The 41,374-nt window shown below is 73.7% G+C and carries 38 protein-coding genes and 1 pseudogene; 17 read left to right on the forward strand and 22 right to left on the reverse strand.

The annotated features are described in order from the left end of the window. Window positions 1–55 precede the first annotated feature (55 nt). Window positions 56–550, reverse strand: coding sequence for a nuclear transport factor 2 family protein (locus tag ACQRUO_RS19490; RefSeq protein ID WP_428317246.1), 495 nt, complete (start codon window positions 548–550; stop codon window positions 56–58). 166 nt (window positions 551–716) lie between these two features. Here ACQRUO_RS19490 and ACQRUO_RS19495 point away from each other — a divergent pair, with 166 nt between their 5' ends. The 10 genes from ACQRUO_RS19495 to ACQRUO_RS19540 all read left to right on the forward strand — a co-directional run bounded on the left by ACQRUO_RS19495 (window position 717) and on the right by ACQRUO_RS19540 (window position 11,172). Continuing rightward, window positions 717–2,192, forward strand: a complete 1,476-nt coding sequence (locus tag ACQRUO_RS19495) for an FAD-dependent monooxygenase (RefSeq protein ID WP_428317247.1) — start codon at window positions 717–719, stop codon at window positions 2,190–2,192. Window positions 2,193–2,238: 46 nt separating this feature from the next. Continuing rightward, window positions 2,239–2,937, forward strand: a complete 699-nt coding sequence (locus ACQRUO_RS19500; RefSeq protein ID WP_428317248.1) for an antibiotic biosynthesis monooxygenase family protein — start codon at window positions 2,239–2,241, stop codon at window positions 2,935–2,937. Window positions 2,938–3,221: 284 nt separating this feature from the next. Continuing rightward, window positions 3,222–3,551 (forward strand): TcmI family type II polyketide cyclase, encoded by a 330-nt coding sequence (locus ACQRUO_RS19505; RefSeq protein WP_428317249.1) that lies wholly within the window; start codon window positions 3,222–3,224, stop codon window positions 3,549–3,551. Further along, window positions 3,548–4,819 (forward strand): beta-ketoacyl-[acyl-carrier-protein] synthase family protein, encoded by a 1,272-nt coding sequence (locus ACQRUO_RS19510; protein WP_428317250.1) that lies wholly within the window; start codon window positions 3,548–3,550, stop codon window positions 4,817–4,819. Before ACQRUO_RS19505 ends, ACQRUO_RS19510 begins: the two co-directional genes overlap by 4 nt. Continuing rightward, window positions 4,816–6,030, forward strand: a complete 1,215-nt coding sequence (locus tag ACQRUO_RS19515) for a ketosynthase chain-length factor (RefSeq protein WP_428317251.1) — start codon at window positions 4,816–4,818, stop codon at window positions 6,028–6,030. The genes ACQRUO_RS19510 and ACQRUO_RS19515 overlap by 4 nt, the downstream gene beginning before the upstream one ends. A 31-nt stretch (window positions 6,031–6,061) precedes the next feature. Continuing rightward, the gene (locus tag ACQRUO_RS19520) at window positions 6,062–6,331 is read left to right on the forward strand and encodes an acyl carrier protein (RefSeq protein WP_428317252.1); all 270 of its coding nucleotides are present in this window, start codon (window positions 6,062–6,064) and stop codon (window positions 6,329–6,331) included. Window positions 6,332–6,343: 12 nt separating this feature from the next. Next, a complete protein-coding gene (gene fabG / locus ACQRUO_RS19525) occupies window positions 6,344–7,132 on the forward strand; it encodes a 3-oxoacyl-ACP reductase FabG (RefSeq protein WP_428317253.1) in 789 nt (262 codons plus the stop codon). Window positions 7,133–7,188: 56 nt separating this feature from the next. Next, window positions 7,189–8,130 (forward strand): aromatase/cyclase, encoded by a 942-nt coding sequence (locus ACQRUO_RS19530; RefSeq protein ID WP_428317254.1) that lies wholly within the window; start codon window positions 7,189–7,191, stop codon window positions 8,128–8,130. A gap of 3 nt (window positions 8,131–8,133) precedes the next feature. Then, entirely contained in the window at window positions 8,134–9,612 is a 1,479-nt protein-coding gene (locus ACQRUO_RS19535; protein WP_428317255.1) for an FAD-dependent monooxygenase, read from the forward strand. 54 nt (window positions 9,613–9,666) lie between these two features. Further along, entirely contained in the window at window positions 9,667–11,172 is a 1,506-nt protein-coding gene (locus ACQRUO_RS19540; protein WP_428317256.1) for an FAD-dependent monooxygenase, read from the forward strand. 297 nt (window positions 11,173–11,469) lie between these two features. Here the strand turns inward: ACQRUO_RS19540 and ACQRUO_RS19545 are convergent, their stop codons facing one another. Next, on the reverse strand, window positions 11,470–12,555 hold the full coding sequence (locus tag ACQRUO_RS19545) for a methyltransferase (RefSeq protein WP_428317257.1): 1,086 nt from the start codon (window positions 12,553–12,555) through the stop codon (window positions 11,470–11,472). 473 nt (window positions 12,556–13,028) lie between these two features. Here ACQRUO_RS19545 and ACQRUO_RS19550 point away from each other — a divergent pair, with 473 nt between their 5' ends. The 5 genes from ACQRUO_RS19550 to ACQRUO_RS19570 all read left to right on the forward strand — a co-directional run bounded on the left by ACQRUO_RS19550 (window position 13,029) and on the right by ACQRUO_RS19570 (window position 18,433). Continuing rightward, window positions 13,029–14,510: an FAD-dependent monooxygenase gene (locus ACQRUO_RS19550; RefSeq protein ID WP_428317258.1), complete on the forward strand. Its 1,482-nt coding sequence runs from the start codon at window positions 13,029–13,031 to the stop codon at window positions 14,508–14,510. 100 nt (window positions 14,511–14,610) lie between these two features. After that, a complete protein-coding gene (locus tag ACQRUO_RS19555) occupies window positions 14,611–15,450 on the forward strand; it encodes an SDR family oxidoreductase (RefSeq protein WP_428317259.1) in 840 nt (279 codons plus the stop codon). Window positions 15,451–15,544: 94 nt separating this feature from the next. Continuing rightward, complete coding sequence (locus ACQRUO_RS19560) at window positions 15,545–17,017, forward strand: FAD-dependent monooxygenase (RefSeq protein WP_428317260.1); 1,473 nt, start codon at window positions 15,545–15,547, stop codon at window positions 17,015–17,017. Window positions 17,018–17,169: 152 nt separating this feature from the next. Further along, window positions 17,170–17,802, forward strand: coding sequence for a hemerythrin domain-containing protein (locus ACQRUO_RS19565; protein WP_428317261.1), 633 nt, complete (start codon window positions 17,170–17,172; stop codon window positions 17,800–17,802). Between the two features lie 382 nt (window positions 17,803–18,184). Continuing rightward, entirely contained in the window at window positions 18,185–18,433 is a 249-nt protein-coding gene (locus ACQRUO_RS19570; protein WP_428317262.1) for a hypothetical protein, read from the forward strand. A gap of 60 nt (window positions 18,434–18,493) precedes the next feature. On the opposite strand, the gene ACQRUO_RS19575 is transcribed toward ACQRUO_RS19570, so the two are convergent. Continuing rightward, a complete protein-coding gene (locus ACQRUO_RS19575; protein ID WP_428317263.1) occupies window positions 18,494–19,693 on the reverse strand; it encodes a hypothetical protein in 1,200 nt (399 codons plus the stop codon). A gap of 101 nt (window positions 19,694–19,794) precedes the next feature. Continuing rightward, a complete protein-coding gene (locus ACQRUO_RS19580) occupies window positions 19,795–20,160 on the reverse strand; it encodes a hypothetical protein (RefSeq protein WP_428317264.1) in 366 nt (121 codons plus the stop codon). 523 nt (window positions 20,161–20,683) lie between these two features. Between ACQRUO_RS19580 and ACQRUO_RS19585 the strand changes: the two genes are divergently transcribed. Next, on the forward strand, window positions 20,684–20,986 hold the full coding sequence (locus ACQRUO_RS19585) for a DUF6087 family protein (protein ID WP_428317265.1): 303 nt from the start codon (window positions 20,684–20,686) through the stop codon (window positions 20,984–20,986). Between the two features lie 36 nt (window positions 20,987–21,022). Here the strand turns inward: ACQRUO_RS19585 and ACQRUO_RS19590 are convergent, their stop codons facing one another. The 11 genes from ACQRUO_RS19590 to ACQRUO_RS19640 form a co-directional block, all read right to left on the reverse strand. Further along, window positions 21,023–21,181, reverse strand: coding sequence for a hypothetical protein (locus ACQRUO_RS19590; protein ID WP_428317266.1), 159 nt, complete (start codon window positions 21,179–21,181; stop codon window positions 21,023–21,025). A 280-nt stretch (window positions 21,182–21,461) separates the two neighbouring features. Continuing rightward, window positions 21,462–22,148: a gamma-glutamyl-gamma-aminobutyrate hydrolase family protein gene (locus ACQRUO_RS19595; protein ID WP_428317267.1), complete on the reverse strand. Its 687-nt coding sequence runs from the start codon at window positions 22,146–22,148 to the stop codon at window positions 21,462–21,464. Window positions 22,149–22,206: 58 nt separating this feature from the next. Then, window positions 22,207–23,712 (reverse strand): MFS transporter, encoded by a 1,506-nt coding sequence (locus ACQRUO_RS19600; RefSeq protein ID WP_428317268.1) that lies wholly within the window; start codon window positions 23,710–23,712, stop codon window positions 22,207–22,209. Continuing rightward, window positions 23,709–25,766, reverse strand: a complete 2,058-nt coding sequence (locus ACQRUO_RS19605; RefSeq protein ID WP_428317269.1) for an FAD/NAD(P)-binding protein — start codon at window positions 25,764–25,766, stop codon at window positions 23,709–23,711. The genes ACQRUO_RS19600 and ACQRUO_RS19605 overlap by 4 nt, the downstream gene beginning before the upstream one ends. Window positions 25,767–25,940: 174 nt before the next feature. Continuing rightward, window positions 25,941–26,729, reverse strand: a complete 789-nt coding sequence (locus ACQRUO_RS19610) for a response regulator transcription factor (protein WP_428317270.1) — start codon at window positions 26,727–26,729, stop codon at window positions 25,941–25,943. 244 nt (window positions 26,730–26,973) lie between these two features. Continuing rightward, window positions 26,974–28,017, reverse strand: a complete 1,044-nt coding sequence (locus ACQRUO_RS19615) for a C45 family autoproteolytic acyltransferase/hydolase (RefSeq protein ID WP_428317271.1) — start codon at window positions 28,015–28,017, stop codon at window positions 26,974–26,976. Further along, complete coding sequence (locus ACQRUO_RS19620; RefSeq protein ID WP_428317272.1) at window positions 28,014–28,622, reverse strand: GNAT family N-acetyltransferase; 609 nt, start codon at window positions 28,620–28,622, stop codon at window positions 28,014–28,016. The genes ACQRUO_RS19615 and ACQRUO_RS19620 overlap by 4 nt, the downstream gene beginning before the upstream one ends. 74 nt (window positions 28,623–28,696) lie before the next feature. Next, window positions 28,697–29,983 carry an adenylosuccinate lyase gene (gene purB / locus ACQRUO_RS19625; protein WP_428317273.1) on the reverse strand — a complete coding sequence of 429 codons (1,287 nt, stop codon included), beginning with the start codon at window positions 29,981–29,983 and terminating at the stop codon, window positions 28,697–28,699. A gap of 48 nt (window positions 29,984–30,031) precedes the next feature. Beyond that, window positions 30,032–31,549, reverse strand: a complete 1,518-nt coding sequence (locus ACQRUO_RS19630) for a glutamine synthetase (protein WP_428317274.1) — start codon at window positions 31,547–31,549, stop codon at window positions 30,032–30,034. A gap of 152 nt (window positions 31,550–31,701) precedes the next feature. Continuing rightward, window positions 31,702–33,630: a hypothetical protein gene (locus tag ACQRUO_RS19635; RefSeq protein ID WP_428317275.1), complete on the reverse strand. Its 1,929-nt coding sequence runs from the start codon at window positions 33,628–33,630 to the stop codon at window positions 31,702–31,704. Next, window positions 33,627–33,962, reverse strand: coding sequence for a 4Fe-4S dicluster-binding protein (locus tag ACQRUO_RS19640; protein ID WP_428317276.1), 336 nt, complete (start codon window positions 33,960–33,962; stop codon window positions 33,627–33,629). Before ACQRUO_RS19640 ends, ACQRUO_RS19635 begins: the two co-directional genes overlap by 4 nt. Window positions 33,963–34,237: 275 nt before the next feature. Between ACQRUO_RS19640 and ACQRUO_RS19645 the strand changes: the two genes are divergently transcribed. Then, window positions 34,238–34,699, forward strand: a complete 462-nt coding sequence (locus tag ACQRUO_RS19645; RefSeq protein WP_428317277.1) for a carboxymuconolactone decarboxylase family protein — start codon at window positions 34,238–34,240, stop codon at window positions 34,697–34,699. Window positions 34,700–34,856: 157 nt separating this feature from the next. On the opposite strand, the gene ACQRUO_RS19650 is transcribed toward ACQRUO_RS19645, so the two are convergent. The 7 genes and pseudogenes from ACQRUO_RS19650 to ACQRUO_RS19680 form a co-directional block, all read right to left on the reverse strand. After that, window positions 34,857–36,035: an FAD-dependent monooxygenase gene (locus ACQRUO_RS19650; RefSeq protein ID WP_428317278.1), complete on the reverse strand. Its 1,179-nt coding sequence runs from the start codon at window positions 36,033–36,035 to the stop codon at window positions 34,857–34,859. Window positions 36,036–36,064: 29 nt separating this feature from the next. Next, window positions 36,065–37,474 carry an alkaline phosphatase family protein gene (locus ACQRUO_RS19655; RefSeq protein ID WP_428317279.1) on the reverse strand — a complete coding sequence of 470 codons (1,410 nt, stop codon included), beginning with the start codon at window positions 37,472–37,474 and terminating at the stop codon, window positions 36,065–36,067. Then, complete coding sequence (eboE, locus tag ACQRUO_RS19660; RefSeq protein WP_428317280.1) at window positions 37,471–38,637, reverse strand: metabolite traffic protein EboE; 1,167 nt, start codon at window positions 38,635–38,637, stop codon at window positions 37,471–37,473. Before eboE ends, ACQRUO_RS19655 begins: the two co-directional genes overlap by 4 nt. 2 nt (window positions 38,638–38,639) lie before the next feature. After that, the gene (locus ACQRUO_RS19665; RefSeq protein ID WP_428317281.1) at window positions 38,640–39,491 is read right to left on the reverse strand and encodes a TatD family hydrolase; all 852 of its coding nucleotides are present in this window, start codon (window positions 39,489–39,491) and stop codon (window positions 38,640–38,642) included. 137 nt (window positions 39,492–39,628) lie between these two features. Continuing rightward, window positions 39,629–40,207 carry an EboA domain-containing protein gene (locus tag ACQRUO_RS19670; RefSeq protein ID WP_428317283.1) on the reverse strand — a complete coding sequence of 193 codons (579 nt, stop codon included), beginning with the start codon at window positions 40,205–40,207 and terminating at the stop codon, window positions 39,629–39,631. A gap of 47 nt (window positions 40,208–40,254) precedes the next feature. Next, window positions 40,255–41,097, reverse strand: coding sequence for a sugar phosphate isomerase/epimerase family protein (locus ACQRUO_RS19675; RefSeq protein ID WP_428317282.1), 843 nt, complete (start codon window positions 41,095–41,097; stop codon window positions 40,255–40,257). Further along, window positions 41,094–41,374, reverse strand: a pseudogene (locus ACQRUO_RS19680) (SCO3242 family prenyltransferase); the annotation flags it as partial. The pseudogene ACQRUO_RS19680 and the gene ACQRUO_RS19675, both read right to left, overlap by 4 nt.

The raw sequence follows: 41,374 nt of genomic DNA on the forward strand, positions 1-41,374 counted from the left end.
GGCGTCACCGGATCCGCTCCGGTGACGCCGCGCACGTCGTCGTGGCGCGGCCCGCTCAGCCGGCCTTCGGCGGCGGGGTGCCGTCCACCCAGAGCAGGCGGAACGAGAGCAGGGTCAGCCGCCAGCCCTGCGGGGTGCGCCGGGCCGCGCCGTCGACGAAGGTGCCGGTGGCGAAGAGCGGCTCCAGCCGGCCCTGCGGGAGCGCGAGGTGAGCGTGGTGCACGTGGGTGGAGAGCAGGTTGGCGCGCAGCGTGGCGCGGTCCTCCCCGTCCAGCACGACCAGCGCCGGGGAGCCCAGGTGCTGGGTGGCGGCGAAGGCCGCCAGGGCGGTGCGGTGGAAGTCGGCCATGCCCTCGATGCCCTCGTGCCGGCTCATCGGCGGGAAGGCGACCACCGCGTCCTCGGTGAACAGGCTCGCGGCCCAGGCGTCGTCGAGCTCCTCGTCGTCGAGCGCGAGCAGGTAGCGCTGCACCAGGTCGGCGACCGCGGCCCTGGACTCCACCGCGGTCGGCGCCGTGGCGGCAGCGGTGGGAATCTGCGTGGAAGTCATGCCTGAGAATGCGCCCCGCGGCACCGGGGCAGGCAAGCCTGCTTGACGAAGATCTGACGTTGCGGAAGTTCCTCTGTCATTGCTTGTCGATTCCCTGTACCGGCGGCTATTTACGGTCCGTCGAGCGCCTGGCGATACTGGCCGGACACCAGTGGGAAGAGGACAGATGAGCACCTTTGATGCGGACGTCATTGTCGTGGGGGCCGGTCCCACCGGACTCATGCTCGCGGCCGAATTGAGGCTCAACGGAGTCTCCGCCATTGTTCTCGACAAACTCGAGCAGCCCATTCAGGAATCCCGTGCCCTGGGTTTCTCGGCGCGCACGATCGAGGAGTTCGCGCAGCGCGGTCTGATTCCCCGGTTCGGCGAGGTCGGCGTCATTCCGGTCGGCCACTTCGGTGGTGTTCCGCTCGACTACCAGGTGCTGGAGGGCGGCTCCTACGGGGCCCGCGGCATCCCGCAGGCCCGCACCGAGGGCGTGCTCGGCGGCTGGGCCGCCGAGCTGGGCGCCGAGGTGCGCCGGGGCGTCGAGGTCACCGGTCTGACCCAGGACGCGGAGGGCGTGACGATCACCGCCACCGCCGCCGAGGGCCCGGTGACGCTGCGCGGCCGCTACGTGGTGGGCGCGGACGGCGCCCGCAGCGTGGTGCGCAAGAGCGCCGGCATCGACTTCCCCGGCTCCGAGCCGGCCATCGAGCTGCGCTTCGCCGACGTCTCCGGCATCCGGCTGCGCCCGCGCTACAGCGGCGAGCGGGTGCCCGGCGGCATGGTGATGGTCATTCCGATGGGCCCCGACCGGGCCCGGGTGATCTACTACGACCACTCCCAGCCGCTGCGCACCGGCTCCGACCCGATCACCTTCGCCGAGGTCACCGAGGCCTGGCAGCGACTGACCGGCGAGGACCTGAGCGGCGCCACCGCGCTCTGGGTCAGCTCGACCACGGACAACAGCCGCCAGGCCGCCGAGTACCGGCGCGGGCGGGTCTTCCTGGCCGGCGACGCGGCCCACATCCACCTGCCGATCGGCGCCCAGGGCATGAGCGCGGGCGTGCAGGACGCGGTGAACCTGGGCTGGAAGCTCGCCCTGGACCTCAAGGGCCTGGCGCCCGAGGGCCTGCTCGACACCTACCACGCCGAGCGGCACCCGGTCGGTGCCCGGATCCTGGTCAACACCCTGGCCCAGCGGATCCTCTACCTGGGCGGCGAGGAGATCACCCCGCTGCGCGAGGTCGTCGCCGAGCTGGTCGAGCACCACGAGTCGGTGCGCCGGCACCTGGTCGGCATGGTCACCGGCCTGGACATCCGCCACGAGGTCGGCCCGGGCGAGCACCCGCTGCTCGGCCGCCGGCTGCCCGACCGCGAGCTGGTGGTGGACGGCGAGAAGACCTCCGCCTTCGCGCTGCTGGCCGCCGGGCGCGCCCTGCTGCTGGAGATGGGCGGCGACCACGGGCTGGCCGCGGTGGCGGCCGGCTGGGCGGACCGGGTGGACCTGGTCCGCGCCGAGCTGGCCGACGACTGCGAGGCGTCGGTGGACGGCCTGCTGATCCGTCCCGACGGCTACGTCGCCTGGGCCGGGCCCGCCGACCAGGGCCCCGCCGGCCTCTCTGAATCCCTCAACCGCTGGTTCGGTCCCGCCAGTTGAGCGTGCCGCCCCGGCCAGTCCCTCCCCCATCTAAGGAAGCGAAGAAATGCCTTTCATCTCCGTCGAGGACAAGCACCTCACCGTTCTCAACCTCTTCACCTCCGACGAGCCGGCGAAGCAGGACCGGCTGATCGAGGAGATGACGAAGATCGTCAACGCGGCGACGTACGAGGGCTGGATGTCCAGCACCGTGCACGCGGGCATCGACGGCATCGGCACCCTGAACTTCATCCAGTGGCGCAGCGGCGAGGACCTCGAGGCCCGCTACGCCGGCGAGGAGTTCAACCACCGCACCCTGCCGGTCTTCAGCGAGATCACCACCTCGATCCGCCTGATGCAGAACGAGGTCGCCTACGTGCTGACCACCCCGGCGCTGGGCGGCAAGGTCGAGATCGGTCCCAACCGCGACGACTACACCGCGTTCGGCGTCTTCCCGGTCACCGACGAGGGCCAGGAGGACGTGATCGACGCCCTCGGCGCCGGCCAGGAGTTCTTCACCGAGGTGCCCGGCTTCCGCGCCCACGTGGTGCTGCGCGGCCTGCGCGCCCGCGGCCTGGACGGCAAGTTCGTCATCTCCTACTCGCAGTGGGACAGCAAGGAGGCGTACGACGCCTACACCTCCGTCCCGGCCGACCAGCAGGACCCGCGCCGCGTCGCCGCCCAGAACCGGATCCGCGCCGCCATCACCGGCCAGCCGTACCTGAACACCTACAAGGTGGTCCACACCCGCGCCGCCGGCGAGTGAGCCGGGCGCGCCGGACCGGCGCGCCCACCTCGCTGCCCCGACGCCCGGTTCCCTCCGCGGGGGCCGGGCGTCGCTTCTCCCTGCCCGCGCGGTCCCGCCCGCGCAGGCTCGCGGCAGGGGGCGCGCGGCGGCCTGCCCGCGCTCCGGTGAGAAACCAGAGCCCCGCGTGCGGGGCGCTATCGCGGAGCTGGAACGTCTAAACAGCACCGCGAGCACCGGCTGCCCTCACCGGCCCCGACCTGTTCCGCGAACCCTCCCACGCACTCGCCGAGGAGCCAAACCGTATGCACAGCACGCTGATTGTCGCCCGTATGGCAGCGACCTCGGCCACCGATGTGGCCAAGCTGTTCGCCGAGTTCGACGCGACGGACATGCCTCACCGCATGGGGACGCGGCGCCGCCAGCTGTTCTCCTACCGGGGCCTCTACTTCCACCTGCAGGACTTCGACACGGACAACGGCGGCGAGCTGATCGAGGCCGCCAAGTCGGACCCGCGCTTCGTCGGCATCAGCGAGGACCTGAAGCCGTTCATCGAGGCCTACGACCCGGCCACCTGGCGCTCCCCCGCCGACGCGATGGCCGCCCGCTTCTACAACTGGGAGGCGGGCGCGTGAGTCGCCGACGCGTCGTCATCACCGGGATCGAGGTGATCGCTCCCGGTGGTGTCGGCAAGGAGAAGTTCTGGAACCTGCTGAGCGAGGGACGCACCGCCACCCGCGGGATCACGTTCTTCGACCCCACGCCGTTCCGCTCCCGGGTGGCCGCCGAGGCCGACTTCGACCCGTACGCGCACGGCCTGAGCCCGCAGCAGGTGCGCCGGCTGGACCGGGCCGCCCAGTTCGCCGTGGTCGCCTCGCGCGGTGCGGTCGCCGACAGCGGCATCGAGCTGTCCGCCTACGCCCCGCACCGGATCGGCGTCACCGTCGGCAGCGCGGTGGGCGCGACCATGGGCCTGGACGAGGAGTACCGGGTGGTGAGCGACGGCGGCCGGCTGGACGTCGTCGACCACACCTACGCGGTGCCGCACCTGTACAACCACATGATGCCGAGTTCCTTCGCCACCGAGGTGGCCTGGGCGGTGGGCGCGGAGGGTCCCAGCACGGTGGTCTCCACCGGCTGCACCTCCGGCATCGACTCGGTCGGCTATGCCGTCGAGCTGGTCCGCGAGGGCTCGGCCGACGTGGTGATCGCCGGCTCCTCGGACGCCCCGATCTCGCCGATCACCATGGCCTGCTTCGACGCGATCAAGGCCACCACCCCGCGCTACGACGAGCCGGAGCGCGCCTCCCGCCCGTTCGACGCGACCCGCAACGGCTTCGTGCTGGGCGAGGGCACCGCGTTCTTCGTGCTCGAGGAGCTGGAGAGCGCCCGGAAGCGCGGCGCGCACATCTACGCCGAGATCGCCGGCTACGCCACCCGCAGCAACGCGTACCACATGACCGGGCTGCGCCCGGACGGGCTGGAGATGGCCGAGGCGATCGAGCGGGCGCTGGATGAGGCCCGGATGAACGGCGACGCGATCGACTACATCAACGCGCACGGCTCCGGCACCAAGCAGAACGACCGGCACGAGACGGCCGCCTTCAAGCGCACGCTGGGCGACCACGCCTACCGCACGCCGGTCAGCTCCATCAAGTCGATGGTCGGGCACTCGCTCGGCGCCATCGGCTCCATCGAGATCGCCGCCTCGGCGCTGGCCATGGAGTACGACGTGGTGCCGCCCACGGCCAACCTGCACACTCCGGACCCGGAGTGCGACCTCGACTACGTCCCCGTCACCGCGCGCGACCAGGTCGTCGACGCGGTCCTCACGGTGGGCAGCGGCTTCGGCGGCTTCCAGAGCGCCATGGTGCTGGCCAACCCGGAAAGGAGCCTCGTATGACCGCGTCGGTGGTGATCACCGGGCTGGGCATCACCGCCCCCAACGGGCTCGGGACCGAGGACTACTGGTCGGCGACCTGCGCCGGCAAGAGCGGCATCGGCCGGATCACCCGGTTCGACCCGTCGAGCTACCCGTCCCGGCTGGCCGGCCAGGTGCCCGGCTTCCAGGACGAGGAGTACCTGCCCAGCCGCCTGCTGCCGCAGACCGACCGGGTCACCCGGCTGGCCCTGGTGGCGACCGACTGGGCGCTCGCGGACGCCGGGGTGAACCCCGGTGAGCTGCCCGACTTCGACATGGGCGTGATCACGGCCGCCGGCGCCGGTGGCTTCGAGTTCGGCCAGGGCGAGCTGCAGAGCCTGTGGAGCCGCGGCAGCCAGTACGTCTCGGCGTACCAGTCGTTCGCCTGGTTCTACGCCGTGAACAGCGGTCAGATCTCGATCCGCAACGGGATGAAGGGCCCCTCCGGCGTCGTGGTCAGCGAGGGCGCCGGCGGCCTGGACGCGCTGGCGCAGGCCCGCCGCCAGATCCGCAAGGGCACCTCGCTGATCGTCACCGGCGGCATCGAGGCGCCGGTCTGCCCGTGGGGCTGGGTGGCGCAGCTGGCCACCGGCCGGCTCAGCACCAGCGACCGCCCGGACCACGCCTACCTGCCGTTCGACCGCGAGGCGGCCGGCTACGTGCCCGGTGAGGGCGGGGCGATCCTGATCGCCGAGGACGCGGATGCGGCCCGCTCGCGCGGGGCCCGGATCTACGGCGAGATCGCCGGCTACGGCGCCACCATCGACCCGCGTCCGGGCAGCGGCCGCGAGCCGGCCCTGCGCAAGGCCATCCAGGTCGCGCTGGCGGACGCGGACGCGAGCCCGAGCGAGATCGACGTGGTCTTCGCCGACGGCGCCGGCGACCGCGGCGGCGACCGGATCGAGGCCGAGGCGCTCGCCGCCGTCTTCGGCGAGCGTGCGGTGCCGGTGACGGTGCCCAAGACGATGACCGGCCGGCTCTACGCCGGTGGGGCGCCGCTGGACCTGGCCGCCGCGCTGCTGAGCATCCGCGACGGCGTCATCCCGCCCACCACCAACGTGGACCCGTCCGAGGACTACCGGCTCGACCTGGTCACCGGTTCCCCGCGCAAGACCGCGGTGCGCACCGCGCTGGTCGTGGCCCGTGGCACCGGCGGCTTCAACTCCGCCGTCGTCGTCCGTGCCGCCGACTGACCCAGCCCACCACCCACGAAAGGAACCGACCATGACCGCCAAGGTGTTCACCCTCGACGATCTGAAGCGCACCCTGCTGGAGGCCGCCGGCGTGGCCGAGGGTGTCGACCTGAACTCCGACATCTCGGACACCGAGTTCGAGGTGCTGGGCTACGAGTCGCTGGCGCTGCTGGAGACCGGCAGCCTGATCGAGCGCGAGTACGGCATCTCGCTCGACGAGGAGGCGGTCGGCGAGGCCCGCACCCCGCGCGCCTTCATCGACGTCGTCAACGCGCAGCTCGCGCCGGCCAACGCCGCCTGAAGGGGAGAGCAGATGACCGAGAGCACCACGCCCAAGGTCGCCGTCATCACCGGCGGCACCAGCGGCATCGGCCTCGCCTCGGCCCGGGCGCTGGCCGCCTCCGGCCACCGGGTCTTCATCGGCGCGCGCAACGCCGACAACATCGCCGACACCGTCAAGCAGCTGCAGGCCGAGGGCCTGGAGGCGGACGGCGCGGTGGTGGACATCCGCGACACCGCCTCCGTGCAGGCCTGGGTGCAGGCCGCCGTCGACCGCTTCGGCAGCGTCGACGTGCTGGTGAACAACGCCGGCCGCTCCGGCGGCGGGGTCACCGCGGACATCGCGGAGGAGCTCTGGCAGGACGTCATCGAGACGAACCTGAACAGCGTCTTCCGGGTCACCCACGCGGTGCTCAACACCGGCGGCATGCGCCACAAGGACCGCGGCCGGATCATCAACATCGCCTCCACCGCGGGCAAGCAGGGCGTCGTCCTGGGCGCGCCCTACTCGGCCTCCAAGCACGGGGTGGTCGGCTTCACCAAGGCCCTCGGCAACGAGCTCGCCCCCACCGGGATCACCGTCAACGCGGTCTGCCCCGGCTACGTCGAGACGCCGATGGCCCAGAAGGTGCGCCAGGGCTACGCGGCCGCCTACGACACCTCCGAGTCGGCGATCCTGGAGAAGTTCCAGTCCAAGATCCCGCTCGGCCGCTACTCCACGCCGGAGGAGGTCGCCGGGCTGGTCAACTACCTGGCCTCCGACACCGCCGCCTCCATCACCGCGCAGGCGCTCAACGTCTGCGGCGGCCTGGGCAACTTCTGAGCCCGCGGCACCCGCCGACTGCTCCCGGGCACCCATCGAAAGAGGAGAGAGCCGTCATGACGACCCGTGAGGTCGAGCACGAGATCACCATCGCCGCCCCGGCCGCCGCGGTCTACCAGCTGCTCGCGGACGTGACCAACTGGCCGCGCATCTTCCCGCCCACCATCCACGTCGACCGGGTGGAAGCGCAGGGCAACGAGGAGCGGATCCGGATCTGGGCGACCGCCAACGGCGAGGCGAAGAACTGGACCTCGCGCCGCACGCTGGACCCCGAGGCCCTGCGCATCACCTTCCGCCAGGAGATCCCGGCCCCGCCGGTCGCCGCCATGGGCGGCACCTGGATCATCGAGCCGATCGGTGAGCAGGAGTCCCGGGTCCGGCTGCTGCACGACTACCGGGCGGTCAACGACGACCCGCACGACCTGCTGTGGATCGAGGTGGCGGTCGACAAGAACAGCACCTCCGAGCTGGCCGCGCTCAAGGAGAACGTCGAGCTGGTGCAGGCCGCCGAGGCCGAGGAGCTGACCTTCTCGTTCACCGACACGGTGCAGATCGCCGGCCGGGCCAAGGACGCGTTCGACTTCATCAACGAGGCCCAGCTCTGGGCCGAGCGGCTGCCGCACGTGGCCGTCGTCCGGCTCGCCGAGGACACCCCGGGCCTGCAGGAGCTGGAGATGGACACCCGGGCCAAGGACGGCTCGGTGCACACCACCAAGTCCTACCGGGTGGTCTTCGCGGACCGGAAGATCGCCTACAAGCAGGTCACCCTGCCGGCGCTGATGACCCTGCACACCGGTGAGTGGAACTTCGTGGACACCGCGGAGGGCACCGCCGCCTCCTCGCAGCACACGGTCACCATCAACACCGCCAACATCGCGAAGATCCTCGGTCCGGAGGCCACCGTGGCCGACGCCCGGGCCTACGTGCACACCGCGCTGTCCACCAACAGCTGCGCGACGCTGGCCCACGCCAAGGCCTACGCCGAGCAGAAGGCCTGACCCGTGGCGGCGGATCGTCTGGCGGCGGACGTCGTCGTCGTCGGGGCCGGTCCCGTCGGGCTGATGCTCGCCGGTGAACTGGCCCGCGGCGGCGCCGGCGTGGTCGTCGTGGAGCAGCGCAACGGCCCGACGACCGAGTCCCGGGCCTCCACCCTGCACGCCCGCACCATGGAGATCCTGGACAGCCGTGGGCTGCTGCCCGAGCTGGACGATCCGCCGAACGAGCCGCGCGGCCACTTCGGCGGTCTGCCGCTCGACCTCACCCTGCCCAGCACCCACCCGGGCCAGTGGAAGGTGCCGCAGACCAAGACCGAGGCGGTGCTGGAGGAGTGGGCGCTGTCGCTGGGCGTCGACATCCGCTGCGGGCACCGGCTGGCCGCGGTCGGCGAGGTGGGCGAGTTCGTCGAGTCCGAGGCGGTGGGCCGGGACGGGGTGCTGCGGCTGCGTTCGCGCTACCTGGTGGCCTGCGACGGCGAGGACAGCTCGGTGCGCCGGCTGCTGGACCTCGACTTCCCCGGCCAGGACGCGGGTCGCGAGCTGATCCGCGCCGACGTGGACGGCATCGACATCCCCAACCGGCGCTTCCAGCGCCTGGAGCGCGGCCTGGCCATCGCCGCCCGCCGCGGCGACGGGGTGACCCGGGTGATGGTGCACGAGTTCGGCTCGGTGGCCCGGCCGCGCAGCGGTGACGCGCAGTTCGAGGAGATCGCCACCATCTGGAAGCGGGTGACCGGCGAGGACATCAGCGGCGGCACCCCGCTGTGGGTGAACTCCTTCGGCGACGCCTCCCGGCAGCTGACCCGCTACCGGCACGGGCGGGTGCTGTTCGCCGGCGACGCGGCCCACCGGCAGATGCCGATCGGCGGGCAGGCCCTCAACCTGGGGCTGCAGGACGCGGTCAACCTGGGCTGGAAGCTGGCCCTGGTGGTGCGCGGCCAGGCGCCGCAGGAGCTGCTGGAGACCTACCACGTCGAGCGGCACGCGGTCGGCCGCCGGGTGCTGGCCAACATCCGCGCCCAGGCCATGATGCTGCTGGGCACCCCCGAGGTGGAGCCGGTGCGCACCCTGCTGGGCGAGCTGATCGCCCACGAGGACGTGCGGGCCCACCTGGCCGGCATGATCAGCGGCCTGGACGTGCGCTACGACCTCGGCACCGCCGAGGAGCGGGCGGCGCAGCCGCTGCTCGGCGCCCGGCTGCCGCACGCCGTGCTGCGCACCGGTGCCCTCAAGGTGCGCAGCGCCGAACTGCTGCGGGCCGGCGGCGGGGTGCTGCTGCAGCTCGGCGGCCCGGACGCGGCCGGCCTGCGGGCCGACGGCTGGGCGGACCGGGTCACCGTCGTCACCGGCGAGGTCGAGCCCGGCAGCGCGCTGGCGGGCCACGGCGCCCTGCTGGTCCGCCCCGACGGCTACCTCGCCTGGCTGGGCCGGGACGCGACGGGGCTGCCCGAGGCGCTCGAACGCTGGTTCGGCTCGGCCCGCTGAAGTACCCGTTCCGCCTCACCGCACAGCCTAGGCACACTGCCAGGAAGGACAACCATGAGAGGGACAGCGGCGGACGCCGACGTCATCGTCGTCGGTGCCGGCCCGACCGGACTGATGCTCGCCGGGGAACTGCGCCTCGGCGGGGTCCGGGTCGTCGTGATCGAGAAGCTGGCCGCTCCCACCGGCCAGTCCCGCGGCCTGGGCTTCACCGCCCGGGCCATGGAGGTGTTCGACGAGCGCGGGCTGCTGCCCCGGTTCGGCCAGGGCGAGACCCTGACGACCAGCCCGGTGGGGCACTTCGGCGGCGCCCAGTTCGACTTCACCGTGCTGCGCGACGCCCACTTCGGGGCCCGCGGCATCCCGCAGGGGCAGACCGAGGCGGTGCTGGAGGGCTGGGCCGGCGAGCTGGGCGCCGACATCCGGCGCGGCTGGGAGTTCCTCTCGCTGGGCGACGGCTTCCTCGACGGGGACGCGGTGGAGATCACCGTGCGCACCCCCGAGGGCACCGAGCAGCAGCTGCGCGCCGCCTACCTGGTGGGCTGCGACGGCGGGGCCAGCCGGATCCGCCGGGCGGCCGGCTTCGACTTCCCCGGCACGGACGCCACCCGCGGCATGTACCTGGCCGACGTGACCGGCTGCGAGCTGCGCCCGCGCTTCCTGGGCGAGCGGCTGCCGAACGGCATGGTGATGGCGGCCCCGCTCGCCGAGGGCGTGGACCGGATCATCGTCTGCCCGGACGGCGTGCCCGCGCACGACCGGGAACGCACCGTCACCTTCGAGGAGGTGGCGGCGGCCTGGGAGCACATCACCGGCGAGGACATCTCGCACGGCGGCGCCGACTGGGTCAGCTCCTTCACCGACGCCACCCGCCAGGCGGCCGAGTACCGGCACGGGCGGGTCTTCCTGGTCGGCGACGCGGCCCACATCCACCTGCCGGCCGGCGGCCAGGGGCTGAGCACCGGGGTGCAGGACGCGGCCAACCTGGGCTGGAAGCTGGCCGCGGTGGTGCGCGGCGAGGCCCCGCAGGAGCTGCTGGACACCTACCACGCCGAGCGGCACCCGGTGGGCCGGCGGCTGCTGGCCAACACCCGGGCGCAGGGCGTGGTCTTCCTCGGCGGCGCCGAGTCCGACCCGCTGCGCGAGCTGTTCGGCGAGCTGGTCCAGTACGACGAGGTCAAGCGGCACCTGGCCGGTTCGGTCAGCCACCTGGACGTGCGCTACGACCTCGGTGACGAGCAGGCGCCCGCGCTGGTGGGCCGCCGGATGCCGCGCCGGGTGCTGGTCGGCGCGGACGGCGAGCACAAGGTGGCGCAGCTGCTGCACCCGGCCCGCGGGGTGCTGCTCGACCTGGCCGACGACGCCGCGACGCGGCGCACCGCGGCCGGCTGGCTGGGCCGGGTCGACGTGCACACCGTGTCCGCCAAGCCGATCGAGGGGCCCGACCCGCTGGCCGACCTGTCGGCGGTGCTGATCCGCCCCGACGGTTACGTGGCCTGGGCGGGCGACTCCCGCGAGGGTCTGGCCGCGGCCCTGGAGCGCTGGTTCGGCGCGGCCGCCTGAGAGCGATTTCCCCGACACCCTTCCCCCACAGGGTGGTGCCCCCGTCCCGCTCCGCTCGGGACGGGGGCACGGGTGTGTCCGGGGCCGGGTCGGGCGGGTGAGTCCGGGCCCGGGTCGGGCGGGCGGGTCGGGCGCGCAGGCGGGACCTTCCTCGCGCGGGCCGGCTCCCGCGGGCCGGCTCCCGCGGGCAGCCGAAAGGCCCCGGTGCCGCATCGGGGGTGTGCGGCACCGGGGCCTGCTCCGGGGTGCCGGCGGCGCTGACCCGGGGTCAGCACCACCGGCCGGGCGGTGGGACGGTCAGACGGCGACGGCCTCGACGATGGAGACCGCGGCGGCGGTCTCCACCACGCGCTCCAGCTTGAAGCCGGCCTCGGCGACCAACTCGGCGTACTGCGCGGGGTTGCGCTCCTTGCCGCCCACCAGCAGCAGCAGCCACAGGTCGACCAGCTTGCCGGAGTGCGGCTCGTTGCCCTCCTCGGGCACCACCATCTCGACCAGCAGCAGCTTGGCGCCGGGCTTGCAGGCCGCGCGGATGTTGCGCAGGATCTGCAGCGCCTGCTCCTGCGGCCAGTCGTGGACGATGTGCTTGAGCACGTAGGCGTCGCCGCCCTCGACGACCGGGGCGAACATGTCGCCGTCGGTGATCTCCGTCCGGTCCGCCACGCCCTGGGCGGCCAGGTACTCGCCGGCGCCGTTGAAGCCCACCCGGGGGTCGGAGAGGATGCCCTTGGTGGTGGGCGCGCTCTTCAGGATGCCGGCCAGCAGGCCGCCGTTCCCGCCGCAGAAGTCGACCACGGTGCCGAACTGCGAGAAGTCGTAGGCGGCGACCACCGGCTCGGTCTCGGTGACCGACATGTTGCCCATGCCGCCGATGAAGGCCGCGCCGTACTCCTGGTCCTGCATGAAGTACTCGAAGGCGCTGGCGCCGCGCCGCTTGGGCAGGCTCGGCTCGCCGGTGACCACGGAGTCGACGAAGCCGTTCCACTCGTCCCAGTGCGCCGGGTGGCCCATCAGCACGGCCAGGTCCCGCATGGTCACCGGGTGGTCGGCGCGCAGCGCGTCGGCCATCGGGGTGAGCGCCCAGCGGCCGTCCGCCTGGCGCTCGAAGACGCCGTTGGCGGCCAGCAGGCGCAGCGTGCGCCCGAGCGCCTCGGCGTGGGCGCCGACCTTGCCGGCGAGCTCCTCGATCGGCAGCGGGCCGTCGGCGAGCGCCTCGGCGACGCTCAACTTGGCGGCGACGTACAGGGCCTGGGTGATCATCGAACCCATGGCGAGCTCGAGCAGGGCGAACGGCGGGGGCGCGAGCTCCCGCACCTGCTTCTGCAGGTCCGCCCGGGTCTTTTCCGCGGCGCGCACGACTTCCGGTGGCGGCAAAGCGGACATGCGATTCCTCCATGGCAGCTGAGCGAAATTTCCGTCCCCCTGGCCGGGAGGACCCGGGCCACCATGTTAGGGAAATTCGCCGAATTGCCCTGGACCACCACTAGCGCGCTCCTGGAGTTCTCCTGGGCCGATTTCCCGAGGCGTCCGGCCCGGCTTTCCGACGGGAATGACGGGCTCTGCGCACGATGCTCGGAGCCCCCGTTCCCGGCGGCTGCGGGCGGCCGTGGTGGGGAACGGCTCGGCAGCCGCTCGACGGCCGCCAGCGCCAAGTCCTGCCGCGGCCCGCGGCTCGGCATCCTGACCGGGTGCGCCCGCGGCTGCCCCGTGGGCAGGCCTCCGCGGGCCGCGGACCCGCTCGCGGCAGCCACCACCCACGACTCGAGGCAGCCGGAGGATCGCTTGAGTCATCCTGCACCGGCCGTCAACTCCCCTGGTCTTCTGTGGTGACCAACCGTCAGCTTGGAGGAAACGAAATGGCAAAGGGCGCGATCATCGTCGGCGCCGGACCGGTCGGTCTGATGCTCGCCGGTGAACTGCGGCTCGGCGGCGCGGACGTCGTCGTCTACGACAAGCTGCCGGCCCCCAGCGGCGAATCCCGCGGTCTCGGATTCACCAGCCGCACCGCGGAGGTGTTCGACCAGCGCGGCCTGCTGGAAAAGCTCGGCGAGATCCGCTGGGGCAAGCAGGGCCACTACGGCGGTGTCCGAATCGACTTCTCGCTGCTGGAGGAGAGCCACTTCGGTGTGATGGGCCTGGCCCAGTCGGTCACCGAGCAGGCACTGAACGACTGGGTCGCCGAGCTCGGGGTGCCGGTGCGCCGCGGCTACGAGCTGACCGCGCTGCGCGAGACCGCCGACGGCGTGGTGCTCGGCTTCGAGGGCCCCGACGGCTTCGAGGAGGACACCGCCTCCTACGTCGTCGGCTGCGACGGCGGCAAGAGCACCGTGCGCACCCTGACCGGCATCGCCTTCCCCGGGGACGAGCCCACCCGCGGCCTCTACCTGGCCGACGTGGTCGGTGCCGACCTTCGGATGCGGCCGATCGGCGAGCGGATCGAGGGCGGCGGCATGGTGCTGTCGGTCACCCTGGAGCCCGGGGTGGACCGGATCGTCATCCACGAGCCGGGCCTGCGCCCGCACCACGGCGAGGGCGAGCTCAAGTTCTCCGAGCTGGCCGACGCCTGGCAGCGGCTGACCGGCGAGGACATCCACCACGCGAGCGCCTCGTGGATGTGCGCCCTGACCAACGCCACCGGCCTGGCCGAGCAGTACCGCAAGGGCCGGGTCCTCCTGGCCGGCGACGCCGCGCACGACCACGCCCCGCTCGGCGCCCAGGGCGTCAGCGTCGGCCTGCAGGACGCCGTCAACCTGGGCTGGAAGCTGGCCGCGGTGCTGGCCGGCCACTGCCCGGAGAGCCTGCTGGACACCTACCACAAGGAGCGGCACCCGATCGGCGAGAAGCTGATGCGGGACGTCCACTCGATGTCGCTGCTCTACCTGAGCGGCGAGGAGATGGAGCCGCTGCGCGCCGTCATGCGCGAGCTGGTGCAGCTGCCGGAGGCGGCCCGCCGGCTGGCCGGCCGGGTCAGCGGCCTGCACATCCGCTACCCCGTCGGCGGCGCCGGCGAGCACCCGCTGCTCGGCCTGCGGCTGGCCCCGAACCACGTGGTGGAGCGCACCGACGGCAGCAAGGCCCGGGTGGCCGAGCTGCTGCACGCCGCCCACGGCGTGCTGATCGTCACCGACCCCGAGTCCACCGCCGCCGAGACCGCCACCGCCTGGGCCGACCGGGTGGACGTGGTCACCGGCTCCTGGGCCGACGGCGACGCCGACCTCCCGGAGGCCGTGCTGGTGCGCCCCGACGGCTACGTCGTGTGGACCTCGCCGCGCGGCGGCGACCTCCAGTTCGCGCTGACCCGCTGGTTCGGCAAGCCGTCCTTCGGCTACGGCAAGTAACCCACCGCCCGACCTCCCCGCACGTGAGCCGGCCGGTGGCAACGGGGGCCGCCGGCCGGTCGTCCCCCTTCCCAGCACGGGCCCAGAAAGGGCAACAGCAATGACCGTCCTGGTCACCGGCAGCCGCGGCAAAGTCGGCTCCCTGCTCGTGCACCTCCTCGTCGAGAGAGGCGTGCCGGTCAGAGCCGGCTCCAGCGCCCCCGACGAGCTCACCCTGCCCGCCGGCGCGGAGCCGGTGCGGCTGAGCCTCACCGACCCCGCGACCTTCCCCGCCGCGCTGGCCGGTGTCAGCTCGGTCTTCCTCTACTGCGAGCCCGCCCACATCGACGAGTTCATCGAGGCCGCCAAGGCCGCCGGCGTCGAGCACCTGGTGCTGATGTCCGCGGACGCGGTGCTGCGCCCGGGGGCCGAGCAGAACTCGATCGCCCGCCCGCACTGGCTGGTCGAGCAGGCCGTGAAGGCCTCCGGGCTGGCCTGGACGGTGCTCAACCCCGGTTCGCTGGCCAGCAACGCAGGCTCCTGGAAGTACGTGCTGAAGGCCCGCGGCGCGGTCACCCTGCCCTTCCCCGACGCCTACGCCGACCCGACCTACGAGCCGGACGTCGCGGAGGCCGCCTTCGCCGCGCTGACCCGCCCGGAGGTGCGCGGGCGCAACTACCACCTGACCGGTCCCCAGACGCTCACCTTCCGCGAGCAGGTGGCGGTGATCTCCGAGGTGACCGGGCGTGACATCCCGGTGCAGGCGATCCCGCCGTCGGTCTGGCTGGCCAACCGACCGGGCTTCATCCCGGAGGACATCGCCATCGCCCTGATCGAGTACTGGTCCACCTGTGACAAGCCGGTCCCGCTCAGCCGGGACTTCGAGATCCTGATCGGCCGCCCGTGCCGCCCGTTCCGGGCCTGGGCCGAGGACCACGCGGCCGCCTTCGCCGCCGCCTGACGGTCACCGGGCGCCGGGCGCCGGCTGACCCCGAACCGAACCGCCGACCTGGCACTGCCCGTTGCGGGGCAGCTTTCTGATTGAGGAGTACGACATGGCAAAGGGCGCGATCATCGTCGGCGCCGGGCCGGTCGGGCTGATGCTCGCCGGTGAACTGAGGCTGGGCGGCGTCGACGTCGTCGTGTTCGAGAAGCTGCCGGCTCCCAGCGGGGAGTCCCGCGGGGTCGGCTTCACCCGCCGGGCCGCCGAGGTGTTCGCCCAGCGCGGGCTGCTCGAGCGGTTCGGCGAGGTCGAGTGGGCGCAGGGCCACTTCGGCGGCGTGAAGATCGACTTCTCGAAGCTGACCGACAACCACTTCAGCGTGCGCGGCATCCCGCAGTTCCGCACCGAGGAGATCCTCGAGGGCTGGCTGAAGGAGCTGGGCGTCGAGGTCCGCCGCAACCACGAGGTGCTCGGCTTCCGGGAGACCGCGGACGGGGTGGTCGTCGAGTTCGAGGGCCCCGAGGGCCGCGGCGAGGAGAGCGCCCGGTACCTGGTGGGCTGCGACGGCGCGCGCAGCGTGGTGCGCAAGCAGGCCGGCATCGCCTTCCCCGGCTGGGAGCCCACCCGCGGGATGTACATGGCCGACGTGGTCGGCGCGAAGGTGCGCCAGCGGCCGATCGGCGAGCGGGTGCCCGGCGGCATGGTGATGGCCTTCAACCTCGAGGAGGGCGTGCACCGCATCGTCATCCACAACGAGGCGCTGCGCCCGCCGGAGGACAAGAGCGGCCTGACCTTCGAGATCATCGCCGACGCCTGGCAGGAGATGACCGGCGAGTCGCTGCACGGCGCCAAGGTGCGCTGGGTCAGCTCCTTCACCGACACCACCCGGCAGGCCGAGCACTACCGCAAGGACCGGATCTTCCTGGTCGGCGACGCCACCCACATCCACATGCCGGCCGGCGCGCAGGGCATGAGCGTGGGCGTGCAGGACGCGGTGAACCTGGGCTGGAAGCTGGCCGCCGCGATCAACGGCTGGGCGCCCGAGGGCCTGCTGGACACCTTCGAGTCCGAGCGGCACCCGGTCGGCGAGCTGCTGATGCGCAACACCCGGGCGCAGACCAAGCTCTACCTCAGCGGCGAGGAGATGGAGCCGCTGCGCCAGGTGCTCCAGGAGCTGGTCCAGGACGCCCCGGTGGCCCGTCACCTGGCCGGCCAGGTCAGCGGCCTGGACGTGCGCTACGACATGGGCGAGGGCAGCCACCCCCGCCTCGGCCTGCGACTGAGCCCCGACACCGGGGTCAAGCTGACCGACGGCACCCCGGTCACCGTGACCGACCTGCTCAAGCCGGCCCGCGGCGTCCTGATCGTCACCCCCGCCGCGGCCGACGCCGAGGCGCTGCGGGAGACCGCCCGGCGCTGGGCGGAGCGGGTCGACACCGTCACCGGCGACTGGATCGACGCGCCGGCCGAGGGCCCGCAGGCGCTGCACGCGGTGCTGGTCCGCCCCGACGGCCACATCGCCTGGGCCGCGCCCGACGAGGCGGGCCTCGCGGCCGCGCTGGAGCGCTGGTTCGGAAACGCTTGACGCCCGCTGGAGTGCGGCCTCGGTGACCCCGTCGGCCGATTTATCGTGAAAACCGTCCCTGCGCTGCGGCCGCAGCGCGGGGAGCGGTGCCGCGGCCGGGGGGCCGGTTCCGCCCAACCCCGGCCGCTGCCCTAGGGATTGAGGGAGAACCCATGAGCACGACCTTCAAGCACGACTTCACCACCATGTTCGTGATCCACGACGCGCTCCGCCGCGAGCTGGAGCTGCTGGCCAAGGTCACGGCCAAGACCACGGACGACCCGCGCCAGGTGCTGGCCAACGCCGCCGGCTGGGAGATGTTCAAGAAGTTCCTGCACGTCCACCACGGCGCCGAGGACGAGGCGCTGTGGCCGCAGGTGCGCGAGGCCCTGGCCGAGCGTCCGGACGACCTCGCGCTGGTCGACGAGATGGAGGCCGAGCACGCCACCATCGACCCGCTGCTGGACAGCATCGACGCCGCGGTGGCCGACGCCAAGGCCGGCGAGATCGGCGCCCTGGTCGACGCCCTGGTGACCAACCTGACCGGCCACTTCAAGCACGAGGAGGAGGCCGCGCTGCCGCTCGTCGACTCGGTGGCCACCATGCCGATGCTGATCGGCTTCGGCCAGGCGCACACCGCCCGGGTCGGCGACGACACCCCGCGCTTCCTGCCGTGGATGCTGGACGGCGCCTCCGAGGCCGCCGCCGCGACCGTGCTGCGCCCGCTGCCGGACCCGGTGAAGGGCCTGTACAACAACATCTGGGTGCCGGCCTACACCAACCTGGAGCGCTGGCCCTCCGCCTGACCCACCGGGCGACCGGTTCGCGACCGGTCGCCGCACGCGCACCATCCCCCACTCCCGAGCGCGCCGCCCACCAGGCGGAACCACGCAGGTGGTCCCGCCCTGGTCGGCGGCGCTCCCGCGTTGTGGGGGGAGTGGGGGATGGTGGGGCGACTGTGAACAGGTATGCAGCCATCGTCGGCGATGGACATCGCCGCAGGTCAACAGGCTTCCAAACCCAGCAATATATCGAACAGCATATGTTCGGTGATGCTCGATCAAACCACCCGGAGCTTGGGCCGTCCCGCCTTCGCCTGCTCCTTGCGGCCGGTCATCGACGGTGAGACCGGCCGAGCCGGCCGGGTCGGGCTGACCGGGATGGGCGACCCCCGCCCACCGTGCCCCGGTGACCTTTACCCGCGGGCAGCGCTCGACCCTTCTGCCGGGCGCCGGGAACCGTACCGACGCCGAGCTCGCGGCCGAGCAGACTCGCGCGGACCTGCCGCCGCTGTCCGACCGGGCCTGGCAGCGCCTGGCCGCCGACGGGCAGCTGCAGGTCCTGGATGCCGCGCTGCGCGGGCCGGCCTGCCTGGCCTGGCTGCTCGACGACCACCACCTGCCCACCGGCGAGCGGCCCCGGTTGGCTGCGGCCTGAGGTCCGCCCGACTCCGCTACCCGAGTGCCTTCGGCCCACGCCTTGGTCGGTCTGTAGCGGTCAGCGGAACGCGGCCGGCGGAAGGTAACCGGGTTGGCCGTGCAGAGCATCGAGCCTGGCCTCGACGTTGGTGGCGGCGCCCGGCTGGCCGATGGCGCGCAGGAGGGCGCTCAGCCGGCCGCCCAGTTCGTCCAGGTGGGGTTCGTCGTCGTCCAGTGCCTGCCAGCAGGCCAGTGCGTTGCGTCCGGCCAGTCGCACCGCCGGCTCGCCGGACCCGGTCCACGTCAGGCGGTGCTCGGCGGTGGCTATCCACCGCTCGGCGGCCCGTACCGCGGCGCCGCCGGCTGCTGCGACGGTTGCCTGGACCTCGAGGACGTCGCCCATCTGCGGGGAGGCGGCCCCACTGGCGCGCAGCACCGCGCGTTCCCACTGGGCGGCGAGTTCGGCGGCGCTGTGATGGTGCCCGGCGCCCAGGGCCCGGGCGATCGCGGGCCGCAGGTCGATGACCGGCGAACCGTTCGCCACGGCCGGCAGCGGCGCCGGCGCCGGGGTGGCGAGCTCGGGGGCCCTCGGAGAGCGGGGCAGGGCGGGTGCGGCCGGCTCGGTGGGGGCCAGGAGTACGGTGCCGCGCTCGAGGTGGGATTGGCCGGCGGCGAGCGGGTGCAGGTGGGCCAGGTGCTGGCGGGCGGGGGCGCTGCGCAGCAGTTCGGCCAGGGCCCGGGTGTAGGCGGGGGCCTGCCACGGGCCGCGCTTGACCGGCGGGGCGACCGCGCCCCACCAGGCGACGGTGGTGGGGAGGGCGAGGTCGCCGTCGCGCATCGGCAGGCACGAGGGGTCGGCGACCAGGTCGAGGATCACAGTGGTCATGCCGGGTGGGCGGGAGGCGAGTTCGCGGGCGATCCAGGCCCAGGGCAGGGCGGTGTAGCGGATCGTGGTCTCGGTGGTGCGGGCGAGGGCGAGGTGCACCTGGCGCTGGCGGTGGTCGCGGATGAGCTGGCCGCAGATGTACAGCAGTAGCGGGCCGCGGGCGGCGGCGGCCGTCTGCAGGCGGGCAAGAACGGCCTGAGGTTCGGCGGGGTCGACGAGTTGGACCACGTCGGTTGGCCCGTGCCAGGTGGGCAGCAGGCGGCGGGCAGGCACGTTCGCCATCGCCGTGGAGCCCAGTTCGGGGTCGAGCAGGCGCCGGCGGCTGCGGTGAGGGGCTGCCGCGAGCAGCAACACGTGGCCTCGTGGGTCCTGGTCCTCCCCTGTGATCGTCATACCGGCACGGTAGCGCTCGCCCGTGTCGACCAGCGCAAACGGCAGGCCCGGACCGTGCGGACGGTCCGGGCCTGCTGGGTGGTCGTGCGCTCGGAAGGGGCCTACGGGGTCTGGGCGGCGCCGCCCCGCACACCATGGGCGGTGCTGGTGGGTGCCGGGCTCGGATTCTGACCGGTGCTGCCGGAGGCGTGGCTCCCACCGCCGAACAGCAGCAGGAGGATCAGCAGGGCCGCGCCACCACCACCGCCGGCGGCAGCGACCGTCGTGCCGCTGATCTGCCGGGTGTGGGCCCGCACGTACGTACCGTCGGTCCGGGTGTGGCTGCGGACCGGAACGGTCATGGGGCCGCTCGAGGCGGTGGCGGGACAGCCACCTGTGGCGGTCCCGCCGTTGACCTTCCGGGTGTGGGCCCGCACGTACGTGCCGTCGGCCCGGCGGTGGCCGCGAACATGAACGGTCTTGGTCATGGCTCCCCCAGGAGGGTTGTCGAGTGCTCCCCGCACAACCGTCGATTACAGCACCTGCCACTGACAACTACCGTTCCACGCCAGGCTTTTGGGTCCTGACGTGCATATTGGACAAGCGTTCGACATGGTGAAGGGGTCCGCACCCCGGCAACTCAGGTACGGGCCCCTTGGGGGGTGGGGGCGGATCAGGTGATCGGTGCGGCGATGGGCCCTGGGGCGGCAGCCGGTACACCTGGCGGACCGTCAGTCCTCGGTGACGGTGACGACGACGATGTGGTCGGTCTCGACGGCAGGTCCTCGTACCAGCGGGCGGTGTTGTCGGCCGAACTCGGCCATCCGGTCACCGCGAACGTCTACCTGACGCCACCAGGTTCCACGGGCTACGGGCCGCACTGGGATCTGAAGCAACAGGGTGCCGTCCTTGGCATCAGCAGCTGACACAGCGGGCCGACGAACCACACGAGCATCTGCCCTGCGCAGCCGGCCGGTAGGCTCGAAGCGCCGCCGCGCGAGAGGACCCGACGTGCTCGATCCCGACGACGACCCGCTGTCCCTGTGGTACGCCGCCCGCGCGGACCGCAAGCGCCCCGCCGGTACGCGAGACTCGCTCCCCCTCACCCTGAGCCTGCACAGGCCCCTCTTCGAGAACTCCGCACAGCTGGTGGTCGAGTGGGACGGCCGCACCTGGCAACCCGTGGCAGTCACCACGAGCTACGCCGAGGCCTACCCGCTGATCGTGCGCCGGGGTGCCACTCCGGCAGCCCCGCAGGAGGACACCCCGGTGCCGCTCCTCCGCAAGGGCCCCGGACGTCACCGCCGACCGTGACCGCCGGAGCGCGCCAGCGGTCACGGCCGGCGCCGCTCAGCCGGTAGCCGCCAGGCCACCGCGCCCGCTGCGCGGCGGCCGGCGCCGGTAGCTGGGCAGGAGGACCGCCGGCACGGTGTCGGGCACCTCACCGAGCGCCTCGTGCCACTCGTCCTGGGTGCCCTTGAAGGCGATCCGCGGGTTGACGCGGTACACCCCGTAAAGAGCCCCTGCCCCCGAGCAAGCTGACCCACGACCTCACCCATCGGACCGCAACCGTCGCCTGGTCACCCCTGCTGACCTGCACTGATACAGCCACAGCACCAAGGACCTGGAGGTGGCGACCCGGGTACCACCCTGCCGAAAGGCTTTAAGGAGCATGCTCACCCCCGCGCGCCCCCCGCAGGAGTGCGCGCCCCGCTCCGCGGCCGGTACGGTCCGCAGTTCGGCCGCGTCAGCTCCTGCGGGAGTGGCCGCCCCGGTCACCGCCTCCTGCTCAGCCCCGCGCCGCGTTCACGAAGGCGCGGAACAACGGCACCGTGTCCTCGCCGAGCTCCGCGTGCGCCTGCAGGCCCACCACGAAACGCGCCGTCGGGTCCTCGGCGGCCTCGACCACGCCGTCCTCGGCCCAGGCGCTGGCCACCAGGCCGGCACCCAACTTGTCGATGCCCTGGTGGTGGTGGCAGTGCACGGTGGCCGAGGTGCCCATCGCGGTGCCGAGCACCGAGCCGGCCTCGATCCGGATCTTCTGCGGGTCGTACTGGCCGGGGATCGCCGGCGAGTGCTCGGGAAGGTGCTCGAAGAGGGTGCCACCGCGGCTGATCGACAGCAGCTGCAGTCCACGGCAGATGCCCAGGATCGGGATGCCGCGCCGCTCGGCCACCGCCAGGGCGAGCAGCTCGGTCTCGTCCCGGGCCGCGGAGACCGGCAGCGTGTGCGGGCCGGGCTCGGCGCCGTAGCGCGCGGGCGCGATGTCCTGGCCGCCGGAGAGCAGCAGCGCGTCGACCCGCCCCACGATGGCCTCGACGGCCGCGGGTTCGGGCGCAACCAGAACCGGGGAACCGCCGGCGTCGACGACCTTCTCGAAGTAGGCCGACGGCAGGTAGGTGATCGGCTGGTCCCGCCAGATGGTGTAGTTGAGCACGGCCGTGTCGGCCATCATGGCGACCACTGGTCTGGTCATCGGGGTACGTCCTTCCAAGTGACGAGTCACGGGTCACGGGTCACGGCCTGGCGGTGCGTCAGGCCCGGGTGTCCAGGGGCGCCGCGCCCCGGTCGGAGAGGCCGGTGGCCCGTCGCACCGGCCGCCCGAGCAGCACCGCCGTGACCACCGCGCTCAGGCCCAGCAGCCCGACCACGCCCCACAGCGCGACCGTGAAGCCGTACACGGTGGCGTCCGCCCGGGCCGCCGGCCCCGCGAGGTGGACCAGGTGCCCGGCCGCGGCGCTGGCCGCCACGGTGTTGATGACCGAGGTGCCGACCGAGGCGCCGATCTGCTGGGCGGTGGTGAACAGCGCCGAGGCCGTGCCGGAGTCGGCCGGCGCCACCCGGCTGGTGGCGGTGGCCATCGCGGTCATGCCGGTGGCGCCGAGCCCGATCCCGGCCAGCAGCATCGCCGGCAGCACCTGCGCCGGGTAGGAGGAGCCGGTGTCGGTGCGGGCCAGCAGGGCCACGCCGCCGCTGCCGAGGAGCAGGGCGCAGGCGACCACCCGGAACGGCGGCACCCCGCGGGTGCCGAGCCGCACCGCCAGGTTGACGCCGGTGGTCATCCCCACCGTCAGCGGCAGCAGCGCCAGCCCGGCGGCCACCGCCGAGAAGCCGCGCGCCACCTGCAGGTAGTAGGTCAGGAAGAGCAGCAGGCCGAAGGTGGCGACCGGGGCGAGCCCGGCCACCACCAGGGCGCCGGCCCGGTCCCGGTCGGCCACCACGTGCAGCGGCACCAGCGGGTGCGCGGCCCGCCGCTGGCGCAGCACGAAGAGCCAGAGCAGCACCACCCCGCCGGCCAGCGCGCCCACCACCGAGGCGCTGCCCCAGCCGTGTCCCTCGGCCCGGCCGAAGCCCAGCACCAGTGCGGTCAGCCCGCCGCAGCCCAGCAGCGCGCCGAGCAGGTCGAGCCGGCTGCCGCGCCGCCCGTCGCCCTCGCGCAGCACCCACAGGCCGGCGGCGGCCGCGGCCAGCGCGATCGGCACGTTGACGTACATGCACCAGCGCCAGTCGAGGTACTCGGTGAGCAGCCCGCCCAGGATCAGCCCGCCGGCCGCGCCCACCCCGGAGACCGTGCCGATCACCCCGAAGGCCCGCCCGCGCTCGCGCGGTTCGGTGAACGTGGTGACCAGCAGCGCCAGCGAGGCCGGGGCCAGCAGCGCGGCGAAGGCCCCCTGCACGGCGCGGGCGCCCAGCAGGACGGCGGGGCCGCCGGCTGCGCCGCCCACCGCCGAGGCGGCGGCGAAGCCGACCAGCCCGAGCAGGAAGGAGCGTTTGCGGCCGACCATGTCGACCACCCGGCCGCCGAGCAGCAGCAGCCCGCCGAAGGCGAGCGCGTACGCGGTGACCACCCACTGCCGGTTGCCGTCGGTCAGGCCCAGGGCCTGCTGGGCGGAGGGCAGCGCGATGTTCACGATGGTGGTGTCCAGCAGGACCGTCAGCTGGGCGACGGCGATGACCACCAGCGCCCACCAGCGCAGCGGGTCACCGGGCACGGCCGGCACCGTGCTGCTCACCCGCCGGGCGGCCACCGCCCTGCTCACCTGCCCGCTCCCGCTCCCGTGGAGCCGACCGCCGAGCCGACCGCCGAGCCGACCACTGAGCCGACTGCCGAGCCGACTGCCGAGCCGACTGCCGAGCCGACCGCCGCCGCGACGTGCGCGGCCGGGTCGGGCAGCGCCAGCACCGCCGCCGCGATCGCGTCGGAGTCCTCCAGCGTCACCGAGCCGACGCCCGGCCGGATGCCGGCCGCGGTCACCCAGTGCACGGACTCGGTGGGCACCCCGTACGCGAAGCGCCGCGGGTGCGGCACGCCCTGGGCGTCCAGCAGGTGGTAGGGCCGCTCGGCGACCGCCAGGCCGCCGGTCTCGTAACTGCCGCCGTCCGCACCGCGGATCAGGTAGGGGCGGGCCTGCCCGCCGGCCAGCAGCCCGCTCATCAGCGGGTCGCTGGTGCGGCGCACGTCGATCTCCGGCAGCCGCGCCTCGATCAGCACCGTGGCATGCACCCGCAGGTCCCGGATCTCGCGCGACCCGGCGGTGAAGCAGGCGCCGTCCGGGCCCTCCGGGTCGGCGGCGATCCGCACGCCCGGCCCGGTGACGTCCAGGACGCCCGCGTCGATCAGCGCGATCATCTCCTCGATCCGGGAGGCCGGCGGTCCGATCGACAGGAAGGCGTTGAGCGGGGTGTACCAGCGGTCCAGCTCGTCGCGGTGCGAGTCGGCGTCCAGGCCGCCGTTGTCGATCGCGATCCGCAGCTCGTTGCGCAGGTCGCGCAGCACGTCCAGGGCGGCCTTGACCGGGCCGCTGACGTTGCCCTGGCGGGCCCGGTGCAGGTCCTCGACCAGGTAGTCGCGCAGCCAGCCGCGGAAGTCCGCCAGGCCGGCGAACTCGCGTCGGCCGAAGGGGCGGGCGATCTGCTCCCAGTCCCAGTGCTCGTCGGCGCCGATGCCGGCCTCGGCCAGCAGCCGCTCCTCCGGCTCGCCGGGCTCGGCGGCCAGGAAGGCGGCGGCGAACTCGGCGGCCTGCTGCGCGCCGGTGCGCCCGGCCAGCAGCGCCTCGTAGTAGACCGTGCGCACTTCCTTGGAGACCAGCGGCCACAGCTCGGTGCCGAAGGAGATCGGCTCCCCGCCGCGGGCCCGGTCGCGCAGCTGGGCCGCGTGCTCGACGGTGAGCAGCCGCGGCTGGTGGCGCCCGTGGGCGCCCTTCTCGTTCTCCCCGCGGGCCTGGTAGGGCACCCCGCGGCGGGAGCCGGCGTACAGGCGCGGCTCGCGGCCCGAGGGGCGGTAGACCAGCCGGCCGTCGACCCGCTCGAAGACCCCGCCGCGCGCGTGCGTGAAGAGCGACATGTAGTCGAAGAAGTTCAGGCCCAGCCCGCGCAGCAGCACCGTCTCGCCGGGCGCCACGCCCGTCAGGTCCACGTCGGCCGGGTTGGCGGGCGGCAGGTAGGTCAGGCCGTGCCGGGCGGCGAAGGCGGTCAGCTCGCGCTCGGTGTCGGTGAGCCGCACCTGCACGTGACCCTGCGCCAGCACCACGGCACTGAGCCCGCCCAGCTCGCCGCCGTCCTCCAGCAGCACCCGCTGCGCCCCGCCGGGGCCCTCCTCGTCCTGCACCGCCACGGCCCGCACCGGGTGCACCCGCACGGTGGTGTGCGCGGCCGCGTTGGCGGTCACCTGTCGGAACACCCAGGTGAGGTACTCGCCGTAGAGGGCGCGGGTGGGGTAGGTGTCGGGGCCCAGGTCGCGGGCCTCGGCGAGGGTCTCGTCGTCGTAGGCGGACCCGGCGCCGGGGCTCAGCGCGCTCGGGCCGAGCGCCTTGGCCCACTGGTACAGGCTCGGGCCCTCCTCCAGCGGACCGGCGATGCTGACGCTGGCGTCGGTGTACACCGTCACCTGGGAGGCGACGGTGTTCATCAGCAGGTGCCGGGACTGCGTGGGCCGCCAGACCCGGCCCGAGCCCGGCGGGTCCGGCTCCACCACGTGCACGGTGAGCTGCTCCCAGCGAGGCGCCTTGCGTTCCTGGGCGCAGATCCGTTCCAGCACGGAGAGCCCGCGCGGTCCGGCCCCGACCAGGCACACTTCGATTCGTCCGCTGCCCACAAGCCACTCCGCTCAGGAGAAGGGGAAGGCTCCCCGAGAGTCATGCTGGTTCCGCCACCGTCGTGCCCGGCGCTCAACCACTGCTCGGCCTCCGCTGGAGGAACCGAGCCCGACCCGCGGGCAGGCCCGAGCGCCCCACGGCCCCACCGGGGGGCGCGGGCGCGGGCGGGCGGCTCAGCAGCTGCCGAGCTTGAAGCCCACGCCCCGCACGGTCACGATCCACCCGCTGTCGCCCAACTTGCCCCGCACGCTGCTGACGTGGGTGTCGACCGTGCGCCGCGACCAGGAGTCGCCCCAGACCTGCTGGAGCAGCTGCTTGCGCGGGATCACGGTGTCCGGGTGCTGGGCGAGCAGGCAGAGCAGGTCGAACTCCTTGCGGGTGAGCGGCACCGACACGCCGTCCACCGTCACCTCGCGGGAGTTGGCGTCGATCCGCAGCCGCCCGCGCCGGATCTCCCGGGCGGGCACCGCCGGCGGCGTCCACTGGGCGCGGCGCAGCACCGCCTCGATCCGGGCCATCAGCTCCCGGATCCCGTAGGGCTTGGTGACGTAGTCGTCGGCGCCCGCCTGCAGGCCCAGCACGCAGTCGATCTCGGACTGGCGGCCGGTGACGATGATCAGCGGTACCCGGCTGACCGAGCGGATCAGCCGGCACACCTCCAGGCCGTCCAGGTCAGGCAGTTCGAGGTCGAGCAGCACCAGGTCGGCGGTCTCGTACGCCTGCAGCGCCGCGCTGCCCCGCCGGACGCCGACCGAGTCGTGGCCGTGCCGGCGCAGCTGGGTGACCAGGCCGTCCCCGGCCTCCCCGTCCACCACCAGGATGCGCCGCCCGGGCACCGTCGGCGCCGGGCGTCCGACGGGCGCGAACAGGCTCTCGCGCGGCGGGGCCTCCCGCAGCGGACGCAGCGGGGCGGGGACTGACGGGTGGGGTTCGAGCAGTTCCTGCACCTGCACCTGACTCATGCCTCCCCCGGGGGTCCTGCACGGCCCGTGGGCGCGCCGGTGGCTAGCGGGGCGCGGCCCGGACGCGGCGCCGGTCCGGTCCGGGCCGCCTCCCGCGCCGACGCTACCGATCCGCGGTGGAGTCCTGATACAGCGTGTCGAAGGCCGCTCCAGCGTTCGAAGGCCGGCGGTCGAGCACCCGTCACAACACCGGCCGGCGTTCGAGCACCCGTCACGACACCGGCCGGCGGTCGAGCACCCACCACTACACCGTGTACACCCGGGTCCCCGAGTGGTTGGGGTTGCCCGGCCGCAGGTGCAGCTTCCGTTCCGCGGGCCGCAGCACGGCCGCGGCCACGGTCCGCTCCACCCGGTACTCGCCGCGGTCCGAGATGCACACCGGCGGGCGCGACAGCACGTCGAAGTACTCCTCGGCCCGGGCCTGCGGGTCGATCTCGGCCATGCCCTCGGTGATGGCCCACAGCCGGTCGTCCGAGGAGACCCGGTCGAACAGCGACTGCCGGTCGAAGGGCACGAAGTCCCGGTGCAGGTAGTGGTTGGTGTGGGCGGCGCTGCCCCCGGCCGGCTCGGTCACCCGCAGCTCGTTGCGGCACAGCTCGGCGAAGACGGTCCGCTCCGGGTCGCACAGCAGCATGTTGCGGGAGCTGGACAGGGTCAGCCCGGCCAGCAGCTCCAGCGCCTCGGTCACGCTGCCGGCCCGGTCCAGCAGGTGGCGGATCGCCAGGTACGGGGTGACCCCCGGGCGCCACAGGCCGTCGGTGACCAGGTTGACCCCGATCGCCAGCCCGTCGCTGTTCATGCCCAGGAAGCCGAGCAGGCCGTGGAAGCTGAGCACCGCCACCCGCCGCGGCGAACCGGTCCTGGCCAGCTGCAGCACCGCGATGTGGGAGTCCAGGTCGGCGGCCAGGTCCACGGTCTGGGCCAGCACCGGCCGGGTGCCCGGCCCGGTGCGGGCGTAGGAGGTGCAGTCGCCGCCGGTCGGGACCAGGCGACGGCCCATCATCTCCCGGCGCAGCTGGAGCAGCCAGGCCTCCTCCTCGGTGATGCCGGCGCCCTCGGCGAGCCCCGCCACCTCCTCGGCCAGGTCGGGCACCACGGCGGTGATCTCGCTGCGGTACTCGGCGATCGAGGAGCGCAGCTCGTCGAGGGTGAGCGGGTCGTCGGTCAGGTGGTTCAGCCGGGCCAGCCCGTCGTCCAGGAAGGCGCGCAGCCGGACGGCGAGGGCCGCCCCGTGGGCGCGGCCCAGCTCACGCGGAGTACCGGCGGCCTGGATGTGAGCGACTATCATGCCGAGACGGCCGCCTTCTTGGGTCCGGCCGCCAGGGCCGCGCTCACCGCCTGCCACTCGGCGCGCAGCACGCTGTAGAAGACGGCGTCGCGGCGGCGGCCGCCCGGCATGTAGTTGAAGCTGCGCAGGGTGCCCTCCTCGGTGGCGCCGATGTTGCGCAGCCCCTTGCGCGCCTGCTGGTTGAGCACGTCGGTCTTGAACTCGACCCGCTCGGCCGCCAGCGTCTCGAAGGCGTGGGTCAGCAGCAGCTGCTTGGCCCAGTGGTTGATGCCCTTGCCGCGGAAGTCGTGGCCCAGCCAGGAGGCGCCGATCTCCAGCCGGCGGTCCTTCTCGGCCAGGCTGAGCAGGCTCATGCTGCCGGCGATCCGGCCGCTCGCCTTGTCGGTGATCACGAAGACGGCGCGGCGGCCGGCCGCGTGCTCGGCCAGGTTGGAGTCGAAGAAGGCCTCGAAGTCGGCGTCGTCGCCGACCACGACCGTGAAGTACCGCCAGATCTCCGGGTCCAGCGCCACGGCGCGCACGCCCTCGCGGTCCGCCTCGGCGATCGGGGTCAGCCGGACGTACTCGTTCTCCAGGGTGGCGGCGATCTTCTCGGACCAGCTCATGTCACTCTCCGTTGGTGGGCGCGCCGGCCGGCGCGGTGGATGGGACGTCGGGTGGCCAGGCGGTGGCCGCCCGCTCAGTTCGCCAGGTCACGCAGCTGCTCCAGCCGCTCGTGGATGACGTGGTGGTTGGCCAGGAAGTCCTCGGGGGTGCAGCGGGCCGCCTCGACCCCCTGCGCGCGCAGCGCCGCGCCGAAGTCCTCGCCGTGCTCGACGGTGCTGCGGGCCGCCGCCTGCACCGCGCGGTAGGCCTGGTCGCGCTCCATGCCGCTCTCCAGCAGGTCGACCAGCACCGTGGAGCTGTAGACCAGCCCGCGGGTGTAGGAGATGCCCTCGCGCATCCGCTCCGGGTAGACCGTCAGGCCCTCCACCAGCTTGGCCGCCTTGACCGCCTGGAAGTGCGCCACCGTCAGCGCGTCGGGCAGCACCACCTTCTCCACCGCCTGGTGGGCCAGGTCGCGCTCGTGCCACAGCGCCACGTTCTCCAGCCCGGTGTTGGCGTAGCCGCGCAGCAGCCGGGCCAGCCCGCACAGCAGCTCGCTGCCGGTCGGGTTGGCCTTGTGCGGCATGGCGCTGGAGCCCTGGTAGGCGGCGGTGCGCTGCTCCTCCACCTCGCGCACCTCGGTGCGCTGCAGCAGCCGCAGCTCCAGCCCGATCTGCTCGACGCAGGCGCCGAGCGCGGCCACCGCCTGCAGCAGCTGGGCGTGCCGGTCGCGGGCGACCACCTGGGTCGGCGAGGGCTCCACGCCCAGGCCCAGCTGCTCGCAGACGTACTCCTCGACGGCCGGGTCGATCAGCGCGTAGGTGCCCACCGAGCCGGAGATGGTGCCCACCGCGACCGCCTCGCGGGCCGCGGCCAGCCGGCGCAGCGAGCGCTCGATGGCGAAGGCGAAGCCGCCCAGCTTGTGGCCGAAGGTGGTGGGCTCGGCGTGCACCCCGTGGGTGCGGCCGACGATCACGGTGTCCCAGTGCTCGAAGGCCCGGTCGATCAGCACGTTGCGCAGCGAGCGCACGGCGCCGCTCAGCAGGTCGGTGGCCTGCGCCAGGGTGTGGCCGAGCGCGGTGTCCACCAGGTCGTAGCTGGTCATGCCCAGGTGCACCCAGCGGGCCGAGGACTCCGGCATGGACTCGCAGTAGGCGGTCAGGAAGGAGAGCACCTCGTGGTCGCGCTCCTGCTGGATCTCCAGCACCCGGGCGGGGGAGGGCACCTTGGCCTGGCGCATGTCGTCGAGGACCGCCGCGGGCACCCGGCCGAGCCGCACCTGCGCCTCGGTGGCGAGGATCTCGACGCGGACGTAGGTGGCGTACCGGGTCTCGTCGGAGAACAGGTCCGCCATCTCGGGGAGGGTGAAGCGAGGAATCATCAGGAGCCCTAACTCTGTGCGGTGGCCTGGGACTTGGCTGAAGTCCGGTCAGAAGTTCGCGAAGTACTCGCGCTGCTCCCACTCGGTGACCTGCCCGGGCGCCGGAGCGGTGTGCAGCGCCCAGGCCTCGTAGCGGCGCACCTCGCTCTCCTTGAGCTTGGCCAGGCAGGCGGCCAGCGGTGCGCCGAGCAGCTGGGCGGCGCGCCCGGCGCGGAAGGCCTCCAGGGCCTCGCGCAGCGACTGCGGCACGGTCTCCTCGCCGGTGGCCGACTCCGCTGCCGGTGCGCCGGCGGCCGTGGCCCGCTCCAGGCCCTGCAGACCCTGCAGGCCGGCGAAGAGCTGGGCGGCGATGTTCAGGTAGGGGTTGGCGCTCGGCTCGCCGATCCGGTTCTCGATCCGCGCCCCGGCCCCGCTGCCCACCACCCGCAGCATCGCGGTGCGGTCCTCCAGGCTCAGCCCCACCCGGGTGGGCGACAGCGCGTGCTGGGTGCCCAGGCGCTGGTAGCCGTTGACGGTGGGCACCGAGAGCAGGAACAGGTCGCGCAGCCAGGACTGCAGGCCGTCGGCGTAGGCCTTGCTGTTGGGCGACAGACCCGCCGACAGGCCCTCGGCGCTGAACACGTTGCGCCCGGTGGCGCTCTCCACCAGGGACTGGTTCAGGTGCCAGCCGCTGGGGTCGGCGCCCTCGATCAGCGGCTGCGACATGAACGAGGCGTGGTGGCCGCGGCGGGCGCACCACTGCTTGGTGAAGGCGCGGAAGAGCAGCATCGCGTCTGCGGTGTCCAGTGCGGACATCGGGTCGAAGGTGGTCTCCACCTGCCCGGGGCCCATCTCGTGCTCCATCGAGCGCAGCGGCAGGCCGAGCTCGAGCAGCGCCAGGCCCAGCGGGTCGGTCAGGTGGGCCACCGTGTCGTAGGCGCAGTCCAGGTTGAACTGGTAGCCGGCGTTCATCGCCGCCACCCGCGGCGCCGGTCCCTGCCGGCCGAAGCCGTTGCCCTGGTTGCCCGGGTCGTCGTCGAGCCGGCGGCTGAGGTACCACTCGACCTCCAGGCCCAGCACCGGGCTCAGGCCGCGCTCGGCGTAGTCGGCCAGAACCCGGTGCAGCACGCCGCGCGAGGAGAGCGGGTGCGGGGTGCCGTCGCGCAGGTACTCGTCGCCGATCACCCAGGCGGTGCGCGGGCCCTCGCCGGGCAGCTGCTGGAAGGTCAGCGGGTCGGGGACCACCACGAAGTTGCCCAGGCCCGCGATCTCGTCGACGCCGATGCCGTGCTCGCCGCGGTAGTCCACCGCGGTGGTGCAGGCGGTGTCCTTCAGGAACGGGCCGGGGCTGAAGTTCATGCCGTTGCGCAGCACGCCGCGGAAGGTGCGTGCGGTCAGCGTCTTGGAACGGACCAGGCCGTGCGGGTCGCCGAAGGCGAGGCGCACGAAGTCCACCCCGTCCAGGGCGGCCTCGATCCGCTCGGCGGCCGCGAGCCGGTCCTGGCCCCACAGCCGGTGGTCGGCGACGAACGACTCGGTCCCGACGCTGCCCTCCGCGGCGGGGGTCGACCACGACCTGGAAAACATGGGGGTCCTTTCGGCGAGGGGGTGGGTGCCGGGCGGGACGGTGGCTGCCCTGCCCGGCGGGAGCGCCGGTCCCGACCGCCGAGGTGTCCGCACCCGCCGGTCCGCCCCGGGCGTGATCCGCGCGCCCGGGACGGACCGGTGTCGGGGGTGGCTCAGTGGTCGGTCGCCCGGGTGGCCTGGGCCGCCGACACCGGGGTGCCGGTGATGGCCTGCCAGTGCCAGCCGGAGTCGAACGAGGTGACCTCGAACTGCTCGCCCTGCTCGGCCAGCACGGCCGCCTGGCCGGTCAGCCGGGCGATGAAGGCCGAGATCTGGTGGCCGACGAGCATCTCCTGCTCGGTGAACGGGGTGCCGGCGCAGCGCAGCACCCGCAGGTCCATGAAGCCGTTGAACGAGCGGCCGACCAACTGCACGGCGTGCGGGCTGCGGATGGTGAACCGGACCAGGTTGTTGACGTGCCCGTGGTGGTGCTGGTCGGAGAAGTGGGCGATGTCGGGGATGGTCGGCGGCACGAAGTGGTCGCGGTCCAGCACCGCGGCGGTGCGCGGCAGGTTCCCGGCGATGAAGTGCCAGGAGTTGTACTGCATCCGCGAGGACATCGCCCACGCCGTGTCGGCCAGCGCGGCGACCGAGTCGCCGAAGTGCCGCTTGGCCTCCTGGGCGGGGACCACGCAGCAGAAGAACCGGGTGATCGGCCAGGTGGTGATCTCGTCCCACTGCTCGCCGCGCAGCGCCGCGATCAGCTCGGGCAGCGAGCGCAGGCCGCGGCTCATCGAGAAGTCGGCCTTCAGCACCGCGGTCGAGGCGGCGACCGCCTCGTACACCACGGCCTCCAGGCCGGTGTCGAACCCGCCGTGCGGGCGGGCCAGCCAGGACGCGTCGGCGTCCGGGGCGAGCCGCAGCTCGGCCAGCGAGTCGCCGACCAGCGGCAGCGCGGCCGTCAGCCGGTCGGTGGCGGCCCGGTCGAGGGCGGTGGCGACCTCGCCGTACGGGGCGGCGACCTTCTCCACCTTGTGGATCAGGGCGCCGTGGATCTCGCGGTAGAGCTGGACCGTGCGCATCACCTCGGGCCGGTTCGCCGAGAGCGCGGCGGCCAGCGCCATCAACTCGGCGACCGACGCCTCGGCCAGGGCCGGGATCCGCTCCGCGCCGAGCGCCTCGTTGTAGTTGCGGCGGGTGCGCTCCAGCAGCCGGGCCACGTTGTCCAGGGTCAGCTGGGAGCCGTTGGCCTCCTCGATCCGGCCGAAGCCGGCCGAGCGGATCAGCAGGCTGATGCCGACCACCATGAGCACGTCGTGGTCCGACCAGAGCTCCAGCGGCAGGCCGACCAGGCTGCTCAGCGCGCAGTCCGGGTGGCCCGGCCACAGGGTCTTGCCGGTGACCGTGTTGGTGTCACGGAAGTTCGTGTACTGCTTGTCGTCCATGTACAGGATGAACGGGGCGGTGCGCTGGGCGGCCTCGGTCAGCTGGGCCAGCAGCGCGTCGCGGCCCTCGGCACCCTGGGCCGCCAGCCAGGCGCGGCTGTCGGCGGCGGACTCGGCGAACCGCTCGCGGGCCCGGGCCACCTCGCGGTGGTAGGCCTGCAGGTGCTGCTCGGTCCACGGCATCCGCAGCACGCCGGCGACCAGCTTGTGCTGGGTGGCGAGCGGGGCCTGCGAGGGCACCCGGACGACCACCCGGCCGCCGGCGGTCAGCCCGACCTCGCCCAGGAAGGCGGTGCGCGCCTCGGGGTCGACGGGCGCGGCCTCCGCTCTGGCGACGGTGTCGTCCTGCCAGGTGAGCCCGGCCACCACGGCCAGCGCGGCGGAGTCCGCGGTGCGCAGGCCGCCCAGCTGCACCTCGGCCGGCACGTGGCCGTCCAGGGTGAGCAGCACCTCCAGGGCGGTGCCCAGGTCCGGGGCCTGACCGGCGGTGCGCCAGACCCGGGCCAGCAGGCCCGGGAAGCCGGCGTCCTCCTCGGTCACCCGGTCCGGCTTCGGGGTCACGCCGGCCGGCGTGCCCAGGCGACTGGGACGGCGACTCTGGCGCTTGCGGGCGTTGCTCTCGCGGCGCGAGGTGCCGTGCTCGGCGGGCGCGGTCATGCGGCACCTTCCGCGGTGAGTTCGATGTGGTTCCACATCGATTCGTCGGTGGGCGTCCAGTCCTCGTCGACGTAGATGCAGTCGACCGGGCACTCCAGGACGCAGGACGGGCAGCCGGAGCACAGCTCCGGGATGATCACCACGTCGAGGCCACGGTCGAAGATCGCCCCGAACTCCGCCGGGCAGCTACGCAGGCAGGTGTCGCAGGTGATGCACTCGGACTTCTCGATTCGGCGGGGCGGCTTCTTCCAGTTGTCGGCGCGGCTGCGTGTGGCAATCCGCAGGGCCCGCCCGGACGGCTCAGCCGACGAAGCGTTTGTTTCCACGGGCATCGAACCCCTTATGACGTCTTGTCGATGACAGCTCGAACTGACGCCTCCGAGCTTCACGGGTTCCTCTCGACCAGTTCCGGACCATCACTTGCGGCCCGCTGGAGCCACTCGGACACCCCGCGGCCGCCGACCTCGGGAAAGCGTGGTGCACGCCACACCGGTCACAGCGGCCACGCCGTCACATCCCGGCGCCCCATTTCGTCAGTGCGGCGTCGGACGTTGAACGCTCGGGACGCAAGACGCACCGCGATCCCTGCGATGTGGAGGAGAGAACCGTGAACGCTCGCATGACCAACCCCGCGATGGTGCTGCCCGACGCCATGAAGGGGATCCAGAACATCTACAAGGCCATGTACCAGGGAGGTGTGCCCGAGCTGACCATGGAGCTGGTGCACCTGCGGGCCAGCCAGATCAACGGCTGCAGCGCCTGCGTCCACTCCGGCGTGGCCAGCGCCAAGAAGGTCGGCGAGACCGACGAGCGGCTGCACCAGCTCGCCGCCTGGCGCGAGGCGCCGTTCTACACCGACGAGGAGCGTGCCGCCCTCGCGCTGACCGAGGCGGCCACCCGGCTGGCCGACCGCTCCGGCCAGGCGGTGCCGGACGAGGTGTGGGACGAGGCCGCGAGCTTCTTCGACGAGAAGCAGCTGGCCGCGATCGTCCTGATGGTCGCCACCACCAACTTCTTCAACCGGATCAACGCCACCATCCAGGAGCCGGCCGGCACCACCTGGAGCTGACGAGACCACCTGGGGTGGTGGCGCGCCGGCGGTGGGACGTCCCCCCCCCCCCCCCCCCCCCCCCCCCCCCCCCCCCCCCCCCCCCCCCCCCCCCCCCCCCCCCCCCCCCCCCCCCCCCCCCCCCCCCCCCCCCCCCCCCCCCCACCCCAGGGCTTCGCTACCGCGCCGCGGCCGGCGCCAGCGCCTGCTCGACGTCGTAGCGCTGCACCCAGGCGATGTCCTCCACCATCGCGGACATCTCCCCCTCCTTGCGCCCGCCCAGCCGCTGGGAGCCCCCGGTCAGCGCCTCGCCGCGCACCCGGGTGGTGTGCTCCAGCCGCAGCTCCTGGTAGCGGCGCAGCGCGGCCGCGATCCCCGCGGGCCCGGCCGTCCGCTCGCCCAGGCAGGCGGCCAGCGCCACCGCGTCCTCCAGCGCCTGGCTGGCGCCCTGCCCGTAGTGCGGCAGCATCGGGTGCGCCGCGTCGCCGAGCAGCGTGCTGCGCCCGGTGCTCCACCGCGCCAGCGGCTCGCGGTCGTACAACGACCAGTGGCCGGCCTCGGTGGCGGCGCCCAGCAGCGTGCGCACGGTCGGCTCCCAGTCGGCGAAGGCGGCCGCCAGCGCGGCCGGGTCGCCCTGCCGGCTCCAGGAGTCGCGCAGGTCGCCGGAGTCCGGCACCACCGCGACGAAGGCCAGCCCCCGCCCACCCTGCACCGGGCAGACCAGCAGCCGCGCGCTCGGCCCGGTCCACACGTACATGTCCTCGACCGCCAGCTCGGGCACCAGCTCGGCCGGCACCACGCCGCGCAGCGCCGCGGTGCCGGCGAACTGCGGCTGCTCGCTGCCGGCGAGGGCCTGCCGGATGACCGAGTGCACGCCGTCGGCGCCCACCAGCACGTCGGCGTGGGCGCTGCTGCCGTCGGCGAAGTCGATCCGCACGCCCTGCTCGTCCTCGGCGAAGCCGGTGCACCGGTGGTTCAGGTGCACGCTCTCGGCGGGCACCTGCTCGGCCAGGATCCGGTGCAGGTCGGCGCGGTGCAGCGTGTAGTGCGGCGCGCCGAACTCCGCCGCCCAGGCCGCGCCCATCGGCTGCCGGGCCACCGTGACCCCGCGGTCCCACAGCCGCACCTGCAGCGCCTGCGGCTGCGCCGCCACCTCGCGCAGCCGCGGCTCCAGGCCCAGCCGGTGCAGCACCCGGCTGCCGTTGGGCGCCAGGTGGATGCCGGCGCCGACCTCGGAGAGCTCCGCCGCCTGCTCGTACACCTCGACCTGCAGCCCGGCGCGGCGCAGCACCAGCGCCGCGCCCAGCCCGCCGATGCCCGCACCGACCAGCGCCACCCGCAGGTTCGCCTCGCCCATCTGACTGCTCCTCAGTTCTGTTGTGCCGTTCATGAGTTGTCGTCCTCGGGCAGCTCGCCCGCCGCCGCCAGCCGGAGCAGCAGCGCCTTCACCTCGGTGGCCGCCACCCGCTCGGGCAGCGCCCCGGGCGTCGAGCAGAGGATCACCGGCCCGTCCTCGTCGCGCTCGGGCAACCGCCCGTGGCTGCCGCGCACCGGCGCGGGGTCCAGCGGCACGACGGCCATCCGGTAGCGCAGGCCGAGCTTCTTGCGGGCCACCGCCGTGGCCGCCTTCACCCGCACGTACGGGTCGGCGGGGTCCAGGAAGAGCTCGGCGGGGTCGTAGCCGGGCTTGCGGTGGATCTCCACCAGCTGCGCGAAGTCGGGGGCCAGCGCGTCGTCGAGCCAGTAGTAGTAGGTGAACCAGGCGTCCGGGGCGGCGACCGCGACCAGCTCGCCCGAGCGCGGGTGGTCCAGGCCGTGCTCCTTCTTGCCCGCCTCGTCCAGCAGCAGGTCCAGCCCGGGCAGGTCGGCCAGCGCGGCCCGGGTGGCCGCCAGGTCCTCGGCGCGGCGCACGTAGACGTGGGCGATCTGGTGGTCGGCCACGGCGAAGGCGCGCGAGGCGGTGGGGTCCAGGTACTCCATGCCGGCCTGGGTGTGCACCTCCAGCAGCCCGGCCCGGCGCAGCGCCCGGTTGATGTCCACCGGGCGGGTGGCCTTGGTGATGCCGTACTCGGAGAGCACCACCACGGTGCGCCCCAGCCGCTCGGCCTCCGCCAGCAGCGGCGCGATCACCTGGTCGAGCTCGGCGGCGGCGCGGTGCGCGCGCGGGTCCTCGGGGCCGAAGCGCTGCAGGTCGTAGTCGAGGTGCGGCAGGTAGCAGAGCGTCAGGTCGGGGCCGTGGGCGCGCAGCACGTGCGCGGTGGCCTCGGCGATCCAGCGGCTGGAGGCCAGCCCCGCGCCCGGACCCCAGTACTGGAAGAGCGGGAAGGGGCCGAGCAGCTCCACCAGTTCGTCGTGCAGCGCGGGCGGGCGGGTGTAGCAGTCCGGCTCCTTGCGCCCGTCCGCGCGGTAGACCGGGCGCGGGGTGACGGTGAGGTCGGTGTCGGCGCCCATCGCGTACCACCAGCAGATGTTGGCCACCGTGTAGCCGGGGTGGGCGCGCCGGGCCGCGTCCCACAGCTTGTCGCCCTGCACCAGCGCGTTGTGCTGGCGCCACAGCAGCACCTCGCCGAGTTCGCGGAAGTACCAGCCGTTGCCGACCACGCCGTGCTCGGCCGGGGTGGCGCCGGTGAGGAAGGTGGCCTGGGCGGAGCAGGTCACCGCGGGCAGCACGGTGCCCAGCGGCGCGGCCGAGCCGGCGCGGGCGAAGGCGCCCAGGCGGGGCATGTGCGCCAGCAGCGCGGGGGTCAGGCCCACCACGTCCAGCACCAGCAGCGGGGTGGGGGTGCGGTCGGTCACGGCTGCTCCTTCAGGCCGAGGTCGAGCAGCAGGTCGCGGGCGAGCGCCAGCTCGGCGGCGATGCCGTCGGCCAGCTGCGCGTCGGTGCGCGGGCGCAGCCCGGGCGGCAGGGTCTGCCAGGTGTAGGTCTCCACCTCCAGGTGCCGGGTGCGCGCCGTCGGGCCGCCGACCAGGCCGGCCAGCGTGGCGCGCAGCACCGGCAGCGTGCCGGCCAGCGGTGCTTCGGGGGCGGCGTGCAGCGGCACGTGGACGTGCACCCGCCAGGGCGCGCCGGTGGGCAGCCGGCCGGTCAGGGCCTGGCCGAGGTCGTCGGTGCCGTGCAGGCCGGCGGCGGTGCGGGTGCGGGTCTGGTGCAGGAAGCGCGGCTCGGCGAACTCGGCCAGCGCCCGGCGCACCTCGGGCCGGTCGGGCCCCTCGACGTGCAGGGCGGCGGACAGCTGCGCCTTGGCGATCGGCACCCCGGCGGTGGCCAGCCGGTCCAGTGCGGCGACCGGGTCCTCGAAGGAGGTGGCCAGGTGGCAGGTGTCGACGCAGATCCCGATCCGCGGCGAGCCGATCCGGGTCAGCGGGTCGATCGCGTCGGCGGTGGTCTCGATGACGCAGCCGGGCTCCGGCTCCAGGCCGATCCGGATCGAGCGTCCGGTGCGCTCGGCCAGGTCGTCCAGCTGCCCGGCCAGGGTGCGCAGCGCGCCCCGGGCGAGGGCGGCTGCGGTGTCGTCGAAGGGGGTGCGCCAGGCCAGCGGCAGGGTGGAGATGGTGCCCTCGGTGACGTCCTGCGGCAGCAGCTCGGCCAGCAGCCGGGCCAGTTCGAGGGTGTGGGCCGCGCGCTGCGGCTGCGTCCAGTCGGGCTGGTAGACCCGGTACTTGACCACCTCGGCGCCGAAGCCCCGGTAGGGGAAGCCGTTGAGGGTGACCACCTCCAGGCCGCGCCGCTCCAGCTCGCGGCGCAGCCCGGCCACCGCCCCCGGCGTGCCGGTCAGCTCGCGCACCGCGTCCGCGGCCAGCCACAGGCCCACGCCCAGCCGCTCGACCCCCAGCCGCCGGCGCACCGGCTCGCAGTGGTCGCGCAGCTGGGCCAGCACGCCTTCGGCGCTCTCCGCCGGGTGCACGTTGGTGCAGTAGGCGAGGTGGACGGTGGAACCGTCCGGGTGGCTGAAGCGCATCGTTACTCGCCGCCGCGCAGGATCGAGTTGCCCTCGTGCAGCGAGCCGGTCGGCTGCACCCGCTCCAGGTCCAGGCGACCGCTGAGCCCGTAGAAGGCCACCGGGTTGCGCCACAGCACCCGGTCGACCTCGTCGTCGGTGAAGCCGGCGCGCAGCATCGCCTCGCCGGTCTTGCGGGTCTTCAGCGGGTCGCTCCTGCCCCAGTCCGCGGCCGAGTTGACCAGCACCTTCTCCGGCCCGTACTCCTTCAGGATGGCGACCATCCGCTCCTCGTCCATCTTGGTGTCCGGGTAGACCGAGAAGCCGAGCCAGCAGCCGGCGTCCTTGGCCGCCTTGACCGTGGTCTCGTTGAGGTGGTCGAGCAGCACCCGCTCGGTGGGCAGCGCCGATTCGCGGATCACGTCGACGGTGCGGTGCAGGCCGGTCAGCTTGTCCCGGTGCGGGGTGTGCACCAGGGCGGGCAGGCCGTGGTCGGCGGCGAGCTGCAGCTGGGTGGTCAGGGCGACGTCCTCGGCGGGGGTCATGGAGTCGTAGCCGATCTCGCCGACCGCCACCACCGAGTCCTTCACCAGGTAGCGCGGCAACTCCTCCAGCACCTCGATGCAGCGCGGGTCGTTGGCCTCCTTCGGGTTGAGGGCCAACGTGCAGTGGTGGACGATGCCGAACTGCGCGGCGCGGAACGGCTCCCAGCCGAGCAGCGCGTCGAAGTAGTCGTAGAAGCTGGCCGGCGAGGTGCGCGGCTGGCCCAGCCAGAAGGCCGGTTCGACCACGGCGCGCACGCCGGCGGCGTGCATGGCCTGGTAGTCGTCGGTGGTGCGGGAGGTCATGTGGATGTGCGGGTCGAAGATGCGCATGCGAGCTCTCCTGCTGCGGCGTCAGGGTGACTGCGGGGTGGGTGTGGACGGTGGAGCGGGCGGCTGCGGGCCGCCGGGTGGTGCGTGAGGTGCGGGTACGGGGGCGGCTGCGGGCCGCCACGGATGGTGCGGGGTGACTACGGCTGGGTGAGGGCCAGTACGCGGTGGACGTCGTCGGGCACCGGCCGGCCGGCCGCGGTCCGCTCGGCCGCGTAGTCGGCGAGCATCCGGGCCAGTTCGCCGTCGCCGCGGGAGCGCTCGGCCAGCCCGGCGACCGCGCTCACCGGCACGCCGGTGAACAGGCACTTGAGCACGGCGTGCCGCCAGGCGTGCGGGTCCAGGTAGTCGGCGGCGTACCGGCCGAGCGCGGCGGCCACCAGGCGGGTGTCGTTGGTGCGCAGCGCGTCGTGGACCAGCGGCAGGCCGACGGCCGGGTCGAGCCCGAGCTGCGGCAGGGCCAGCAGCACGGCCCGGCGCTCACCGGCCGCGCCCTGCTGGTAGAGCCGCACCACGGTGGCGGCGTCCGCGCCGGCGGTGTGCAGCAGCAGCGCGCGCACGGTGTCGGCCAGGTCCTCGCCGACCCGCCGGCCGGCCTCGGCGAAGCGCAGCTCCCAGGCCGCGAACCGGCCCGGCACGCCGCCGGGGTGCCCGGCCGCTGCCTGCTCGGCCTGGGCCAGGGCGGTCTGGAGCCAGACCCGGGCCACCGGGGTCAGCATCGCCTCGAGCGAGCCGCGCAGGTCGGCCGGGGAAATCGTGGGGGTCGTCACCGGATGCCTCCGTTTCGCAGGAACTCCAGGGATCGCGCCGCCAGCTCGGGGCCGGCGTGCGAGTGGCGGGGCAGTTCGACGACGGTCAGGCCCTGGTAGCCGCTGGCGCCGAGTGCGGCCAGCACCGGCGGGAAGTCGATCTCGCCGTCGCCGAACGGCAGGTGTTCGTGGACGCCGCGGCGCATGTCCTCGATCTGGACGTGCCGCAGCCAGGGCGCGGCGGCCCGCACGCAGTCGGCGGGCGAGGCCTCCTCCAGGCACTGGCAGTGGCCGATGTCGAGGGTGAGGCCGAGCCGGGTCGGGTCGTCGAGCAGGGAGCGCAGCCGGTGGAAGCCGGCCAGGTCGTCGAGCAGGTGGCCGGGCTCGGGCTCGATCGCCAGCGGCACCTCGGCCCGCTCGGCCGCCTTCAGCACCGGCTGCAGCGCCTCGCCGAGCCGCTGCCAGGCGGTCTCGGGCGCGGTGTCCGGCGGGCGGACGCCGCTGAAGCAGTGCACCGCGTGGGCGCCGAGCTCGGCCGCCACCTCGACCGCGGTGACCAGCAGCCGGGCGCGGGCGGCCCGGGCCTCGGGGTCGGCGTCCAGCAGCGAGGGGCCGTGCTTGCGCCGCGGGTCCAGCACGTAGCGGGCGCCGGTCTCGACGGTGACCTGCAGGCCGAGTCGGTCCAGCTGCCCGGCCAGCCGGCGGGTGCGCGCCTTCAGGTCCTCGGCCAGCGGGTCGAGGTGCATGTGATCGAGCGTCAGACCGATGCCGTCGTAGCCGAGGTCGGCCAGCAGGTGGAGCGCGTCGGTCAGCCGCAGGTCGGTCAGCCCGTTGCTGCCGTAGCCCAGGTGCAGGCTCATGTCGGACTGACCTTCCGGGCCAGCGCGCGGGCCAGCGGCGCCAGAGCGGTGAGCGCGGCCGCGGTGACCGGCGCACCCGCCCGGGCGGCGAGGGCGGCCTGCAGCGGGATCATCGCCCGGATGCCGCCGCCCACCGCGCGCTGGGTGAGCTGCGGCGAGGGGTTGAGCGCGGCGTGCAGCAGCGGCCGGGCGGCGGTGGCCGCGTAGCCGGCCGCCAGCGCGGCGGGGGCGAGGGCAGTGGCGGCGGCCGGCCCGGCGGGGGAGATCGGAAGAGCGT

It is taken from the genome of Kitasatospora sp. LaBMicrA B282 (genome assembly GCF_050325825.1).
Lineage (GTDB): Bacteria > Actinomycetota > Actinomycetes > Streptomycetales > Streptomycetaceae > Kitasatospora.

What these genes read in the sequence shown, in the direction of transcription:
- ACQRUO_RS19490 (WP_428317246.1), bottom strand. Translation starts at nt 550, where the DNA reads ATGACTTCCACGCAGATTCCCACCGCTGCCGCCACGGCGCCGACCGCG.
- ACQRUO_RS19495 (WP_428317247.1), top strand. Translation starts at nt 717, where the DNA reads ATGAGCACCTTTGATGCGGACGTCATTGTCGTGGGGGCCGGTCCCACC.
- ACQRUO_RS19500 (WP_428317248.1), top strand. Translation starts at nt 2,239, where the DNA reads ATGCCTTTCATCTCCGTCGAGGACAAGCACCTCACCGTTCTCAACCTC.
- ACQRUO_RS19505 (WP_428317249.1), top strand. Translation starts at nt 3,222, where the DNA reads ATGCACAGCACGCTGATTGTCGCCCGTATGGCAGCGACCTCGGCCACC.
- ACQRUO_RS19515 (WP_428317251.1), top strand. Translation starts at nt 4,816, where the DNA reads ATGACCGCGTCGGTGGTGATCACCGGGCTGGGCATCACCGCCCCCAAC.
- ACQRUO_RS19520 (WP_428317252.1), top strand. Translation starts at nt 6,062, where the DNA reads ATGACCGCCAAGGTGTTCACCCTCGACGATCTGAAGCGCACCCTGCTG.
- fabG (WP_428317253.1), top strand. Translation starts at nt 6,344, where the DNA reads ATGACCGAGAGCACCACGCCCAAGGTCGCCGTCATCACCGGCGGCACC.
- ACQRUO_RS19530 (WP_428317254.1), top strand. Translation starts at nt 7,189, where the DNA reads ATGACGACCCGTGAGGTCGAGCACGAGATCACCATCGCCGCCCCGGCC.
- ACQRUO_RS19540 (WP_428317256.1), top strand. Translation starts at nt 9,667, where the DNA reads ATGAGAGGGACAGCGGCGGACGCCGACGTCATCGTCGTCGGTGCCGGC.
- ACQRUO_RS19545 (WP_428317257.1), bottom strand. Translation starts at nt 12,555, where the DNA reads ATGTCCGCTTTGCCGCCACCGGAAGTCGTGCGCGCCGCGGAAAAGACC.
- ACQRUO_RS19550 (WP_428317258.1), top strand. Translation starts at nt 13,029, where the DNA reads ATGGCAAAGGGCGCGATCATCGTCGGCGCCGGACCGGTCGGTCTGATG.
- ACQRUO_RS19555 (WP_428317259.1), top strand. Translation starts at nt 14,611, where the DNA reads ATGACCGTCCTGGTCACCGGCAGCCGCGGCAAAGTCGGCTCCCTGCTC.
- ACQRUO_RS19560 (WP_428317260.1), top strand. Translation starts at nt 15,545, where the DNA reads ATGGCAAAGGGCGCGATCATCGTCGGCGCCGGGCCGGTCGGGCTGATG.
- ACQRUO_RS19565 (WP_428317261.1), top strand. Translation starts at nt 17,170, where the DNA reads ATGAGCACGACCTTCAAGCACGACTTCACCACCATGTTCGTGATCCAC.
- ACQRUO_RS19575 (WP_428317263.1), bottom strand. Translation starts at nt 19,693, where the DNA reads ATGACGATCACAGGGGAGGACCAGGACCCACGAGGCCACGTGTTGCTG.
- ACQRUO_RS19580 (WP_428317264.1), bottom strand. Translation starts at nt 20,160, where the DNA reads ATGACCAAGACCGTTCATGTTCGCGGCCACCGCCGGGCCGACGGCACG.
- ACQRUO_RS19595 (WP_428317267.1), bottom strand. Translation starts at nt 22,148, where the DNA reads ATGACCAGACCAGTGGTCGCCATGATGGCCGACACGGCCGTGCTCAAC.
- ACQRUO_RS19610 (WP_428317270.1), bottom strand. Translation starts at nt 26,729, where the DNA reads ATGAGTCAGGTGCAGGTGCAGGAACTGCTCGAACCCCACCCGTCAGTC.
- ACQRUO_RS19615 (WP_428317271.1), bottom strand. Translation starts at nt 28,017, where the DNA reads ATGATAGTCGCTCACATCCAGGCCGCCGGTACTCCGCGTGAGCTGGGC.
- ACQRUO_RS19620 (WP_428317272.1), bottom strand. Translation starts at nt 28,622, where the DNA reads ATGAGCTGGTCCGAGAAGATCGCCGCCACCCTGGAGAACGAGTACGTC.
- purB (WP_428317273.1), bottom strand. Translation starts at nt 29,983, where the DNA reads ATGATTCCTCGCTTCACCCTCCCCGAGATGGCGGACCTGTTCTCCGAC.
- ACQRUO_RS19630 (WP_428317274.1), bottom strand. Translation starts at nt 31,549, where the DNA reads ATGTTTTCCAGGTCGTGGTCGACCCCCGCCGCGGAGGGCAGCGTCGGG.
- ACQRUO_RS19635 (WP_428317275.1), bottom strand. Translation starts at nt 33,630, where the DNA reads ATGACCGCGCCCGCCGAGCACGGCACCTCGCGCCGCGAGAGCAACGCC.
- ACQRUO_RS19640 (WP_428317276.1), bottom strand. Translation starts at nt 33,962, where the DNA reads ATGCCCGTGGAAACAAACGCTTCGTCGGCTGAGCCGTCCGGGCGGGCC.
- ACQRUO_RS19650 (WP_428317278.1), bottom strand. Translation starts at nt 36,035, where the DNA reads ATGGGCGAGGCGAACCTGCGGGTGGCGCTGGTCGGTGCGGGCATCGGC.
- eboE (WP_428317280.1), bottom strand. Translation starts at nt 38,637, where the DNA reads ATGCGCTTCAGCCACCCGGACGGTTCCACCGTCCACCTCGCCTACTGC.
- ACQRUO_RS19665 (WP_428317281.1), bottom strand. Translation starts at nt 39,491, where the DNA reads ATGCGCATCTTCGACCCGCACATCCACATGACCTCCCGCACCACCGAC.
- ACQRUO_RS19670 (WP_428317283.1), bottom strand. Translation starts at nt 40,207, where the DNA reads ATGCTGACCCCGGTGGCCCGGGTCTGGCTCCAGACCGCCCTGGCCCAG.
- ACQRUO_RS19675 (WP_428317282.1), bottom strand. Translation starts at nt 41,097, where the DNA reads ATGAGCCTGCACCTGGGCTACGGCAGCAACGGGCTGACCGACCTGCGG.